We start from the raw sequence: 57,671 nt of genomic DNA, 5'->3' as shown, positions 1-57,671 counted from the left end.
GATGAAAAGCAGCGGGGTGACATCCGACATGGCTGTTTCAGGCGTGACGGTTCCGATTAATACCCCTACAAATAGCGGAGTCAAGGTTCCCGACAGAGAGTTTAGGGCACCACCGGCTTGAATGAGCTGGTTTCCTTTGTTTCCGCCTCCGCCCAACAGATTCAGCATCGGGTTGACGACGGTATTGAGCATACATACGCAAAAACCGCAGATAAACGCGCCCAGCAGGTAGATGATAAAGTTCAGCTTGATGGCGTATGCACCCATGTTGAATACATCTACATCGGCACCCACCAGGCTGGAAAGATATTGGGTGAACAAGCCTAAGAAACCTACTGCCATTGCTATCAGGGCGGTTTTTTTATAACCTATCTTTACCAGCATGTTTCCCGCCGGGATTCCCATAAACAGGTAAGCAAGGAAGTTCATCATGTTTCCCATCATGCCCAAAGTGTTAGCTCCCGCATATTGATTCTTCCAAATGGTGCCGAAAGGAGCGGCAAGATTGGTAACGAAAGAGATCATCGCAAATAAGAAAAACATCGTGATGATTGCGATGAGATTTCCGTTCTGTTTTTGTTGATTCATGGTTTAATATTAAAAAAGGTTAGTAATACATTAGTTTTCAAGATAAATCTAAGAATTTTCTTAATTGATGGCTTATCAAGCTTCTACTCCGAATTTATACACCGTAACCTGATGATAGGTTTCACCCGGATTCAATACTGCTGACGGGAAATGTGGCTTATTAGGTGTGTCGGGGAAGTGTTGTGCTTCGAAACAGATGGCACTGCGTTCGGGGAAGGTTGCGCCATGCCAGCCTGCAAAGCCGCTTTGCCAGTTTGCCGTATATACTTGCACGCCCGGTTCTGTCGTATATACTTCAAGCGAACGTCCGCTTTGAGGTTCTACGCATTTGGCTGCAAATGCCAATTCACCCACTTCCTTTTTATTGACAATATACGTATGGTCGTATCCCTTGCCGTATATCAATTGTTGGAACGGTTCATTGATACGGCTGCCTACACTATGAGGCATACGAAAATCCATTGGAGTATCAGCAACCTTTAAAATTTCTCCCGTAGGGATAGAATATTCATCTATGGGTACGTAGAAATCGGCATTAAGGGTAAGAATATTGTTTTCTACACTGGGGGTTGGTTTCTCCAGACCCGACAAACTGAAAAATGCATGATGGGTAAGATTAACTAATGTCGTACGGTCGGTCGTAGCTGTGTAGGTAAGGATAAATTCGTTTTCGTTGGTAAACGTGTAAATGACTTGAACTTTCAAGTTGCCGGGGAAGCCTTCTTCACCGTCTTTTGACAGATAACTTAAAGTAAGGCTTTGTTTGCTGGTCTGCTCGGCATCCCATACGCGTGAATGAAAACCTGTGGGACCTCCGTGAAGCGAGTTGGGACCATTGTTTATTGCCAGTTGGTATTCTTCTCCTCCCAGTTGGAATTTACCTTTGGCGATTCGGTTGCCATACCGTCCGATAAGTGTACTTAAGAACGATTCGGGGCTATGGATAACTCCGTCCAGTGTGTCGTGTCCTTGAATCACGTTGGCAAGCTTGCCGTTCTTGTCCGGAACCATAATAGCCACTAAAGCTCCTCCGTAGTTGGTTACTGCCATTTCGGCACCTTTGTCATTCTTCAGAATGAATAAATCAACTTCTTTACCATCGATTGTACGTTGAAAATCGCTTCGCTTTACTCCGCAAAGGTTATTTTCATAATAAAATGTGTTAATCATGTGCTTGAATGTCCTTTCTTTTTGATATTACAACGATAAATGTATGCAAATAAAAAGATTTTATTCAAGATACACAAGCAATTTAGTTAAATATTTCACGAAGTATAACATGTTGCCAATAAATCGGCAACAATAAAGCTACTTCCCCCTATAAAAATGAGGTCTTGGGGGCCGGATTGTGCTAACGCTTCCTTTAAAGCAATTTTAACGTTGGGATAAGCATTGCCTTTCAGTCCGAAGGCTGACGCTTGTTTTTGTACCTCTTCGGCAGGAAGGGCACGTTTTACGCTCGCTTGGGTAAAATAATAGGATGCATCGGTTGGCAATAAGGCTAGTACGCCACGGATGTCTTTATCGTTTACCATGCCGATGACGATACGGAGCCGGTCATAGTGTTGGCGCGAGAGTTGTTCGGCAATGTACCGGATGCCTCCTACGTTATGTCCGGTATCGCATATTACTGTAGGGTGGTTTGCCAAACGTTGCCAGCGTCCTTGCAGTCCGGTCAGCTCGCATACGTGTGCAAAGCCGTTCCGTACATCTGTTTCGCTGAAGCGATAGCCGGTTTGTTTTAGTTGGCGGAGTGCTGAAAGCAGGGTATTGGTGTTTTTTTCCTGGCATAAACCGCCTAGTTCACCTTTCAGGTCAGTATAATCTGCTGTCTGGTAAAGGTAGTTCCCGTTTGCTTCGTGGCTAGCATTGTATAACAGATGTTCTTCTTCGGCAAATATGATGGGGGCATCTACCGATAAAGCTTTGTCCAGAAAAACAGGCTTGGTCTCGGGAGTAGTCTCGCCAATCACTACCGGTGTATGGGGTTTGATAATGCCTGCTTTCTCGCCTGCTATCTGTGCAAGGGTGTTTCCTAGGAATTGTATATGGTCGAAGCTGATGTTGGTGATGACGCATACATCCGGATGGATGATGTTGGTGCAATCCAGCCGTCCGCCTAACCCGACTTCGATGACCGCTACGTCTACCGCTTGCCGGGCGAAATAATGAAAAGCCATGGCGGTGGTCAACTCGAAAAACGACGGATGCAGAGGTTCGAAGAAATGACGGTGTTTTTCCACGAAACCGATGACGAATTCTTCTGGTACGGGCACGCCGTTTATCCGGATTCGTTCGCGGAAATCCGTTAAGTGGGGCGAAGTGTAAAGCCCTACCCGGTAACCTGCCGATTGCAGGATGGCTGCCAATGTGTGCGAACAAGACCCTTTTCCGTTTGTTCCCGCTACATGGATGGTGCGGAATTGCTGGTGCGGATGGCCGAAATATTCGTCTAATGCGTATGTGTTTTCAAGTCCTTCCTTGTATGCGTCTTTGCCTACTTGCTGAAACAAAGGGGCACTATTATATAAATAGGTAAGAGTTTCTTGGTAATTCATCTTTATATAGCAAATTAGTTCCTGGTTTAATACCACCACGGGTAATCATTTTTCCGGCCTTCGATGCCGATACTGAACGAACTGCTTTCGCCCAGTTTGAAGTTAATCATTCCACCAATGCGGTCGGGCGTATAGTTGGGTAGGGGATACCAGTAAGGCATACGGTTGGGCATGAACGATTTGTTGCCGTATGCATAGATGCTGATTTTGTCGGTGAGCCGGTAGGCAGCTACTCCGGCTATACCTACGTTGCGATAGCGTAGGAATCCCCAGTCCATATTAGTAGCATACAGTCCGCCTGCTACGCTCAACCGGTCGGTGACCGGTACGGCATACATAAAGGCAAAATCTTGTCCGAAGCCTACTCCCGATGGGGCATACCGGCTGGGGCTGAATGTGACATTCAGTCCGATGGAAGCATTGAATCCTTTATGCAGCTCCCATGTGGCGTAATTGTAGTCGAAAGGCGTGATGCCATACATGCTGAAAGGGCGGAACGGCGAAGAAAAGCTCACGGGCGATTGCAAAGCTACGCTTAACGTGTCGGCTTGCAATGAGTCGGGTAGGGCACGTACGTCCTGCTTAGCCTGTATGTCAGGTTGTTGTTCGGTTTGCGCTTTTGCCGTGGCAGATAAGCAGATAACCGTTATAAAAACAAACCAACTTCGCTTCATCATAATCACTCCTTTTTTATTTATCAGTTCAAAGATACAGATAATCTGCCAGTAGGAGAAAGACAGAAACGGAGATTAACGGAGATTAACGTAAAATAAATGCGGAATTCATATAACGTAAAACATCCTTTTGTGGAATGTTTTCCAGGCTTTGAGGAGAAGTGTAGCTTGAGCCGATGAGATAGCCGCGTTCCTATACAGCTATCTTCACCGGCCAATGAGTTTATGCTATTCTGGAAAGTATCGGATTAGTCCAGCTCTACCAATTCATATTTCTGGCTTCCGATGCCTAATTGTTCGGCATAGTCGAGGGTGTGCATGCCGTGGCGCGAGTCGATGCGTTCTATCAGGTGGATTTTCCCGTGGTCTTTCGAAGAGCGGACCAGGTCGGTGCAAGCTTTGTCCAATGCGACGGGGTCGAGCGAGGCAAGGATGCCGATGTCGCCCATTTGAGGATCGGCAGGAGAGGAGTCGCAATCGCAATCCACCGAGAGGTTGTTGGCCACGCTGATGTAGAGAATGTTTTCTCCGCAATGGTCGATAACCGCCTTGGCGGCTTCTGCCATGGATTCCAGAAAGTCATCTTGTTCCGGATTGCCCCAGCTGGTCGTGCTGGCACCTGCGGAGTGGATGTTCCGTTTCCCGTTCGACGAGGCGATGCCGATGGAGATGTTCTTGATGGCACCCCCGAATCCTCCCATGGCATGTCCTTTGAAGTGGGAGAGTACAACGGTAAAGTCATAGTTCAGGAAATTTTTCCCTACGATATCCGATTTCAGGTGCTTGCCGCCTGTAACCGGCAATTCCGTTTCGCCTTCGGCATCCATGATGTCCACTGGGGCGATGGCGGTGAAGCCGTGGTCTTTAGCCGCTTGCAGGTGGCTCTGGGTATCTCCGCGCTTGCCTCCGTAGGCGGTATTACATTCTACGATAGTGCCGTTCACTTTCTGCACCAGGTCTTTTATCAATGCGGGCTGAAGGAAGTTGTGTCCGCCCGGTTCGCCGGTGCTGAGCTTTACCGCCACTTTCCCCTTGGCTTCACGCCCTAAGGCTTCGTAGATTTTGACCAAGTTCTCTGAATTGATTTCTTTGTAGAAATACACTTTCGGAAGGTTCTCGCTGCTCTCGGCAGCCTTGTTTTCCGAGGATTGCGCATGTCCGCATCCGACGGTGCTTGCCAGTGTGAATGCCGCGCAGATTAAAGTTTGAAATGTCTTTTTCATGTTTTGTTTTATTTTAGGGTAAATAGAATTCTTTCGTCATATAATGCCTGTAATTGACCCATGTAATGGTATTCGAAAACGAATATATACTGCCTTTGCCGATGCAGTTATCTTCGAAGGCAGTTTCATATATACTGAAACTGCTTTCGAAGTATATATTCGTTTGGAAAGTGATATATCTGGCATAATCCGGACATTTATATGGGATTAGAAATGGATATGGATTCCTCCCAAGAATGTGGCTTTCGGCATGGGATAGCCAGCCATGATTTCGTAGCGTTGTGCCAAGAGGTTCTCGCCGCGCACAAAGAGCGAGGCATACGGGCACAGGCGGTAGCTGGCACGCAGGTTCCAAAGCACGAAGTCCTCGGTACTGGCAGGGCTGACGGAGGTATATAGCCCTTTGATGTACTGGATGCCGGTCGACACGCCCCAGCTTCCTTGCCGGAAGTCGGCGCCGGCATACAGCTTGTGCTCCGGAGCCGAGATGACCGGATGTTCCATGTGCACCCAGCTGTAGTTGGCGTTTACGTTCCATTGACGGTTGATGCGGTAGGTAATGTTCCCTTCCGCTCCCCAGTTCTCGATTTCGCCCGAGTTGACGTTGTGGGGGCGACCGTCTACAGGAGTCGTCATAATCAGGTTGTCTCCGTTGATGTAATAGAGGTTTACGCCGTAGCTCAGGGCACCGTCTAAAAGGTGCTGGGTGTACGAAAGCTCGTAGTTCATCATCCGTTCCGGCTTCAGGTCGGGATTCTGTGGCGGGAACATATACATTTCGCGGATGGTAGGGTTGCGGAAACCTTTGCTCACCATGGCTTTCAGTTCGGCGTTCTTGGGCAGGTGGAAGGCAAGCCCGCCTTGTGGAACCAGTTCGGTGCCTACGTGTGAGTGGTGGTCGACACGTAATCCTACGTTGAGCGAGAGCCATGTTCCGATGTCCTGACGGAAATCGACGTAACCGGCAAACTCGTCTTGCTTCTTGTCTACGCCCGGTGTGCGTGCTCCGTCGGCTATGGCTTCGTTCCACGATTCTCCGCCGAAGTGTTGGTAGTCGAAGCCCAAGGTCAGGCGGTTGCCCGTATAAAGCTCGGCGCTCTGATACCACGACACGCCCATCATCAGGTCTTTCGAGTGGAAGAGGGAGGTTTGCGGCTCTTCGCCGGCATGGTATCCGTCGTTTATCTTGTGTCTTCCCCAGTTGTAGAAGAAGCTCAGTGCGCCCGAAGTCCGTTCGTACCGGTTCTCCAGCATAGCCGAAGCCATTCCTCTTGTAATCCGCGAGTCGTTGTCGAAAAGCCGGTCGGAAACCTCTCCGGGATTGGAAGCGTTGAAGTGGGTCACGTTGACATCTCCCCATAGCTTCCAGTTAGGGTTAAAGTCGTATGCTAATTTGGCATAGCCTCCATATTGCTCGAACGCCATGTCGGGGCGGTGTCCGTCGGTGCGGATATACGATGCCGATACGGTGCTGCTGAACCGTCCTTTCTTCACGCGGTTGGTCGCTTCTGCCTGTGCTGTCCCATACGAGCCGCCTCCTAAATTGATGTCCGTCTTCACGCCGTCTTCCTGCATTTTCCGTGTGACGATGTTGATGACTCCCCCCATGGCATTGGAACCGTAAAGCACCGATGCCGGTCCGCGCAACACTTCCACCCGCTCGGCAAGCATGGTCTGGTAGGCATCGGAAATAGGATGCCCGAAAAGTCCCATGTATTGCGGATGCCCGTCGATGAGCACCAGCATCTGTGCGCTTCCCGACATGCCGCGCAGGCTGATGCCTCCGGCTGCACCGGTAGATACGCCATATCCCATTACGCCCCGGCTGGTAACGAAAAGCCCCGGAACTTGCTCGGTCAGTGCCGGAAGCACGGAAGGCTGGTAACGGTTTTCCAATTGGGCGCGGTTTACTATCGAAATGGTCATGGGAAGGTGGCGGATATCCGTCGCGTTGCGTGTGCCGGTCACTACCGTTTCTTCCAGTATATAGTTGTGCCGCATCTTCAATGAGTCTGTAAGTTCTGTGGCATTAAGAGCCGTCGGAAGCAGGCTGTAAGCCAAGATGGGTAAAATCAGTTTCTGTTTCATCTTTGTTTCGTTTGAATGGTTGTTGTTGTCGATGTGCAAAGATAAAACAGAAAAATGTATCTTTTTTATACATATTACGGATTTTGCAACCCGGATTACGCTTGTGTCTGCTTGTATGTAATTCGCATGATATATAATACTATGGTGGACTTATCATGAACGAAGAAATCTGGGGATTGAATATCCGCAAACATCCCATGTAGAGACAAAATGCGGATATTCATGCCAATCAGGAGTTAAAAGGGAGTTATAGGCAGTTATCGCCCGCAGGGCGGGCTGGGAGTTAGATGCCAATACCTTTTTGCGCCGCTTCTGTAGAGACGATGTGCACATCGTCTCTACTACGTGGCATATACAAAATGCACAAAATAAATACCGCGTGAAGTATAACTTCTGAACGAAGTGATAACTCCTGTGAAACATAACTACGTTTAACTCCTGATTCGCATTATTCATTAAAAAGGAAATATGACCGGGCTTACAGAAATTCTGCGCCAAAAGAGAGAGGGAGCAGGCTTTTGACGCCTTGCAGGCAATAAGTCTCGCGTACACCATACAGCAAAATGCGTATCGGGAGGCTGTAGCGTCGTTCGGTTTCGAGCAATACCTGTCGGCATGCCCCACAGGGAGGAATGGGCGAGTCGAGGAATCCTTGAGTATTTCGGGCAGCTATGGCAAGTGCCTTTACCCCTTGATCGGGATAGTGCGAGTTGGCATAGAACAGGGTAGTGCGTTCGGCACAAGTACCCGAGGGATAAGCAGCATTTTCTTGGTTGGAACCAGTGACGACTGTGCCGTCTTCGAGTAATGCTGCGGCCCCTACGGCAAAATGCGAATAGGGAGCATAGCTTTGGGAGGTAGCTTCTTTGGCAGCATCTATCAGTTGGCGGTCTGCTTCGCTTAGCTCATCGTACGAGCAGGCGCATACGGGGATTTCGATACGGAAATTTCTCATAAGCTTTGTATTTTTGTACAAATAAACAGAAAAAAAAGGAGATTTCCTATCTTGTGTTGCTTTTATTCGTGCGAACACTTATCTTTGCCTTTGGATAAACATAAAAAGGAAATGAAAAACTTAACGTATTGGTTGGTTATGGTGGTCTTGTTGCTTGCTGCAAGCACGGCTTCGGCACAACGGAACAAGGCATACGAGGAATATATCAAGAAATACCGAAGCATAGCGGTGGACGAAATGAAGCATTATCGTATCCCGGCAAGCATTACGCTGGCGCAGGGTCTGCTGGAGTCGGGGGCGGGCAGGAGTCAGCTTGCCCGGAAGTCGAATAACCATTTCGGTATCAAGTGCGGTGGCTCATGGGACGGACGTTCGGTGCGTTATACCGACGATGCACCTAATGAATGTTTCCGTGCTTACAAACACGTAAAGGATTCGTATCGTGACCATTCCAAGTTTTTGCGTTCGGGTGCCCGTTATGCTTTTCTTTTCCGACTCAAGATAACCGATTACAAAGGGTGGGCAAAGGGGTTGAAAAAAGCGGGTTATGCTACTGACCCCAATTATGCCAATCGCCTGATAAACATCATCGAGACCTACGACCTTGACAAGTACGACCGCAAAGGGGGATTGAAATGGGCAGAAGAGTTTCCTAACCCGCACCAGCCTTATCTGGCGAATGAATTGCTTTACGTGATAGCCCGTCCGGGCGATACGTTCAAGAGCATAGCCAAAGAATTTGATCTGAAAAAGAAGAATGTACGCAAGTACAACGAGTTGCCCAAGGACTACACGTTCCGTGGAGGCGAAATTGTCTATCTGGAAGAAAAACGCAAGAAAGCCACCCAGGATCACATCTCTTATGCCGTGAAGCAAGGAGACTCGATGTACACAATCTCGCAGATGTTCGGCATCAAATTGAAGAATCTTTACCAATTGAACGGGATGAAAGAAGATGCTCCTGCTCCAAACGTGGGAGATATTATCTGGTTAAGGTAAAAAGTGTGGGGAATGTCCGCAAATATCCGGAATAATGATGTGCGAAATGAAGTCTATTTTCGTTTTCAAGGGGGAATGGCGGACATTCATATCATTCTTTGTTCTCAGCTGCTCGTAAAATCAAGGAAGTAGCTCCTAAGGTAAAAATGGCTCCGTCTTCCAACCGGACACGATCCTTGGGGCCTAACAAGTCATTCATGACAAAAGTGCCGGTAATGCTGTTATTGTCGCGTAAGGTATACACTATTTGTCCTTGCTTGTCTCGCTTCACATTTAGAATACAATGCCGACGGTCCATGCTTGGGTCATTGGTTTCAATGGGAATATCTACTTCTGTACCTTTCGACCGGCGTCCGATGAGATTGTCACCTTCGTGTAACGGGATTACTTGTTTGTAGCCAAATACATTTTCAATTGCTACAACGTTTCCCCAATCTTTCAATCCTTCTCTTTCGTCAATGACTTCTTCCCGGCGTGTTCCTGCATTTAACTTGGTTTTTCCGATACGGATGGCAAACTGTTTCTTGCATTGATCGCACACAAATACCAACGACTGCCCTTCGCTGTATTTGGTCTCATCAAATTGTATATAATTGTCACACTTAGGACATCTTACTCTTTTCATATTCTTTAGGGCTTTATTTGGAAATGAATATCCATGCTGAAGCAAAGTCTGGTTGTTTCTTCAACTCTTTTATTTTCTGATAGGCATCGGCCTTATTTGCATAGTTAACTAATGAAACACGATAATGGTTTTGCGACACAATCACCTGGGCATCTGCATATCCTTTTTGTTTCAAACCGTTAACCACTTTCTCTGCATCAGCTGCATTGGTAAGGCTTGCCACGATAATGTGGTTGTTGCCCCCATGTTTTTTGGTGGAAATTGTTTTTGGGGTAGTCTGCTGAGCTTTCTCTTTTACGGTCCGGTCATTTTTTTTCGCTGAAACTTTTTTCTCAATACGTGCTTCTACCTTTTCGGTCTTTATGGTAACCGGCTTTAAGGTATTGACATTATTTTTTAATTGTTTCTTTTCGTTTTTCTGTTGATTTGAATTTTGTTCAGAAGTTTTTTGCCGAATAGGAGAGATGACACTTGATGCTGCAGATTGATTCCGGATTGCAGCAAACAGACCTTCCGAGCCCAATGATGCATAATTCGCCTCGTCAATGTAGGTATTCTTTACAGGAACAGAACACAAGAAAAACAACAAGATCGTAGCTGCGACGACCGCTATGCTACGTGTCCAATGCCAAGATGTGGGGTTTGTCTTGTTGGCAGATAGTCGGGGCAACCGTTCTTCTCTTTCCTTTTTTACATTTAATGAAGTGCTGAAAGCCAGTTTTTGAAATGTAAAAGTTTCCAATCCATAAAGGGAAGGAGTGAAAAATCCATTTTCTGCCGGCTCGAATTCATAAACACCATTCATGTTGTAATACAAACTTCCCACCTGTCCCAAGGATACACTGCCTTCTTGATACAGTTTTTCTTTCAATGCATTTACCACATTCTCGATTTTCCGGCTGGCATCCGGGAAATCAGTATTATAGGTCTGCATATAAGATTGCACCAGTAACCCATCATTCATCACTAACTTCGGGTTAAACCCAATGGTACGTACCGGTGGATAAAATTCCCGCATCTCCTTATTATATATAGAAGAACGGTAATGAGCTATAAAGCCTCCCAAGCCTGGAACGATGACACAATCGTTCTCTAACAGCAATACTTCAATATGTTTAGCTAATTCAATCATACTGCAAATATAAGATTTTTTTCTGTTATTTTATGTGACTTGAGTAATTTGTTATACATTTGTGGCAAGAAATGAAATAAAAACCAAGAAAACACAGCATAAGAAAATGAGAAAAGTATTATTGGCAGCACTTTTCGCGTTTTTAGTTACAGCCTGTGCAGAGAACAGAAACAAACAGGATGGACAGGCCCAAAACGAACGCAACCAACTTGCTAAACAGCAATTACAAGGTATCTGGGTAGACGAGAACACAGAGTTGCCGATGTTGAAAATAGCTGGTGACAGTATCTATCTTGCTAGCCAGGTTAATACTCCGTTTCGTTTCAGTATTTCAGGAGATACGCTTATTGCGCATAGTTCTGAAAGGGTGACTTATCGTATTACCAAGCTTGAGCCACATGTATTTCAATTCTATACGTCGCAGGGTGATTTGATTACTCTTCATAAATCAGATACTGATACAATACCATTTGGTTATCAGACGGTTATTGAACCGGTACAAAAGGAAGTTATCGAAAAAGATTCAGTATTCTTTTATCAAGGGAACCGCTATAGGGGATATGCCTATATCAATCCTTCCAGTAAAAAAGTATATCATCCGGTAGTAACGGAAGAAGGGATGATTGTTGATAATGTGTATTTTGATAACATTATTCATATTTGTGTGTTTCAGGGCAAACAAAGGTTGTATGCCAAAGATATTAATAAAGAGATGTTTGAAAATATCATACCTGCCGATTTCTTAAAAATGGCCATTCTTTCCGACATGAGTTTTATGGGGGTTGATTCTGACGGATATCATTATCAGGCTACAGTCAGTATGCCCGATGAATTGTCGTGTTATTATGTGACTATTTTGATCGACAGGCAAAACAATATATCCTTTAAATTGAAAGAATAGCTTTTATCTCTCAGATGGTTAGGCTCTTTTACAGATCGCAGAAACTGTTTTGAATTTCCTCAGAAAGTTTTTCTTGGCTTGATGCATTCGTTTTCGTGTGTGCTTGGGGCGATTTTTGGGTTCTTTCCGCTGCTCTTCGTCAGATAGCCCGCTATCTTCCTCATAGTAGAGATGCAAGATTTTGCGCCTCTGCAAGAAATCATCCCCAGTCAGCACACGATAAATTCAAAACAGTTTCTCACCCTTGACAATATTTCAATGATTCTTTTAATCTGGTATTGTTGAACCTGCTTTAGCCGGTTATAATGTTTTGATTTTAGAATTATACCGGAGTATTGAATATAAATAGGGCATACAGCCTAAAAAAAAACACAGAAATAAGAATGTATTCGTTTTTTTTGTTACTTTTGCACAGTTTTGGGTTTCTTGTGCGAAAAGAGAAGCCTTTTGCTTAAGTCATATACTAAAATGGCTTAACTTATTGAAAAATGTAACAATAAAAGAATAAGGCATGATACACAAAGTATTGATCGCTAACCGTGGCGAAATAGCCGTGCGGGTGATGCGCTCCTGTCGGGAGATGGGCATTCGTACTGTGGCTGTTTTTTCGGAGGCCGACAGGACTGCACGCCACGTATTTTATGCAGATGAAGCCTGCCTGATAGGACCAGCCGCTTCACGCGAAAGTTATTTAAACATCGATAAGATTATTTGGGCAGCCAAACACCATGGCGTAGATGCTATTCATCCAGGGTATGGCTTCTTGTCCGAAAATTCGGAGTTTGCACGCCGCTGCCGCGAAGAAGGCATCATCTTCATTGGTCCCGATCCGGAAACGATGGATGCTATGGGCGATAAGATTTCTGCACGTAAGCACATGATTGCGGCAGGAGTACCTGTAGTTCCAGGTACGGAGCAACCGTTGCAGAGCGTAGAGGAAGCTAAGGAAATCTGTAACCGTATCGGTTATCCTGTGATGCTGAAGGCATCGATGGGTGGTGGAGGCAAAGGTATGCGACTCATACATAGCGAAGATGAAGTGGAAGAGGCCTACAACACCGCCCGTTCAGAATCGATGTCCTCTTTTGGTGATGACACCGTGTATCTTGAGAAATTCGTGGAAGAACCACATCACATCGAATTTCAAATTTTAGGAGACAACTATGGCAATGCCGTTCATCTCTTCGAACGTGAGTGTTCTATCCAGCGGCGTAATCAAAAAATTGTGGAAGAGACTCCATCTCCTTTCGTCACACCTGAACTTCGTCAGAAGATGGGTGAAGCGGCTGTCGCAGCTGCAAAAGCAGTTCATTATAAAGGTGCCGGTACCATCGAATTTCTCGTTGACAAACATCGCAATTTCTATTTCCTGGAAATGAATACCCGTTTGCAGGTAGAACATCCTATTACTGAAGAAGTAGTGGGCGTTGATTTGGTAAAAGACCAGATCCGTGTGGCCAATGGCGAACCGCTTCACTATAAGCAGGAAGACTTAAAACAGCGTGGTCATGCTATTGAGTGCCGAATCTGTGCTGAAGATACAGAAAATAATTTTATGCCTTCGCCGGGCATCATCCGTCAATTGACAGAACCCAATGGCATTGGGGTGCGTATTGATAGTTACGTATACGATGGCTATGAAATTCCTATTTATTACGACCCGATGATTGGTAAACTTATCGTGTGGGCCACTACCCGCCAGTTTGCCATCGAACGTATGCGTCGTGTGCTTTACGAGTATAAGATTACAGGACTGAAAACCAACATCTCTTACTTGCGCCACATCATGCATGTACCCGACTTTGTAGAAGGTCATTACGACACCCTCTTTATTCCCAAGCATCAGGAAATGTTGCGCGAGTGGGCAGGACAGAAAGAAGAAGAGACGGAGAATATTGCCATGATTGCCGCTTACATCGATTACCTGATGAACTTGGAAGAAAACAAATCGGGAGCCACTGATAACCGTCCTATTAGCCGCTGGCGTGAATTTGGTTTGAAGAAAGGAGTATTACGGATTTAAGGATTCAATACACATGGAAATACATATCGGAGAAAGAGTTGCTGACGTTTCGTTAGTCAGCAAGGAAGGAAACAAGGTGCAGCTTACGATTGATGGTGTGCCTTACGACGTGGACATTGTGATGGCAGAAAACGGTAGTTGTTCCATATTGCATAATGGCAAATCGTATAATGCCGAGCTCATCCGTAAAGAAGGAGGCAAGAGTTATACGGTAAACGCGCATTACCAGTCATACAATGTTGACATCATCGACTCTCAGGCCAAGTACCTGCGTATGCGCAAAGGGGCCGACGAGAAACAGCAAGATAAGATTGTCTCACCTATGCCGGGTAAAGTGGTGAAGATACCTGTCCAGGTAGGTGACCGTTTGGAGGCTGGTGACATCGTGGCGGTGATTGAGGCCATGAAGATGCAAAGCAACTATAAAGTGAATAGTCCGTGCGTGGTGAAGGAAATTCTGGTGAACGAAGGTGACTCAGTTAACAGCAACCAGATAATCATGACGCTGGACGTGATAAACGAAGAATAACCAAACAATAAGACAAATGACTACAGCAGAACAATATAAAAAATTTGAGGAGCTTGACAAACTGGCTTCCCAAGGTGGAGGCGTGGAACGCGTGGAAAAGCAGCACGCCAACGGTCATATGACTGCCCGTGAACGTATCGACATGTTGCTCGACAAAGGAACGTTTAATGAATTGGACAAATTGGTGGTTCATCATTGTACTGATTTCGGGATGGACAAGAAGCATATTCCCGGTGATGGCATCGTATGTGGGTATGGCAAAATAGACGGACGGTTAGTGTACGTGTATGCCTACGATTTTACTGTATATGGTGGGACACTGAGCACCACTGGAGCTAAGAAAATCGTTAAGGTTCAAGAACTGGCGTTGAAAAACGGTGCACCGGTTATCGCGTTAAATGACTCGGGTGGTGCACGCATCCAGGAAGGCGTGGGTAGTATTTCAGGCTACGCTTCTATCTTTTATCAGAACACGATTGCATCGGGTGTCATCCCACAGATTTCAGCTATTTTAGGTCCTTGCGCAGGAGGAGCTTGTTACTCACCGGCACTCACCGACTTTATCTTTATGGTGAAGGAAAAAAGCCATATGTTCATCACCGGTCCTGATGTGGTAAAGGCGGTTACCCACGAGGAAGTGGATAAGGAAGAGTTAGGCGGAGCTTACACTCATAGTAGCAAGAGTGGTGTGACTCATTTTCTTTGCGATACTGAAGAGGAAACTTTGATGAGTATCCGCGAACTGCTGAGTTTCTTACCTTCCAATAACATGGAAGATGCGCCGAGTATGCCCTGCACCGATGACATCCGTCGTGCTGATGAGTCACTGATGAGTGTCATACCGGATGATCCTAACATGCCTTATGATATCAAAAATATTATTGAGCCGGTAGTAGACGACCATTATTTCTTTGAAGTGATGCCCCACTTTGCCAAGAACATTGTAATCGGTTTCGCCCGTCTGGGCGGACGCTCGGTGGGTATCGTAGCAAATCAGCCTGCCTACTTAGCTGGCGTGCTTGATATCGATGCTTCCGACAAGGCTGCACGTTTTATCCGTTTCTGCGACTGTTTCAACATTCCTATCGTGACGTTCGAAGATGTACCGGGTTTCTTGCCGGGTTGTACGCAGGAGCATAACGGTATCATCCGCCACGGAGCTAAAATCGTGTATGCATACGCCGAGGCTACTGTTCCTAAAATCACAGTCATCACCCGCAAGGCATATGGCGGTGCCTACATTGTAATGAATAGCAAGCCTATCGGTGCCGATGTAAACTTCTCGTATCCTACAGCCGAAATTGCTGTGATGGGAGCTGATGGAGCCGTAAACATTCTTTATCGCAAGGCTACGCCCGAGGAAAAAGCGCAGGCCATCGAGGAATACAAGGAGAAATTCTCGAACCCGTACCGGGCTGCCGAGCAGGGGTATATTGATGAAATCATTTTGCCTAAGGATACGCGCTTTAAATTAATCCAAGCATTGGAGATGACTCAAAACAAGAGTCAGAGTAATCCCCCGAAAAAACACGGGAATATGCCTCTATAAAATATGGCCAATTAGTTGGTTCCTAAGAACCAACTAATTGGATACAATATGTATAGTCAATCAAAAATGAAATGCGAAACATCATTGGTCATGTTGAATCAATGCATTGAGGAATTTTCGCAAACCAATTTTGTCCTACTATATAAGAAGCTGTTTTGAATTTCTCCAAAAAGTTTTTCTTGGCTTGATGTATCCGTTTTCGTGTGTGCTTTGGGCGATTTTTTGGTCCTTTTCGCTCCTGTTCTTCGTCAGATAGCCCGCTATCTTCCTCATCACAGAAGCGGAAATGCCTCAAAAACTCATCCCAAATCATCGCACGATAAATTCAAAACAGCTTCTAAGAAACTAATCAATAAATCGACGGGTTAAATCACCAAATTCTTCAATGCGCCGGTCTCTTAAAAACGGCCACCAGCGACGGACGTTTTCACTCCGGTTCATGTCTATGTCCACAACCAGATTTTCTTCTTTTGTATTGCTTGCTTGTGCCAGCAGTTCGCCTTGTGGGCCGGCAACAAAACTGTTGCCCCAAAACAGAATACCATTGGTTTGCCCTGAAGGATCGGGTTCCAGTCCTACACGGTTTACGGCAATGACCGGTAGCCCGTTGGCAACAGCATGTCCCCGCTGAACAGTTACCCAAGCACCGATTTGACGTAATTGTTCTTCATGTGTGTCCGTACTTTCCCAACCAATGGCTGTGGGATAAATCAACAGTTCTGCTCCTTTCAGTGCCATTAACCGGGCACCTTCCGGATACCATTGATCCCAGCAAACCTGTACACCTAATTTCCCGACAGATGTTTCAATCGGTTCAAAACCGATATCACCAGGAGTGAAATAAAACTTTTCATAATAGGCAGGGTCATCGGGTATGTGCATCTTGCGGTAGATTCCAGCAATATTCCCATCTTTTTCGAATACGACTGCAGTGTTATGATATAGTCCGGGAGCACGGCGTTCGAACAGTGACGTAACCAAGACGATGCCGTAAGCGGCAGCTATTTCACTGTAAAAGCCTGTTGAAGGACCGGGTATAGGTTCAGCTAAATCAAACAAACTTGTATCTTCTGTCTGGCAAAAGTAGGGAGTATTGTGTAATTCTTGCAATACGACCAGATTGGCTCCGGCTTGTGCTACGGAAGCAATGTTGCCGTGCAGTTTTTCTAAATTGGCTTTGATATCGTTCGAACAAGCCTGTTGTACGATACCTACGCGAATGATTCTTGTCATAATTGTCTTAATTATATAAAAGGTGAAGTAATTTAATCTTGTTTTACAAGGAAGGGCATACGCTTTCGGGATATTGCATGGTGACACAGTGCAATGAACCATGTTGCTGTATCAGTGCCCGGCAGTCTATTCCTATGATTTCCCGGTCGGGAAAAGCCGATTTCAATACTTTGGCAGCTTCTTTGTCTTTTTCTGGCTGAGCGTATGTCGGATATAATACAGCATCGTTCATAATCAGAAAATTGGCATATGTGGCAGGCAGTCTTTCACCTTCAGCATCGTAAATGGCATCGGGCAGAGGTACTGGGAGTAGACGATAGGGGTCTCCGTTGAGTGTGCGGAAAGACTTCAGTTGTTCTTCCATTGCGTGCAGAGCACCGTAATGTTCGTCTTTTTCATCGGTACATTGTACATATACAATGGTATGAGCAGGACAAAGACGTGCCAACGTATCGATATGGCTGTCTGTATCATCACCAGCCAGGAAGCCATAATCTAACCACAATACCTGGAACAGGTTGAATCGTTCTTTCAAATATTGTTCGATTTCATTGCGGCATAAAGTATCATTCCGGTTTGGAGCCAGCAGACAAGTGGAAGTAGTAAGCAATGTACCTTCTCCGTCACTTTCTATCGAACCGCCTTCCAATACGAAATTGCGGCAATTGACGTAATGCCCGTTCAATACACCACTTTCATGCAGATGCATATTAATCAGGTTGTCTTTACAGGCGGCAAATTTCATTCCCCAACCATTAAAACAAAAGTCGAGTAACAGTGGGGAGGCATTTTGTTGAAGTACTGTGATGAAGCCGTGGTCGCGTGCCCATGTATCATTGGTAGGGCAGGCGATAAAGTGAATGTTATGCCTGAAGTCAACATTCTCAAGTATTTTCGGATATTCGGGAGCCACGAGCAACAACGGTTGCCGGGCTGCTATTTCCTGAGCCAAATGGAGGAAGCACGATTCTACTTCTTCAAGCATATAGTTCCAGTCTGTTCCGGCATGTGGCCAAGTCAGCTGGATATAGCTTTGGGCATGCCATTCGGCTGGTAGATAAAAATTCTTTCCCATAACTGAATTATTTAGTTTGTTTTTTGTTTCGTTTTTGTTGGGCGACAGGTTGTTCGTCTGTAGACTTCTTGTCTTTTCTTCTGCGAAGCAATATCCAATCGAACAGTTCGCGCCAATTGTCAAAGTCTTTTTTATACATTAGGCCGATGCCTTGCGTTGTCAGTGTAGATTTGGTAAAGTATCGGTCATTGGTCTCATTATAACCCTTTAAGCGGAATTCGCCGTTCCTGGTCAATATCCACATAGCCTCAAAGTCACCTACAAAATTGGTATTCTGCATGGCGTTGTCGCGGTATCCGAAATTGCCATTGATAATGAGTCTGTTGTTCAGTAGTCTTCCCGAAAGAATAGCTTCTGCTTCTACGTCACTCCAGCCGTTTTCTCCTGTACTTAGATTCGTGCCTACGTTCCAGTTCTGGTTGTCGATGACTTGCGAGAGCATATTGTTTAATTGACCGGACAAGGTGCTGAATGCCAGTGAACTGGTTGCATCCGATTGGTTGGCATTACTATTGTAGTCGTATGTGTAAAATTTGCCGACCCCCAACAGATAGATAATCTGGGTGTTCATCTGTTCTTCGGTACTGGTCAGGCTACGTACCAGTTCGCGGTCTTCATCGCTAACGGTGGGCAAATCAAGGTCGAACTTCAGTGTCGGGCTGGTCAGGTTACCGCTTAAATTCAAAAGGCAGTTTACACGTACAGTTCCTTTGGTGGAGGATGCGTCTGCTACAAGATCGTTCAATGAAGCCGAATTGACCGTATAAACAGCTTGTACATTCAGATTTGCTTGACGTGGGTTGCCGTTAAATGAGACTGTACCTCCCGACTGTAAAACAAAGTCTTTGCGGATGACATTCTGCATACTCATTTTATATATACCTTCTCCGATATTATAGTTGCCGAATATCAGAAAATCGCCTTTGTTATAAAAATTAATGCGCAGGTTTCCCGTGCCGTTAGCGGAAATGTTGTCTCCCGCCACAGGATCCATGATAATGCGCATCGTTGCGTCAGGAGTGGCTTCTATTTGGAAATTTAAATGCATATCAAGAGGGGTATCGTCTTCTTCCTCTTCTTTCTGTATGTTAAGGGGATGGTATACTTCTGTATGGATGTTTTCCTGCTGGCGTCGTGGCGTTCGGTCTACAAATTTGATAAACTGTTTGCTTGTGGCCTCGGCCGCCGTAGCAGTAACATACGTAAATGATGTACGTGGGTCAGTACGTAAAGTGCCGTCTACATTCAGTGCATTGTTTCCGCCTCGTAACAATACCTCGCCCGTGGTGTAGATAGTTCCATAGAATGGAAATTCAGGGGTTTCTTTTTCTGTGTGATATACCAGCATGTTGTTGGTATTGAATCGGAAATTATAAGTCAAGTGTTTCAGCTTCTGATGGTTGAGGGCTCCGTTTACCAGACCGGTATGACCTTCCATATCCGCTATTTGTACGTTTTCGAATCCGAAATGTCCGGAACGGATACACACAGAGTCGGCGTGTAACTTGAAAGATGTATTCAATATGTCTACTTTCATGCTGGCATCAGCCTGGGCACTTCCTTCCAAATCCAGTCCCGAGAACGGACCGAACAGACGGACATTGCCGAATACACGTCCTTGCATATTGGTAAAAATACCATCAATGAATGGCTGAAGAAAAGCCAGATTAGTACCTCCTGCCTTGATGTGTAAATCCAATCCTTTTTCTTTAGGCGAAATATAACCATTAACAAAAGTTGAATAATGTTCGTTCTCACGGATGTCTGCCAACAGGCGTATGCCTCCTAATTCGTTGTCCCATTCACCTTTGATGTCGCCTCTGCCTAATAAAGCATCATTCAGTGAAAAACCTTTCACGTCCAGTCGTGTGTACATGACAGGATTGTCCAGCACGTGATGAAGATGTACACGACCGGTAATCAGTCCGTTGAATTTGACTGCATGAAACTGGATGATATCCATGATGTATTGCAGATTGATGTTACTTAAGTCGACCAGGCAACTGTCTGTTCCCGATTTACCGATACGTCCGTTGGCGCGTACGTATTGGTCTTGATGTTCGAACAAAAAATTACGTACATCTACGATGCCTTGGTCGATGACAACTTCCGAAGGATGTATTTTCCAAATGGTATCATTCAAAACGATTTGGCTGGGCTGTATGTTGATACGTGTGCTTAGCTTTTCTCCTGATTCCGGTTTCTCGAAATATGCCTCGGCATCTATCAGTCCACTAAAAGTGTTAACTGTATTATTCCCCCAGTTAATGGTTGCTTTTAACTGGTCTTCTTTGGCCAGCGCATTGACAGCAAGGTTTATCATTCCTCCTTTTTTCATCCGTTTATTGGTACGGAGCTGACATTGCAATCCTTCTTCCGTATTGTCGCACAAAAAAGTCCCAGATTCGTAATAGGCACCTTTGTATGTAAATTCGGGTGCATAAGCCCGTACCTGGATGCGGGTATGGCTGTCGTCAAAATATCCTTGCAGGGAAGCCGGCATGGATAGTAGCAAAGGGACATCAAACACTTTTGATAAAAGCTCTGTATTGTCTATCTGTATATGGAAACGAAAGTTGTTGTTGGTATCAGAAAGATGCTTGTCGGCAGCCAGTAAAGAAGGCAAGTAATGTTGTACTGTCTTCAGGATACTTACAGGCAACGTGCGATACGAATAATACCCTTGTATTTCTCCTTTTAAAAAAGAGGACTGGATTTTAATTTGCTTCTCACCACTGTTGGGAACTGCTCCTGCCAGAATGCTGAAATGGTCGAATGTATAGCATTTTTCCGGTTCGGGTGCCTTCATTATCAGGCTGTCAATGCTGATTCTTCCTTTCATGTCATCGACAGAATGTCCTGTAAAGTCTGCCATGAGATTCAGTGAGAAATCTGTGTTTTGATATTTATCTGTAAGATTCAACCTGTTAGGGTTGAAATGACGGATGGTGGCTTTCAGGTTGTAATCGGGAATAGCCTGCTGGGTAGCGACATGACCTTCGATTTCGATACTTCCGTTCGGGTCATTTACTGATATTTTCCCATCAAATCCTCCGGGCGTGTATTGCCCGTCGAGTAAGATATTGTGGTATTCATATTGTTTGTAAGACAAAGACGAAACAATGCCTTTGATGTATGATTCCGGTTTCCCGTCCTGATAACGGAATCCTTGCAGTTCGATATCGAAAGCTGCATTGCCAAATGTTTTTTCCTGTCCGAGTAACGCACCTAAATTTAACTGCTCACTGATTATTTTGCCTGAATAAGAATGATACAACGCACCTTTCGGTTTATGCATCGTTACGTTAGCCCGCACAGAGCCGGCTTCGGATAGGACAGTGCCATGTGTTGTCAGCTGGTGAAGGTAGCCTGATACATCTCCATTGAAATGTACGTCTCCCAGATGTTTTACAATACCGGGTATGGAATCTTTGTCCGAGAGGTTGTGGAAAAGCCATGACAGTCCTTGGGCATCGGCATCTAAATGAGACACTTGCCCGAAAAGATAAAGGTCTTCCTTCCGGTTCCAATGATTGATCATACCTTGGGCTTTCAGCAATAAGGTCTGATGGTTTCCGCTTACAAAGATATCGGTACAACGGGTATGATTTCCCTTTCCATCCAGTGCCAGATGAAGCTCTACGGGACTGTGAAAGTGGCTGAACGCCGGTACAAACATGGATATGTCGGCTGGTGTAATACGGGCATTCAGCTGCATCTGATAGGTGGTATTCTTGGTCAGATGAGGGAAGTGGGGTACACTGTCGTACGCTGCGGTCAGGCTGTCAATGGAAAGAATGGTTTCAGGCAATTGCAATTCCAAATCATTTATGGTAAAGTAGCGTGGAGTAGCAATACATTTCAAGGCAAGTTTCTTTAGCCTGAACCCACTGATTTCATTGAAACTCATTCGCCGGACTTGTGCATTGACCGAATCATTGGTCAAAGCTTTCAATGCAAGAGTGGCCGAAAAATTCTGGATACCGATATGTTTGTCATTGAAACGGTTGGGAGTGGCAGGTTCGGAAAGCACATCATAATACACTTGTCCGCGCCGGATTAATATTGAGTTGATGCGCAAGTCAATGTTTTTCTCTTTCTTTACCGTGTCTTTCGAGGCAAAGGCATCAAGTACGAATTGGAAATTGGCAGGGCTGTCAGGTGTTTTGCGGTTCAATCGTGCATTCAGTCCGAAAAGTTGCACACTGCTGATACGGATTTTCCCATGCAACAAAGATGATATTTCCACTTTGGCCGAAAAACGTGAGACTTTAAGCAGCTCCTCGTTTTCCCGATCTTTTAACGTCACATTTTGGATGATAACCCGGTTCAGTAACCCTAAATCGATATTGCCAATGCTCACTTCGGTCTTCATGAGCTTACTTAGCTCTTCGGCAGCAAGGTCTGATATTTGTTTTTGGACGAAAGAAAGGTTGAATATGGCAATCAATCCGAAGTAACATACCAAAATCAGTATGATAACAGAACGGACAAAATGTTTTATGTGGATTACCTTTCTCATATATATGCTTTCAGAAAATTAACCAAAAGTACAAATATCAGCTGAGGTAAGCTTTATTTTCTTCTGTTATTTCAAGATTTTTAAAAAATGAATGCCACATTCGGGCAATAAAGACACGGCTCAAGCATGCTTTTTGATGAACATAAGTGGGTGGGTTGGTTCACATAAGTAACTTGGGCTTTTCACATAAGTAAGTCAGTCGTGTCACTTATGTTCGTTTGAGGAAGCTTTTAGCCGACTGTTTTTCCTGAAGCCTCTGAAATGAAAAAGCGTTGAAAAGGCATGGGGAAATATGAGAAAATTGTTATATTTGCATCCATATATCGATGATTTTATAAAAATATTACATCTAATTAACAGATATAGCGAACATGAAGAGAAGTATTGCATTCTGTCTTATGACAATGGCGCTGGCTGCGGCACAGGCACAGCAAGGGGGGATTACTCCTGAATTGTTGAAAGACATCAAAGACAGCTACAAGCCTACGCCATCTGATAAGGCTATTTACAATGCGATGGCAGGGACCAGCATTTCAGTATTGGCAAAGAACCATGAGAATCTGGCAAATTTTGATACGCATTTTTCCAACCGTGTTGTTTCGCACGGCATTACCGACCAGCAACAATCAGGGCGTTGTTGGCTGTTTACGGGACTGAATGTACTTCGGGCACAGATGATGGCGAAGTATGGGTTGGACGAAATGGAATTTTCTCAAAATTATTGTTTTTTCTACGACCAACTGGAAAAAGCAAACCTTTTCCTGCAAGGCATCATTGATACCCGTGAAAAACCGATGGAAGACAAAATGGTAGAATGGCTTTTTAAGCATCCTATCAGCGACGGAGGACAGTTTACAGGCATTTCGGATATTATTGGGAAATATGGTGTAGTACCTGCTTCGGTTATGCCGGAAACTTATAGCAGCGAGCATACCGGACAGATAGCCGACTTGCTGGGACTTAAACTGAAAGAGTTCGGATTGCAGTTGCGTCAAGCTGCCGGGGAAGGAGCAAAGGAAACTGCACTGGAAGAACAGAAAAAAGAGATGATGGGCACCATTTACCGGATGTTGGCTTTGGCTTTCGGGGAACCGGTTGAACATTTCACGTGGACAATAAATGGTGAAACCAAGGAATATACACCACTTTCTTTCTATCAAACTTTTTTAGGTAATGACTTGACGGGTAATTATGTAATGTTGATGAATGACCCGAGCCGCGAGTTTTACAAGTGTTATGAAATCGATTACGACCGTCATACTTACGATGGGCGTAACTGGACGTATGTGAATCTGCCGATAGAAGACATCAAGGAAATGGCTGTCCGTTCGATTAAGGATAGTACGATGATGTATTTCTCGTGTGATGTGGTAAAATTTCTTGACAGCAAGCGCGGTACACTCGACTTGAACAATTACGATTATGCTTCTTTGATGGGCACCTCATTCGGAATGAATAAAAAACAGCGTATCCAGACTTTTGCAAGTGGTTCAAGCCACGCCATGACCCTGATGGCGGTAGACCTCGATGCCAACGGCAAACCGAAGAAATGGATGGTCGAAAACAGTTGGGGCGCAGAAGCCGGTTATCACGGACATCTTATCATGACTGATGAATGGTTTGACGAATATATGTTCCGGCTGGTAGTAGAAAAGAAATACGTGCCGGAAAGTGTACTGGACATCTTGAAACAAAAGCCTGTCCTTCTTCCGGCATGGGACCCGATGTTTGCCGAAGAATACTGATTTTGTATTCTTTACATTACAAAATAGCGGTTTATTCGTGATAAGACGTTGTTTGCTTGCTTGAATAAGGAAATATTTCTGTAATCGGGCAAGCAAACTTTCTTCGTTGCCCTATTATTGTGTAAATTTGTCGCGAACTTAGAATATTCATTTTATACCTGATATATGGCTAATCTAATCAAATTACGTAAAGGCTTAAACATAAACCTGAAAGGAAAAGCTGCTACGGAACTGATGAACGTGAAAGAACCGGGATTTTATGCATTGTGTCCTGATGATTTTACGGGAGTCATCCCGAAAGTGGTGGTGAAAGAACAGGAGTATGTAATGGCTGGAGGGCCCTTGTTTATTGACAAGAATCACCCAGAGATGAAATTTGTTTCGCCCGTAAGTGGCGTAGTAACGAGTGTGGAACGCGGCGCACGCCGTAAAGTGATGAGTATCACAGTAGAAGCAGCCGCAGAACAAGACTATGAAGAATTCGGGAAACAAGATGTAACCCGTATGGATGGAACTACCGTAAAGGAACTGTTGCTGAATGCAGGTTTGTTTGCATTCATCCGCCAACGCCCGTATGATGTAATTGCCGACCCGACAATTGCACCACGGGCGATTTTCGTATCGGCTTTCGATTCGAATCCGTTGGCACCTGACTTTGAGTTCGCGTTGAAAGGAGAGGAGGCGAATTTCCAAACCGGGCTGGATGCTTTGGCTAAGATAGCCGGCGTGTATCTCAGCATCAGCGCAAGCCAGCAGGCTAAGGCATTGACTCAAGCGAAAGGCGTTACATTGACCGTATTCGAAGGCCCGCATCCGGCAGGTAATGTCGGTGTGCAAATCAATCACATCGCTCCGGTAAATAAGGGCGAGACCGTATGGACGGTTGATCCGCAAGCGGTTATCTTTATCGGCCGCCTGATGAATACGGGCAGGGTGGATTTGACCCGTACCGTTGCTATCACGGGTTCGGAAGTGAAGAAGCCGGCATATTGCAAATTGAAGGTAGGAGCGATGCTGACCGATGTGCTTGCCGGTAATATTAATAAGGAGAGGGAAGTGCGTTGTATCAGTGGCAACGTCTTGACCGGGAAGAAAATTCCTGTAAACGGATTTTTAGGAGCCTTTCATTCGCAGCTCACCGTGATACCGGAAGGTAATGACGTGCACGAAATGCTGGGCTGGATAATGCCTCGTCTGAATGATTATAGTACCAGCCATTCGTATTTCAACTGGCTGATGGGCAAAAAGAAAGAGTATGTTCTGGATGCCCGTGTGAAAGGTGGAGAACGTCACATGATCATGTCTAACGAGTATGACAAAGTCCTTCCGATGGATATTCTGCCCGAATACTTGATAAAGGCAATTATCGCGGGCGATATCGATCGCATGGAAGAACTGGGCATATACGAGGTCGCCCCCGAAGACTTTGCTCTTTGTGAATTTGTCTGCTCATCAAAGATGGAGCTTCAGCGTATTGTCCGCGAAGGATTGGATATGCTTCGTAAGGAAATGTGTTAATTGATATGGCTTTTTGAGTTTTTAAGTTCTTAAGTTTTTTTAAGTTGTAGCTGATTTGCAGGCAGCGATGGACAAACCAACAAACTTACAAACTAACAAACTAACAAACTCAAAAACTAATAAACTAATAAACTTTAATATGAACGCATTAAGAAATTATCTGGATAAGATAAAGCCGAACTTTGAAGAGGGAGGCAAATACCATGCTTTTCGTTCTGTATTCGAAGGTTTCGAGACATTTTTGTTTGTCCCGAATGCCACATCGAAGACGGGAACGCACATTCACGATGCGATAGATAGCAAACGTATCATGTCGTTCGTGGTCATTGCTCTGATGCCGGCATTGTTGTTCGGTATGTACAATGTAGGGTATCAGCATTTTCATGCTACCGGTGCTGAAGGAAGTTTCATCGAAATGTTCGGTTATGGTTTTCTGGCCGTGTTGCCCAAGATTATTGTTTCCTATGTAGTGGGACTAGGCATTGAATTCATTGTTGCCCAATGGAAAAAAGAAGAAATCCAGGAAGGATTTCTAGTGACAGGTATGCTGATTCCCATGATTGTTCCGGTAGATTGTCCGTTGTGGATGCTTGCTATCGCTACAGCATTCTCGGTCATATTCTGTAAAGAAGTGTTTGGAGGGACAGGCATGAATGTTTTCAATCCGGCTTTGATAACCCGTGCCTTTCTTTTCTTTGCATATCCTACCAAGATGTCGGGCGACACCGTATGGGTTTCGGGTGATAGCATCTTCGGTCTGGGTAAGACTGTGGATGGGTTGACGGCGGCTACTCCGTTAGGCGTGGCTAAGGTTGCCGAGTGCCCTGCTTTCTCGTGGGATATGGTGACCGGTCTGATTCCTGGCTCTATCGGCGAGACTAGCGTGATTGCCATCGCCATTGGTGCCGTTATCCTGCTATGGTCGGGAGTGGCAAGCTGGAAAACGATGCTGTCCGTATTCGTAGGTGGTGCACTTATGGGTTGGGTATTCAATACGTGGGGACCGGATACCGCCATTGCCCACATGCCTTGGTACGAACATTTGTGTTTGGGAGGCTTCTGTTTTGGTGCTGTGTTTATGGCTACCGATCCGGTTACCTCTTCGCGTACCGAAAACGGCAAGTTTGTTTACGGTTTCCTGATAGGTGCGATGGCTATCATTATCCGTGTGCTTAATCCGGGTTATCCCGAAGGTATGATGCTGGCTATCCTGTTGATGAATATTTTTGCACCGCTGATTGACTATGTTGTCGTGCAGAACAATATCTCACGCCGTGTCAAACGTGCAATGTCTAACAATTAAAAAAAACCGGAAGAACAATGAATACCAATAGTAATTCATATACTATCATTTATGCTTCGGTATTGGTTATTATCGTAGCGTTTTTGCTGGCTTTCGTCAACTCTTCTTTGCGCGAACTGCAAGGAAAGAACGTTGAGTTGGATACGAAGAAACAGATTCTTTCTTCACTGGGCATTCGCGATGTGCAGAATCCCGAAGCCAAGTTTGCCGAGGTGGTGAAGGAAGATATGCTGGTGGCTGAAGACGGTTCGCTGAAACCGTATGAAGGCGCTTTTGTCACCGGATATGAGAAAGCATATAAAGAAAAAGGAGAAGCTCATCTCTTTGTCTGTGAAGTGGACGGGGAAACAAAGTATGTTATTCCTGTTTACGGTGCCGGTCTTTGGGGTGCCATCTGGGGATATGTGGCGCTGAACGAAGACAAGAATACCGTGTATGGCACTTATTTCTCTCATGCTTCGGAGACTCCGGGCTTGGGTGCGGAAATCGCTACCGAGCATTTCCAAAACGAGTTTAAAGACAAGAAAGTCATGGATGGTTCTGTGGTTGGTCTGAATGTCGTGAAGAACGGGAAGGTTGAGAAGCCGGAATTCCAGGTGGATGGAATCTCAGGCGGTACAATCACTTCGGTAGCGGTAGGCCAGATGTTAAAGAGCTGCATGGACCATTATACCAATTTTTTAACTACTAAATAAGGAGGACGAATATCATGGGAAGTTTATTTTCAGCTAAGAATAAAGAGGTGTTTTCTACTCCGATAAGCATGAACAACCCGGTAACGGTTCAGGTATTGGGTATCTGTTCTGCACTCGCCGTAACCTCTAAGTTGGAACCGGCTATCGTAATGGGGCTTTCCGTAACGATTATTACGGCATTTTCCAACGTTGTCATTTCATTGATTCGCAAAACGATTCCGAACCGTATCCGTATCATTGTCCAGCTGGTAGTGGTTGCCGCTTTGGTGACAATCGTAAGCGAAGTGTTGAAGGCATTTGCATACGATGTCAGTGTGCAATTATCCGTTTACGTAGGTCTGATTATTACGAATTGTATCTTGATGGGACGTCTTGAAGCGTTTGCGATGGCAAACGGCCCGTGGGAATCTTGTCTGGACGGTCTGGGCAATGGCTTAGGCTATGCCAAGATTTTGATTATCGTGGCGTTTATCCGTGAACTTTTAGGCTCAGGTACGTTGTTAGGCTACAATATATTGAATTACGATGCCATTAAGGAGGCGGGATATGTGAACAACGGCTTGATGTTGATGCCGCCTATGGCATTGATTATTGTGGCTTGCCTGATATGGTACCAGCGTGCGAAACATCCCGAATTACAAGAAAAGGAATAATAAGGAAAGGTAATGATTATGGAACATTTTATAAGTTTATTGGTCCGTTCAATCTTTGTGGACAATATGATTTTTGCATTCTTTCTGGGTATGTGTTCGTATCTGGCTGTGTCGAAGAATGTAAAAACTGCCCTCGGGTTAGGTATTGCCGTTACGTTCGTATTGGTTGTGACTTTACCGGTCAACTATTTGCTTCAGACCAAAGTGCTTGCGGCAGACGGTATCTTGGGCATTGATTTAAGTTTTTTGAGCTTCATCCTCTTTATTGCCGTTATTGCTGCCATCACCCAGTTGGTAGAAATGGTTGTAGAGCGTTTCAGTCCTTCATTGTATGCTTCATTGGGTATCTTCTTGCCTTTGATTGCCGTGAATTGTGCGATTATGGGTGCGTCTTTGTTTATGCAGCAACGCATTGGCTTGGGAGAGTCTGACCCGAAATTTATCGGCAATGTATGGGACTCTGTTTCATACGCCTTGGGGTCGGGTATAGGCTGGCTGCTGGCAATTGTGGGCCTGGCTGCCATTCGTGAGAAGATGGCTTACTCCAATGTGCCTGCTCCGTTGAAGGGCTTGGGCATAACTTTCATTACAGTAGGCTTGATGGCTATGGCATTTATGTGTTTCTCAGGTTTGAACATCTAATAAGGAAAGGAATAAGACAATGGACATGAATTTTATATTAGCAAGCATTGGAGTATTCCTGGTGACTATTCTGGTGTTGGTCATCATTTTGTTGGTGGCGAAAAAGTTCTTGGTAACTTCGGGTAAGGTAAAACTGACCATTAACGGAGAAAACCAGTTGGAAGTGGAGTCTGGTTCGACATTGCTGAACACCTTGGCTGTAAACAATATATTCTTGTCATCGGCTTGTGGCGGGAAAGGGTCTTGCGGACAATGCAAGTGCCAGGTTTTGGAAGGCGGGGGAGAAATCCTTCCTTCGGAAGTAGGGCATTTCAGCCGTAAGCAGCAGAAAGACCATTGGCGTTTGGGATGTCAGGTGAAAGTGAAAGGCGATATGGCTATCAAAGTGCCTGAATCGGTCTTGGGTGTGAAGGAATACGAATGTACCGTTATTTCGAACAAGAATGTGGCAACATTCATCAAGGAATTCAAGGTGCAATTGCCTGCCGGCGCGCACATGGACTTTATCCCCGGTTCGTATGCACAGATTAAGATTCCGGCATTTACGATGGATTACGACAAGGATATTGACAAGTCATTGATCGGTGATGAATATTTGCCTGCATGGAAGAAGTTCAATATGTTTTCGTTGAAGTGTGTAAATACGGAGCCTACCATTCGTGCTTATTCAATGGCGAACTATCCGGCAGAGGGTGATGTATTCATGTTGACGGTCCGTATTGCCACGCCTCCGTTCAAGCCCGACCGCAGTGGTTTTATGGATGTGAATCCGGGTATCGCATCTTCTTATATCTTTACGCTGAAGCCGGGTGACAAGGTGCTGATGAGCGGTCCTTACGGTGATTTCCACCCGATATTCAATTCGAAGAAAGAAATGATTTGGGTAGGAGGTGGTGCCGGTATGGCTCCGTTGCGTGCACAGATTATGCACATGACCCGTACATTGAATACGCGCGACCGTGAAATGCATTATTTCTATGGCGCCCGTGCATTGAATGAAGTGTTCTATTTGCAAGATTTCCTGCAATTGGAAAAAGATTTCTCGAACTTCCATTTCCATTTGGCGCTTGACCGTCCTGACCCTGCAGCCGATGCCGCAGGCGTGAAATATACTCCGGGCTTCGTGCATCAGGTGATGTATGAAACTTACTTGAAGAATCACGAGGCACCCGAAGACATTGAGTACTATATGTGCGGTCCGGGTCCGATGTCGAAAGCTGTCGTCAATATGTTGGATAGCTTGGGAGTGGATTCATCTTCTATTATGTACGACAATTTCGGATAAGATAAAGAGCTTTAATCAAAAACAGTTCTAAACAGGTGCTTTGAATATCAAGGAGAATCAACGTAAGTTTCTGATTCTCCTTGATATTTTTATGAATGTCCTTTAGCGAATCTGACCGAGTTGAAAACGCAGTAATACTGCGTTTGCCGATGAAGTTATATCCGTAGGCGAATGCAGTATATATTCAACCGCGAATGCAGTATATATTCATTTTTCAGGGGTATATATTGGCTGTTGGCGGACATTCATTTTTTATTTAATCCTTCCCGATAATCCAGGCAAATAATCGGCAGGCAAACAGTCCGTCAGTTTCATCTGTTGAGAAAGCATGTACAGCTTCCACACACCCGTCTTTTATATTCCAATTTCGCTTATGCGTTAATGTTATGTAAATCTAAGCGGTTTACTTTTTAATATATCACAGTTTTTTATTATTTTTGTACGATTTTTTTTGAGACATGAAGATTAAGGAAGTTTTGAATGCCCTTGAGATGTTCGCGCCTCTGCCTTTGCAAGACGGTTTTGATAATGCCGGTTTGCAAATCGGATTGACAGACGCGGAGGTTACAGGGGCTTTGTTGTGTTTGGACGTGACTGAAGCTGTGGTGGACGAAGCAATAGCTTTGGGATATAATTTGATAGTATCACACCATCCGCTTATCTTTAAAGGATTCAAGTCGGTTACGGGTAAAGACTATGTGGAGCGATGCGTTATTAAGGCTATTAAGAACGATATTGTAATTTATTCGATGCATACCAATTTGGACAATGCTTTGTTGGGAGTAAATTATAAGATTGCAGAAAAAATAGGATTGAGGCAAGTGCGTGTATTAGAGCCTAGAGAAAACGCATTATTGAAGCTGGTGACATTCGTACCGATGAAACATGTCAACCAAGTACGTGATGCTCTGTTTGGAGCTGGTTGCGGTTGTATAGGCAACTATGATGCTTGTAGTTATAATATAGAAGGAATCGGGACATTCCGGGCTGGAAACGGTACACATCCTTATTGTGGTAAAATAGGTGAATTACATCACGAAGAAGAGATGCGGATAGAAACCATTCTTCCGGTGTATAAGCGGGATGTAGTAACCAAAGCTTTATTGGCAGCCCATCCTTATGAAGAACCGGCATTTGATTTTTATCCGGTGCAAAACAAATGGAACCAGGCAGGGGCAGGCATCATAGGTGTCTTGGAAGAACCGGAAACAGAAGGTGACTTTCTGCGTCGCGTCAAGCAGATTTTTGAAGCAGGCTGCGTGAAACATTCGCGGCTGACAGGAAGGTTAATCCGAAATGTAGCTTTGTGTGGAGGAGCGGGAGCATTTCTGCTGCCACGTGCTATAGCCAGTCAGGCTGATGTGTTTATAACAGGCGAAGTGAAGTATCACGATTATTTTTATTATGAGAATAGTATTTTGATTGCAGAAATAGGCCATTACGAAAGCGAACAATACACTAAAGAATTGATTTGTTCTTTATTAGAGAAAAAATTCCCATCATTGGAACTTCGTATGACCCGAATCAATACAAATCCGATTAAATATTTATAAAGCATTATGGCGAAAGAAGTAAAAAAAGATCCTAGTGAACTGAGTGTGGAGGAAAAACTGAAAGCTTTGTACCAATTGCAGACCATGTTGTCTGAAATTGACAAAATCAAGACTTTAAGAGGTGAACTTCCGTTGGAAGTACAAGACTTGGAAGATGAAGTGACAGGCTTAAGCACCCGCATCGAAAAGATTAAAGGTGAAATAGAAGAATTGAAATCGAACGTTGCTACCAAGCGTATTGAAATTGAAACAGCCAAGGCTTCAATCGATAAATACAAAGCACAACAAGACAATGTGCGTAATAATCGTGAATATGATGTGCTGACAAAGGAAATCGAATTCCAAACCTTGGAAGTGGAATTGTGTGAAAAACGCATCAGAGAGTATACCTCTTCTATCGAATCAAAACAAGAGGAAATAGAAAAGAACACACATACCCTGGAAGAAAGAAAGAAAGACTTGGAGATGAAGAAAAATGAATTGGATGAAATCATTTCTGAGACTAAACAGGAAGAGGAAAAACTCCGCGACAAGGCAAAAGCGTTGGAAGCAACTATCGAACCGCGTTTGCTTCAGGCATTCAAGCGCATTCGTAAAAACTCTCGAAACGGATTGGGAATTACTTATGTGCAGCGTGATGCATGTGGGGGATGCTTTAATAAGATTCCGCCTCAAAAACAATTGGACATCCGTATGCGAAAGAAAATCATTGTGTGTGAATATTGTGGACGCATCATGATTGACCCGGAACTGGCAGGAGTAATGCCTGAAAGACACTTGGAAACAAAAGTGAAATGATTTTTACCTGCAAAATATATGGGTCGCCCCAGCGAGCAAAGACATCTTGAGCTTTGTCCGTTGGGGCGATTCTTTTCATTCATAGTTCCTCATACGCCGGTACGGTGGGCAAGAATGTATAAGAGTGCGTTGCATAATCAATGTGGCAACAATAATGGTGGATTCCATTGCTCACAATCAGATATTCTACTTTCAGCACCATATTATAACGCGTAATTTGGTCGAATACAGCTTGCGTGATTTCCACATTTGGGGCTTTATATTCTATAATCATCCGGGCGGTCAGATTGCGGTTATAAAGCACCGTATCGCACCGCCTTTTCATTCCGTTCAGATTCAATTGGATTTCATTAGCCAGCAATCCCCAAGGATAACCTTTGTGCTCCAGCAAATAATGAGTGAAATGCTGCCGCACCCATTCTTCGGGTGTAAGGGCAACATATTTCTTGCGTAACACATCGAATATGAATTTTTTCCCGTCTTTGTTAGCAATTTTAAACGGATAAGAAGGTAAGTTTAATTCCAACATTTTATATCTTTGTATGAATAGCGTGAATAATTTATCATACAAAGTTACAAAAAAGTATGGCAAAAGAAATAACTTACGAAGAAATAGCCCGCAACCTGAAAAATAAAAACTATGCTCCCGTTTATTTCCTGATGGGAGAAGAGGATTACTATATCGACCGCATATCCGAATACATCATGCAATACGTTTTGACAGAGTCGGAGAAAGAGTTTAACCAGACCGTAGTATATGGAACAGACACAGATATAGCTTCTGTTATTAACGCAGCAAGAAGGTATCCGATGATGTCGAAATACCAGGTGGTTGTAGTTCGCGAAGCACAAAACTTAAAGAACTTGGACGAGTTGACGTATTATCTGCAAAAGCCGATGCTTTCTACCATTCTGGTATTTTGCTATAAACACGGCGCATTAGATCGTAGAAAAAAGCTGACAGCAGAACTGGAAAAGGTAGGTGTGCTGTTCGAATCCCGGAAGCTGAAAGACACTCAACTTCCAGGGTTTATCGCATCTTATTTAAAACGCCGTCAAGTGGAAATTGAGCCAAAAGCCTCAGAAATGATGGCAGAATTTGTAGGGACGGATTTGAACCGAATGGCAGGCGAGTTGGAAAAATTAATTATCACGCTTCCCAAGGGACAACGGCGGATTACACCCGAGCAGATAGAACAGAATATCGGCATCAGTAAGGACTTTAATAATTTCGAATTGCGGAATGCATTAATCGTAAAAGACGTATTCAAAGCGAATCGAATAGTAAAATATTTTGAAGAAAATCCAAAACACAATCCGTTGCAGGTTACGCTGGCTGTATTGTTCAATTTCTTTGCCAACCTGATGTTGGCATACTATGCTCCCCAAAAAAATGAAGAGGGAGTGGCCGCTCAACTTAGCCTGCGATCCCCGTGGCAAGCACGCGATTACCTGGCTGCCATGAAACACTATTCGGGAGTAAAAGTAATGAAGATTATCGAATGCATCCGTCAATGCGATGTTCGTTCGAAAGGTGTGAACAACGCTTCGGTTTCCGACGGGGAATTGTTGCGTGAACTGATTTATCAAATTCTTCATTGATTGCAGTCCGGCTGAAGTCAATCAAGGCAAAGTCACAATACCCACAGTCCAAGGGCAAACGTATCTGAAAAATTATGCAGATGTATCCTCGGTAACGGAGAGGGTTATCCGATCTTGAGAAGAGAATATCTTCAACATCGGGGCATTTGTGCAAAATTAATCCCTGCATCCAATTTCTAAAGAAACACATTTCCGGAAAGATGAAAAGTTGATTTGCTTCCGTGGCTTGTGTGATTTTGCCATTCTTTTTTCAACCAATATTGCCTACCAGACGAAGATATATTCATAAGCCATTCCAGATAGCTTTTACAAGCTATGAAGATAACTGAAATGGCTATGAATATATCTTTATTTTGCACATCATTATTCTGATGAATCTTAAAGAATAGATTCGGGCTTTTTTTACATTCAGACATATACATTTCTACATTTTGGCTCCGATGAACCTAAAATACATTTGTATTTGTAAATGCCATGAATCGATATGTATATTTGTTTAGGCTGTAGTACAAATGTAAATACATGGTCTTATGGTTATATTGTGTACTTTTATAAATGTACATGATAATTTATACAATGTATTTATACACAGGATAATAGGCTAAAACCCAACAATCTATGAAGAATTAATGAAATAATATTTTATATGGCATTAAATAACTGTTTACATTTCTATATTATCGAAGTGTAAACAATCAAAATTATAGTATAACAATCTATATCCTAGTAGTTTATATGAATTTGTTAAAGTTAAAAAGAACTTGAAATTGATGGTTTACAGATGTAAACATTAGATATGATTACAGATGTAATTCATGGTTATGTAATTTTGTTATTTGTTTTTCCATATGTAAATTTGCAAATGAAAATAAAAAGCATTACATTTGTAATCATTAAGATTATATACACAAATAATTATAATGAAAGACCGTATTTTACAAATCATACAAAAGGAGTCGTTAACCAATGCCGAATTTGCTGAAAAAATAGGCATATCGACATCTTCTCTGTCGCACATATTGACAGAGCGGAATAAACCTAGCCTGGAAGTGGTCATGCGCATTCACAAGGCTTATCCTTCTATTAACTTGAATTGGTTGCTTTATGGTGAAGGTGAAATGAAAGTCGTTGAAGAAGGTACCACAGATGGAAATAGCCGTCTGTACAGCAATGAGAATCCAGAAAATGCAAGCGGATATCCGGTTCGTTTTGATTTTCGCAAGGAAAACGCGTCTTCCACTCCAGGAAATGGTATGCAAAACACTGTAAAAGAAGAAATTAAATATATAGAAAAACCTCATCCGAAAATAGTTGAAATACGTATTTTCTTTGATAATGGAACATATCAGGTATTCAGGCCAGAGAAATCTTGATTATCTGTGGAAGTGGATGGGCAAAAGCGATGGAGTTTTCTCTATAGATTGAGGTAAATTCGTTATCTTTGTACTGTGAAACGAATTTACCTCAATTTATTTTATGAAGAAATACATTCTTGATTTGACTGTTACAGAAAACATACGTTTGCATGCAAACTATGTATTACTCAAGTTGACCCAGGCTGAGCCGTTGCCTGAAATGCTTCCGGGGCAGTTCGCCGAAATACGGGTAGACGGTTCGAACACGACATTCCTGCGTCGTCCTATTTCTATTAATTACGTAGACCGCCAGAAAAATGAGGTCTGGTTCTTGATTCAGCTGGTTGGTGATGGTACACGTAAATTGGCTACCGTGAATCCTGGGGACACAGTTAATGTGGTCATGCCGTTAGGAAACGGTTTTACAGTCCCAGAAGACACTGCTACTAAGGTGTTGCTGATAGGTGGAGGTGTAGGCACGGCTCCTTTACTTTATTTAGGCGAAACTTTGTTGAAGAAAGGCTTGAAACCTACATTCTTGTTGGGAGCACGCTCGAAGAATGACTTGTTGCAACTGGACTTGTTCGAGGCGTTGGGCGATGTCCATACTACTACCGAAGACGGAAGTATGGGAGAGAAAGGGTATGTCACGATGCACAGTGTACTGAGAGACAATACGTTCGATCTAATCTGCACATGTGGTCCTAAACCAATGATGATGGCCGTGGCCAAATATGCCAATCAGCAGGGCATAGCGTGTGAAGTGTCGCTAGAGAACACGATGGCATGCGGTGTGGGGGCTTGCCTTTGCTGTGTGGAAAACACCCGGGATGGTCATGTGTGTGTATGTAAAGAAGGTCCTGTATTTAATATAAAGAAACTATTATGGCAGATTTAAGTGTAAACATAGGAAAACTGGCTTTATCGAATCCGGTGATGACTGCATCGGGAACATTCGGTTACGGACTTGAATTCCAAGACTTTGTGGATTTGGAGAAAATTGGAGGAATTATCGTGAAGGGGACGACACTTCATCACCGTGAAGGAAATCCTTATCCGCGTATGGCGGAAACACCGATGGGCATGCTGAATGCTGTGGGACTACAAAACAAAGGGGTGCATTATTTTGCAGAACATATCTACCCACAAATCAAAGACATCCGTACCAATATGATTGTGAACGTGTCTGGATCGCAAATAGAGGATTATGTGGAAACAGCAAGCATTATCGACGGCCTGGACTGCATCCCGGCTATTGAGCTGAACATCTCATGCCCGAATGTCAAGCAAGGTGGGATGGCTTTCGGAGTAACAGCTCATGGAGCCGCCGAGGTTGTATCTGCAGTGCGAAAAGCTTATCACAAGACATTGATCGTGAAACTGTCGCCCAATGTGACCGACATCACAGAAATAGCGCGTGCAGTGGAAACTGCCGGAGCAGACAGTGTATCACTCATCAACACGCTGCTGGGAATGGCAATAGATGCCGAAAAGCGTAAACCGGTCTTATCCACTATCACTGGAGGGATGAGTGGAGCAGCAGTGAAGCCTATCGCCTTGCGCATGGTATGGCAAGTAGCAAAAGCCGTGAAGATACCTGTCATTGGGCTAGGTGGAATTATGAATGCCCGCGATGCCGTGGAGTTCCTGCTTGCTGGAGCAACCGCCGTACAGATAGGTACGGCCAACTTCATTGATCCGGCTATAACCGTAAAAGTAGCGGAAGGTATCAACGACTATCTAGACCGCCATGGATTTGCTTCAGTTCGTGACATCATCGGCGCGTTGGAATATTAAAAAATAATTTACATATGCGAATGGCATACTGAAAATGCAAATAAAATAATTGGCCACAGATTTTTTTTACTTTTTTGTCAAGAGAGAGGAAAATATAAATCTGTGGCCTTTTTTCGTGAATATGTAGATTTGAAATAAATGTAAAGAAATATCTTACTTCAGCAAGTCCGGACGCAACCGTTTGGTACGCTCTAAAGATTGTTGAAACTCCCATTCACGTATCTTTGCTTCGTGCCCCGAAAGCAGAACATCGGGTACCTTCCATCCTTTGTATTCTGCGGGACGGGTATAGACTGGTGGAGCCAGTAAATTATCTTGAAATGAATCGGACAGTGCCGATTGCTCGTCGGATATCACACCAGGGATAACCCGTACGATGGCATCAGATATGACGGCTGCCGCCAGTTCGCCTCCAGTTAGTACGTAATCGCCGATACTGATTTCCTTCGTAATAAAATGTTCGCGGATGCGGTAATCGATGCCTTTGAAATGCCCGCACAAGATAATCAGGTTTTGAGTCATCGACAAGGTGTTCGCCATTTTCTGGTCGAACTGCTCGCCGTCAGGGCTTGTGAAAATCACTTCGTCATAATCGCGCTCGGCTTTCAGGGCCGAAATGCAACGGTCTATCGGCTCTATCTTCATCACCATTCCTGCACATCCGCCGAAAGGATAATCGTCTACTTTTCGGTAGCGGTCGAAGGTGTAGTCACGTAAATTATGGATATGAAATTCAGCGATGCCTTTCTTTTGTGCCCGGCTCATGATGGAGCAGTTGAAAAAGCCCTCAATCATTTCGGGCAAAACGGTAATAATGTCTATTCGCATGTTTCCTTGTTATTTTTTTGCAAAAGTACGAAGTTTCCGTTGTTCCCGTACCGCACACTGGCACATTTTTGCTATTTTTGCAAGAAACATCCGAAACGAACATGACAGAAACAGAAAGAATCGACCAGTTGCGTGAAGAATTGCACCTTCACAACTATAAATATTATGTAGAGAATGCGCCCGTCATCTCCGACCAGGAGTTCGACCACCTGATGCGCGAACTGCAAGACCTCGAAGCCCGTCATCCGGAGCATTACGACCCCAATTCGCCCTCGGTGCGGGTGGGCAGCGACATCAATAAGAACTTTGTCCAGGTAGAGCACCGTTATCCGATGCTTTCGTTAGGGAACACCTATTCGCAAGCCGAAGTGACGGAGTTTTACGAGCGTATTGCCAAAGCACTGAACGAAGATTTTGAGATCTGCTGCGAACTGAAATACGACGGCACTTCCATTTCGTTGACTTATGAAGACGGCAAGCTGGTACGTGCCGTGACACGTGGAGACGGTGTGCGAGGTGATGACGTGACCGATAATGTGAAGACCATTCGGGCTATTCCGCTGGTGCTGCACGGCGACGGCTATCCCCGCCAATTCGAAATGCGCGGCGAAGTGCTGATGCCCTGGAAGGTGTTCGAGGAACTGAACCACGAACGCGAACTACGTGAAGAGCCTTTGTTTGCCAATCCGAGAAATGCGGCTTCGGGCACGCTGAAGTTGCAGAACTCTGCCGAAGTAGCAGCCCGCAAGCTTGACTCTTACCTTTATTATATGTTGGGCGAAAACCTGCCTCACGACGGACACTATGAAAACCTGCAAGAGGCTGCCCGATGGGGCTTCAAAGTTTCGCACGTGACACGCAAGGTGAAGACCCTGCAGGAGATATTCGACTTCATCAATTATTGGGATGTAGAACGGAAGAATCTACCCGTGGCTACCGACGGCATTGTGTTAAAGGTAAATTCTTTGCGCCAGCAACGCAATTTGGGCTATACAGCCAAATCGCCGCGTTGGGCTATCGCCTACAAGTTTCAGGCAGAACGTGCTTTGACCCGATTGCTGAAAGTCACTTATCAGGTAGGGCGCACGGGAGCCGTAACGCCTGTCGCTAATTTGGAACCTGTGCAATTGGCAGGAACGGTAGTCAAACGCGCTTCGTTGCACAACGCCGACATCATTGCCTCACTTGATTTGCATATTGGCGATAACGTCTATGTAGAAAAGGGAGGCGAAATCATTCCGAAAATAACAGGTGTAGACGTGGCATCCCGTCCCGAAGGAAGCGAGAAAGTAACCTTCATCACCCATTGTCCCGAATGTGGAAGCCCGTTGGTGCGTTACGAAGACGAGGCAGCCTATTACTGCACCAACGAAAGTTCCTGTCCGCCGCAGATAAAAGGGAAGATCGAGCATTTTATCAGCCGCCGTGCGATGAACATCGAAGGCTTGGGACCTGAAACCGTCGACCAATTCTACCAGGAAGGACTGATACACGATGTAGCAGACCTCTACACGCTGAAGGCAGAAGACCTCGTACGGCTAGAACGCATGGGCGAAAAGTCGGCAGAGAACATCATTCAAGGTATTGCCCGTTCGCGCGAAGTGACTTACGAAAGGGTGCTTTTTGCATTAGGCATCCGTTTTGTAGGTGAAACAGTTGCAAAGAAAGTGGCACGTGCTTTCCGTTCCATCGAGGCATTGGCTACAGCTACGCTTGACGACCTGATTCACGTAGACGAAATCGGCGAGAAGATAGCTGGCAGCATACTGCGTTATTTTGCCGACGAGAAAAACCGCAACCTTATCGAACGCCTGCGTACGGCTGGGCTGAAGCTGGAAGCCGATGAAGAAGACCTTGCAGGGCATACCGATAAGCTACAGGGAAAGTCGATTGTCATCAGCGGCGTATTCGCCCGTCATTCGCGCGATGAATATAAGGAGATGATAGAGAAGCACGGAGGGAAGAACGTGGGCAGTATCTCGAAAAAGACCAGTTTCATCCTTGCCGGCGAAAACATGGGTCCCAGCAAGCTGGAAAAAGCCCGTGCACTAAGCATACCTATCCTAAGTGAAGATGAGTTTCTGAATATGATAAACGGATAAAAATAAAATGAGCTCCGCAAACAGCCAATACCCCTGAAAAATGAATATATACTGCAACCGCGATTGAATATATACTGCATTCGCGATTGAATATATCTGCATCCACTTACGGATATATACTTCATCGGCTGACGCAGTACTACTGCGTTTTTCACCTCAGTCGGATTGGCTAAGAGCCTGTTTAAATTTCCCAATAAAGTAAGAAGCTGTTTTGAATTTCTCCAAAAAGTTTTTCTTGGCTTGATGTGTTCGTTTTCGTGTGTGCTTTGGGCGATTTTTTGGTTCTTTCCGCTTCTGTTCTTCGTCAGATAGCCCGCTATCTTCCTCATCACAGAAGCGAAAATGCCTCAAAAACTCATCCCAAATCATCGCACGATAAATTCAAAACAGCTTCTAATATTCTATCAGGTTCTTTTGCGTTTGTTTCCGGTCTGTTTTCCCGATTTTATTCGTCAGATAGCCCGCTATCCTCCTCATAAAATCAGAAAAACATCCTCGAAAACAATTCGCAAAATTAACCTGAGCAAAATTTAAACCGAGCAAAATTTAAACCGAGCAAAATTTAAACGCTCTAATTGCGGAATTCATTTAAAAAAAATCCGCAAATCAGTTTTGTTCTACTATAATTTTGTATATTTGCCTAAGCATGCGTATTTAATCCGTGTGCCAATCAACTTAAATCGTAAACCCATAAAACACAAAGTATGACAGATAATAGAGAAAAACTCTTTTCCGATTTCCCAGAAGTGACAACTCAAGAATGGATGGACAGAATCCAGACAGATCTGAAAGGAGCTGACTATGAAAAGAAATTGGTATGGAAAACCAATGAAGGTTTTAATGTAAGGCCTTTTTATCGTCGGGAAGATTTGGAAGAACTGAAAACAATTGATTCGCTTCCAGGTGAATTCCCTTATTTGAGAGGAAATAAAAAAAATGACAATGCCTGGTTTATTCGTCAAGATATCCATGTGGAAAATCCTTTAGAAGCCAATCAGCATGCTCTTGCCTTACTCAACAAGGGTGTTGATTCGCTAGGATTTCATATCAAGGCAAAAGACTTGAATGCTGAATACCTTCGCACGTTATTGGAAGGAATCTATTGTGACAGCATCGAATTGAACTTCACTACTTGCCAGCGTCACACCGTGCTGTTGGCGCAGTTACTAACCGATTATTTTAAAGAGAAAGGGTATGCCTCTGACAAACTTTACGGATCGCTCAATTTTGACCCTATCGGCAAGATGCTGCAAAAAGGTAAAGATGTAAGCCCGATTATCAGCCAGGCAGCTGAGCTGGTACGAATTCTTGCCGATTATCCCCATTTCCGCTGTGTAGTTGTCAATGCATGTCAACTTAACAATGCCGGCTCCTATATTTATCAAGAATTAGGCTATGCATTGGCATGGGGGAATGAATATCTTAGCAGGCTGGTAGAAAGCGGAATTCCAGCAGACCTTGCTGCAAGAAAAATCAAGTTCCATTTTGGCATAAGTTCTAACTATTTTATGGAAATTGCCAAATTCCGTGCTGCACGTATGCTTTGGGCGTCTATAGTGAAAGCTTACCAGCCGAAGGAAGATACGGCATGCCAAATGAATATACACGCAGAAACCTCTACATTCAACCTGACGTTGTTTGATTCGTATGTTAATCTGCTTCGCACACAGACGGAAACAATGAGTGCAGCCTTGGCAGGGGTGGATTCGATAACCGTCACTCCTTTTGACAGTGTTTATGAAACGCCGAGTGAATTTTCTGAACGTTTGGCACGCAACCAACAACTGTTGCTGAAAGAAGAGTCTCACTTCAATCGTATTGTAGACCCTGCCGGCGGTTCATATTACATTGAAAACCTTACTGTATCCATAGCCAAGCAGGCATGGAACCTGTTTCTGAAAACCGATGAAGAAGGTGGAATGGTAAAAGCTATTCTTGCAGAAAATGTACAGAATGCCGTAAACCAAAGTAACCAGGCACGCCACGAAGCTGTATCACGCCGGAAAGAAATTCTGCTGGGAACCAATCAGTATCCGAACTTTAATGAAATAGCTGGAAGTAAAGTCCCGTATGAACATGTGTGCGGATGTGATGGAAAGCATCATCATGAGGAGGAAAAATCGTTTGCAAGACTCAGTACCGAGCGTGCAGCAAGCCAATTCGAAGCACTCCGCCTGGAAACCGAACGTTCGGGAAAACGTCCGAAAGCGTTTATGCTTACCATTGGCAATCTGGCAATGCGTCAGGCACGCGCCCAGTTCTCTTGCAATTTCCTGGCATGTGCCGGATATGAAGTAATAGATAACCTGGGCTTTGATTCAGTGGAGGAAGGCATAGAAGCGGCTTTAAAGTCAAATGCAGATGTTGTAGTCCTTTGCTCCAGTGATGATGAATATGCTCAATATGCAGTGCCTGCCTATCAGGCTTTGAATGGTCGTGCAATGTTCATTGTTGCAGGTGCTCCTGCCTGCATGGAGGACTTAAAAGCAGCAGGTATTAAACATTTCATTCATGTCCGTTGCAATGTATTGGAAACCTTGCGTACATTCAATGCTGAATTATTATGATTGACTTATCGAACACAGAACCACGGAATAACCATAAACCATGAAACCGAATTTTAAAGACATTGACATATTTGCCGGCTTTCATCCTCAAGATGGAAAAGAATGGCAACGCTCCAATGGCATTACTGCTAGCTGGAAAACACCTGAGCAAATCCAAGTAAAACCTGTCTATACCCAGGAAGACCTGGAAGGTATGGAACACCTCAATTATGCAGCAGGACTTCCACCATTTTTGCGTGGGCCTTACTCGATGATGTATGCTTTCCGTCCTTGGACAATCCGTCAGTATGCTGGTTTTTCTACAGCAGAAGAGTCGAACGCATTTTACCGTCGTAACTTGGCTTCAGGACAGAAAGGATTATCGGTCGCGTTTGACCTTCCTACTCATCGTGGCTATGACCCAGATCATCCTCGTGTAGTAGGAGATGTGGGAAAAGCAGGTGTATCTATCTGTTCACTTGAAAATATGAAAGTCTTGTTTGATGGCATTCCCTTGAACAAGATGTCCGTTTCAATGACCATGAATGGTGCCGTATTGCCTATTATGGCATTTTATATCAATGCAGGATTAGAGCAGGGAGCGAAACTGGAGGAAATGGCTGGCACTATTCAGAATGACATATTGAAAGAATTCATGGTGCGTAATACGTATATCTACCCACCTGCATTTTCAATGAAAATCATTTCTGATATTTTTGAATACACCTCGCAGAAGATGCCCAAATTCAATTCAATTTCTATTTCAGGCTATCACATGCAGGAAGCTGGTGCTACAGCTGATATCGAGCTTGCCTATACTCTTGCCGATGGATTGGAATATCTTCGTGCCGGGATTGCGGCTGGGATTGACATTGATGCCTTTGCTCCTCGGCTTTCTTTCTTTTGGGCAATCGGCATGAACCATTTCATGGAGATAGCCAAGATGCGTGCGGCGCGTATGTTGTGGGCAAAAATAGTCAAGCAATTTAATCCGAAGAACCCCAAATCACTTACTTTGCGTACTCATTCCCAGACATCCGGATGGTCGCTTACCGAACAAGATCCTTTTAATAATGTTGGCCGTACTTGTATTGAAGCAATGGCAGCTGCATTAGGACATACACAATCTTTGCATACCAATGCTTTAGACGAAGCTATTGCGCTGCCTACCGATTTTTCGGCACGTATCGCACGTAACACTCAAATTTATATACAGGAAGAAACACAGATTTGCCGTGAGATAGATCCGTGGGCTGGGTCTTATTACGTAGAATCATTGACTCATGAACTTGCCCATCGTGCATGGGAACATATTCAAGAGATTGAAAAATTGGGTGGAATGGCAAAAGCTATCGAGACAGGAATTCCGAAAATGCGTATTGAAGAAGCAGCAGCACGTACTCAGGCACGTATTGATTCGGGCGAACAGACTATTGTTGGTACCAACAAGTATCGTTTGGAAAAAGAAGATCCGATTGATATCCTGGAAGTAGATAATACAGCTGTACGTCAAGAACAAATAGAGAATCTGCGACGTCTGCGTGAAGGAAGAAATCAAGAAGAGGTAGATAATGCCTTGAATGCAATCACAGAATGTGTACGCACCGGTAAGGGGAATTTACTTGAACTTGCAGTGGCGGCAGCCAAAGTACGTGCAACATTGGGTGAGATTTCGTACGCATGCGAAAAGGTGGTAGGAAGATATAAAGCAGTAATTAAAACAATTTCAGGCGTGTATTCATCAGAAAGTAAAAAAGATGCAGACTTTACACGGGCGTGTGAGTTAACCGAAGAGTTTGCCAAAAAAGAGGGAAGGCGTCCGCGGGTAATGATTGCTAAAATGGGACAAGACGGACACGACCGAGGGGCTAAAGTTGTAGCCACAGGATTTGCTGATTGTGGCTTCGATGTAGATATGGGTCCTTTGTTTCAAACTCCGGCAGAAGCAGCTCGTGAAGCTGTAGAGAACGATGTGCATGCTGTAGGAGTATCATCACTGGCTGCAGGACATAAGACACTTATTCCACAAATTATCGCAGAGCTGAAAAATTTAGGCCGTGAAGACATACTTGTATTTGCCGGTGGTGTTATTCCTCCGCAAGACTACGATTTTCTTTATCGGGCTGGTGTAATGGCTATATTTGGTCCTGGAACTTCGGTTGCGAAGTCGGCATGTCAAGTTATGGAATTCTTGCTTGACGAGGATTAATTGTGTGAATTTATAGAAGGTCTCAGGGAAATATAAAAGCCTGTTTCAGGATTATCCGAATGTCCTTAAAAATAAAAGATGGCATATGAAGATGAACTACCTATTTAATCATCTCATATGCCATCTTTATTGTGCAAATTGCTGAATCTTAGTAAACTTCCCGTACTGTCATGACTTCTGGATAAGACCTGATTGGTTGACTTTTGCCAGTAGATTATCTACTTGTTTCCGCCAATCAGACAGATTTGATACGCATAAAGTGTTCATACCTGCTTTTTTACCTGATTCTATATTCGTTATACTATCATCAATGAATAGTGTTTCTTCAGGCTGCATCCGTGCGTCTTCCAACATTTTTTTGAAAATATCCATTCCAGGTTTCATACATCTCATCTCGAACGAGAGGTAGAGCTTGTCGAAATACGTGTCAATGCTTTTACCCGAAGGAGTGAACTGGGGCGTGCGTGCCCAATAATCCATCAAGTAGGGATTGGTGTTACTAAGTAGGAAGGTACGATACCCCTGCTTGCGCAATTCGGTGATGTAGTCCAGTTTGCGCAAGTCCATGCCACTCACGAAACTCATCCAGGCCTGACGTACTTCTTCGCGCTTCAGTGTGCGTCCGCACAATTGCCCCAGTTTCTCACGATAGTCTTCTTCGCGCAGTTTCCCTTCTTCCAATTCTTGAAATATTCCGGTCTGGTGATACTTGTCAAGAATGTGGCCGGCATCGGTCAGACCAAGATGTACAAAAGCCTTGACCGCTTGTTCGCGGTCGAGGTCGACTATCACGCCACCGAAATCAAATACAACATTCTTTATCATACTTGTTATTTGTTTCTAGGGTTATTTTTTAGCCATTTGTCCAACCAGCGAAAGAAAATGCGTTGCCATAATACACCATTCTGAGGTTTCAGCACCCAGTGGTTCTCATCGGGAAAAATGAGTAGTTCAGCGGGCACTCCTCTGAGTTTGGCAGCATTGAAAGCTGCCATTCCCTGTGAAGCGAGGATGCGGTAATCCTTTTCACCATGGATACAAAGGATAGGTGTATCCCATTTATCGACGAAGAGGTGTGGCGAGTTGGCATAGCTGCGCTGTACGGCAGGGTTCTGCTTATCCCAATATGGACCGCCTAAGTCCCAGTTGGTAAACCACAGTTCTTCGGTTTCTAAGTATTGTTGTTCCATGTTGAAGAATCCATCGTGGGCGATAAAAGCCTTGAAACGTTTGTTGTGGTGTCCGGCGAGCCAGTATACCGAGTATCCTCCAAAGCTGGCTCCCACGCAACCTAGGCGTTCCTTGTCAACGTAGGGTTCCTGGGCAATATCGTCTATTGCGCTCAAGTAATCATCCATGCAATGTCCGCCATAGTTAGTACTGATTTCCTCCAACCATTCCATGCCGAATCCAGGCAATCCGCGACGGTTGGGAGCGATGACTATGTAACCATTGGCAGCCATGATTTGCAGGTTCCAGCGATAGCTCCAGAACTGACTGACGGGGCTTTGCGGTCCTCCTTCACAGAAGAGTAGGGTGGGGTATTTCTTGCTCGGGTCAAAGTCTGTGGGATAAACTACCCACGAGAGCATGTCCTTGCCGTCTACGGTTTTGGTCCAACGGGGTTCTACCTTTCCTTTCTTCAATTGGCCGAAGATATGGTCGTTTTCCGTCGTGATGCGAGTCACCTTGTGTTTTTCTTTCAGGTCGACAGTAAAAAGCTCGTCAGCTTCGCTCAGCGAATGGCGCATGGTAAGCAGTTGCTTATCATTCAACATGCTGACCGATGTATAATCGTACATTCCTTCAGTGAGTTGTTTCACCTCTCCCTTCAGGTTGGTACTATGAATCATGCTGGTAGCGTGCCATACGCCTGTAAAGTATAAGGTCTCACTGTCTGGAGCCCAGCAGTAGCTATCCACGCCTGATTGGAATGTTTCTGTCACGTAGATTTTCTCTCCACTGTCCAGATTCATTACGCACAGGCGGTTACGATCGCTTTCGTAGCCATCTCGTTCCATACTTTGCCAGGCAATGTGCTTACCGTCTGGCGAAAATTGTGGGTTGGTATCATAGCCCAAGTTCTTATCGATGGCATCTTCTTTGCAGAGGTTGCGAGTCTGTTTGGTATTAATGTCGTAAAGGTAGATGTCCGAGTCGGTCGATACGGCATACTCTTTACCGTTTTTTTTGCGGCAAGTATAGGCTATTTGCTTGCCATCGTTGCTCCATGCCAGTTGTTCGATGCCTCCGAAAGGCTTCATCGGTGATTCATAAGGCTCTCCAGCTAAGATATCGGTAGCATCGCCCACTTGGTTGCCGTCAAAAGATGCAATGAAAGGGTGTGGGATTGTTTCCACCCATTCGTCCCAGTGCTTGTACATTAAGTCATCTATCACCCGTCCGCTCGCCTTGTCAAGGTCAGGATATAGGTCGGAGGTGCGTTCGCCGTATTTTACTTGAGCAATAAAAAGTACCTTGTTTTCGTCGGGTGAGAACTGGAAGCCTTCAATATCGCTTGGGTGTGCCGAGAGTTGCTTGCGTCCGCTGCCATCAGGATTCATTTCCCAAAGCTGGCTGCTTCCACTTTCCGATGTGAGGAAAGCGATTTTGGTACCGTTTTTTATCCAGGTAGGGGAATTTTCACTAGTTGCAGAGGTGGTGAGCATAGTGTTTCCCGTACCGTCAGCGTTCATCACATAGATGACCGTGTGACTAGCGTTTTCCTTTACGCTGTAATATGATACGGTGTAGGCAATCCGTTTTCCATCGGGCGACACATTGGTGCTACCGATACGACCCATTGCCCAAAGGGCTTCGGGGGTTAACCGGCCGTCTTTGATGGTTATCTCCTGTTTGCCGATAAAAGGTTTATCTGTTTGCACGCCGGCGTACGTCTGTCCACTTGCAGCAAGCATCACGGCGGCAGTCATAGTCATTAAACTTGTTTTCATTTATTTTTAATGTTAAATTTAGGTTGTTCAATTATTTCACCATAGAAAGACAGGGAAGCATAGTCTGTTTTCAATAGCTCTTCTGTATTTGGTAGTGAATGTGCAGTTCACTTTCCGGTAAAATAGGCCGGATAGTTGTCGAACAAGCAGTTCAGCTGGTTGCCTCCCATCTGGATGTTATCCATGTACGAATAACCGTTCCGGTAGTCAATTCGGATGCTGGTGTATGAAACATTCCACCAGTCCCATCCGAAATGCATCGTTGACTCGTTTCGGTTCCCATACCGGTCTTCTTGATAGAGGTAGTCCGTACCTGTATTATCGGGGTAGAAGCGAAGTTCCTGATAATAATACGTGTCAAACTCATCGTACCATTCTTCCACCCATGTCCTGCTGCATAGATAATCGGTACATTCGCGGTAACTGTTCGTGCCATTTCCAAATTCGATTCCTATTCCTGCGTATTCACATGAAGCTAATGTGAGCACCATTGCCGTCAGGAAAAATATGCGGTAAAGTTTGTGTGTCTGGGTTTTCATGTCATCCTCCTTTTCTTGTTGTTGGTTTCTATGTGCAAAGATAAACTTGACACTCGGTACTTCCAACTTATTTTTCCTAAATCGGACAAGGGAGATTCCTATTCATGATAGGGATTTCCCTCTTTCCAATAAGCTTTTCGTGTTTAACTTAGACAAATGCTTGTTTGCTTTTGGCACTGACAAGCTCTATGTCTAATCGGATTATTTCCGTACGATGGAACGACTTTTGGGCATATTCGATGCCTTGCATCTTATTATCTGGACAATACTTGCTAAGTAAGAGCGAGAGCGCCGACATGCGTTCCGCCTCATGTAAGCTGCGGTGAGCAGTACATTGCACAATCACGCTTTCATAGGCGGTAGTGAACTGCGCTGGCTTTACTTGCGTACGTCCTATTACGCAGAAGGACACTTGTGGGCAGGCATCAATACACAATAGCTTGTGTCCAGTAGGGGCGCAATGGATATAGATGGAATTGCCGCGGTCCCACACGTAACTAAGGGGGATTCCGTACGCACCGTTCCCGTCCTCGCTGCGCATAGACAGCACGCCATATTCGCCTTCCCGCAAGATTTCAAAGGCGCGTTCTTGTTCCAGTGTCCGGTCTTGCCGACGGATGGTTGAATTGTCAAATCTCATAAGACTAGTTTTTATTTGAAGTCAGAAGCAGAAGGAATTGGTCGCTCCTTTAACTTTTTTAATATCCTTAATTTTTCGTTAACTATTGGCTATCTCATAAATTTCCCGTGTTGCCTGGCGGTCTAAGGGAACGTAGTTACCTACTCGTTCACCCTTATTGGCATGCAGATGTTTTACCAGTTTGTCAATGTCTGGGTGTTCGATGCCAAGTTCCCGGAACGTTGTAGGCATGCCGATTTCACATAAGAAGGCTTTCAGGCGTGTGATACCTTCTTGTGCCACTGCTTTTTGGTCTTCACTAACCGGCACATCCCATACGCGTTCAGCATATTGCGCTACTTTGCCAACATTATGGTTAATCATGTAAGTGAGCCATGCAGGGAAAATTACGGCAAGACCCGCTCCGTGAGTCACATCGTAGAGAGCACTTACTTCGTGTTCCATGAAGTGAGAGGCCCAGTCTTCTTCACAGCCTGTACCACAAATGCCATTATGGGCTATGGTACCTGCCCACATGATGTTGGCACGGGCTTCGTAATTATACGGGTCGGCTATTATTTTCCGTGCTTCCTCGATAATGGCTTTCAAGATGCCTTCGCACAGGCGGTCGGTTACTTCCGTACCAGGAGTATTTGTAAAATAACGCTCCATGATATGCGCCATCATGTCGGTAATGCCACTTGCTGTCTGCCAAGCAGGTAGGGTATAAGTTAATTCTGGATTCATTATGGCAAATTGTGGACGTAACACTTCAGGAGTGCGTAAGCTTAGTTTTTTTAGTCCGTCCACTTTCGTGATGACCGAATTGCCTGACCCTTCGCTACCTGCCGCAGGGATGGTGAGCACCACACCCACAGGCAGCGCTATGTGGGGCACACTCTTACCGGTGAAGAAATCCCAAAAATCACCTTCATAAGGGATGCCGGCAGCAATCGCTTTAGCCGTGTCAATAACAGAACCTCCGCCTATAGGTAAGAGAAAATCTACTTGGTTACGTCTTCCTAGCTCAATGCCTTCGTACACTTTCAAATCAGTAGGATTAGGTTGCACATCTGCTAGTTCGGTGTAGACAATGCCTATTTCTTCTAACGATTTTTTTACGCGATTCAATAAACCATTTTTTCGGACAGAACTTTTTCCATATACTATCAATACATTTGTCCCGTGAAATTTTTTCACTAACGTTCCCGTCTGTAGTTCAGTATCTTTACCGAAAACAAACTCTGTGGGACTGTAAAACATAAAATTATTCATACTTTTAATTTGGTTAAATTGATTTTAGTAGATTACAAAATCAAATTTGATTCGGTTTATTTCTTTTGTCTTTCCATGTTTAGGAACAATGAGTTCTGCAGACAAAGGTAGATAATATTCTCGATAAATCGCATACTTTTACTGACTATTATAAAATTGGATGAACGTTCAATATTAGTATAATCGCGATTATGTTTAATTCATAATAATATTCCCACCACTTTCAATCATTTGTTTTTATCGAATTGATAAACATAAAAAGAATGTTAATAGGTATTCTAATTTTTTCAATTCCCAAATTCTTTCAGATTTGCTGCTTTACTTTGCAATAGAAAAATTAAACGGAATGAAATTATTAACCATTAAAAATGTAAGCCTTATGAAAAAGTGGATGTTTTTATTAGTATGTATGTTTTCGATGCAAGTAGCTATGGCAGACAATGATAAGCCTATTACTTTTGAACAGCTGCCGGCGGCTGCACAAACTTTTATTAAGCAACATTTTGCTGATGCGAAAGTTGCTTTTGTCAAAATGGAAAAAGAATTTCTTGATTCGTCCTACGATGTTATATTCATCAATGGTGATAAGGTTGAATTCGATAAAAAAGGTAATTGGAAAGATGTGAGTTGCCGGCGGATGACGGTTCCACAAGCCATAGTGCCAACCAAAGTACAAGAATTCGTAAAAAGCAATTATCCCGATGCCAATGTAATAAAGATTGAGAAAGACCGTTATGAATACGAAGTAAGACTCTCCAATTTTTGGGAATTGACTTTTGACCTTAATGGAAATCTCATCGATATGGATAATGATAATGACTAAGTAACCTAACAATGAACAATTGACAATTAGCTGGTAGCACCATAATTGTCAATTGTTCATTTATTAATTCTATTTTTTGCTCCTCTCCTATTGAATTTATTATTGGCTTTTAGTGGTTTAAGCCATAAATAGGATGAATAATTGTGCAGTTAAAATTCGCAAGAACATAACTAATGGATATACTGTAGAGTAACCTACCGCTGGTGCGTCATTACCTGACACTTGATTAGAATATGCCAGTGCTGGTGGATCAGTTGTACTACCAGCGATCAAACCTATCAGGGTATAATAATTGATTTTATAGTATAACCGTGCTATTAAGCCGATAATCATTAAAGGAAGTAATGTAATAAGAAAACCGACTCCTACATATAGCAAACCATCACCTTCGACAACAGTTTGCACGAAGTTTTCACCAGCCTTGACGCCCACACTTGCCAAGAACAAAACCAATCCGACTTCACGCAGCATCAGATTTGCACTCATTGTAGTATAAGTCACTAAATGAACTTTATATCCGAAACGTCCAATCAGAATAGAAATGATTAATGGACCACCTGCTAAGCCTAGCTTTACAGGTGTAGGGATACCTGGAATAGCAAATGGCAGGCTGCCAAAAATAATACCACAAAGAATCCCCACAAAAATAGTCACAATATTGGGGTGGTCCAAACGTTTCAACTGGTTACCTAACATTCCAGCCACACGTTCAATGGCATCTTGCGGTCCTACTACCATTACACGGTCACCGACCTGCAATGTTAAACTTCGGGCTGCAAAAAGGTCCATACCCGAACGATTGACACGAGTCACATTCACACCATACATGCTACTGAAATGCAGTTCACCCACAGTTTTCCCGTTAATAGAAGGTTGTGTCACCAAAATACGGCGCGATACCATCGGTTTGTTTTCTGTATTCTGATGTTCCCAGTCCACTTCAATTTTTGAACCGATAAAGGCCTCTATTGCCTCTGCGTCATCTTCGGCACATACGATGTTCATTTCATCACCTGTGTGCAGCACTGTTTTAGAATTAGGAATATTTACCTCTCCGTTTTGGAGGATACGCGAACACACTAAATTACGTGCCAAGAAATTTTGCAACTGCAAAATAGTCTTGCCATTTAAAGCCGGATTTTCCACCCTTAGCTGAATCCGATAAGGTTTCAGATGCGGGTTGGCTTCTTCGGCTTGTTGGATAACTTCCGATTCTTTATCAAGATCTACCCTGCATATATAGCGGATAAGAATCATTGAAAGAATAATGCCGATTACTCCCAACGGATAAGCACATGCATATCCCATGGCAATTTCCGGACCTTCATAGTGTAACTGTTGCAACGCTTCATTGGCAGCTCCTAGCCCCGGTGTATTCGTTACTGCACCACAAAGGATACCCACAATCATCGGAACTTCAATGCGTCCTTGCAAGGCATAATAAATAATAAGGGCAACAATGATATTAAATGCAACAATGCCAGTAGCAAGTAGGTTCAGTCTAATTCCTCCCTCCTTAAATGAGGAGAAAAATGAAGGACCAACCTGCAGACCAATGCAGAATACAAACAATATCAACCCAAAGTCTTGTAGGAAAGAAAGAATGGCAGGATTCCCCGTAAAACCGAAATGCCCTGCCAAGATTCCAACGAACAAGACAAAAGTAACTCCCAGCGAGATGCCGAAAATTTTAATTTTCCCTAAGAGTACTCCGCCTGAAATTACAAAGGCATAAAGCGCAACAATGTGCGCTATGGAGTTGGGATTCGTCAATAAATCTTGTAGCCAATTCATAATATTATCTCTTTAAGTTGCACAAATGTAACCAAATCAAATAATATGTCAAAGCTTTTGCTCTAAAAAAAGAAATAAAATTAGAGAATGTATAGCAATATAGCATTGTAAATACATTTCTAATGCACAGAAATTGTTTGTCTGTGATTCACTGATGTTCCTCTGTAAATTCTGTTTTCAATAAAATGAAAAAGCTCCGATTCTTAATAGAACAGAGCTTTTTTATTTTATTGAAAAACAATTCTTAATGTTTTTTATTCATTCGTCCTTCACGTTCCTTCTGCAGGCGTTCCTGCTCTTTCTGCAAGGCTTCCAGCTTCGCCATCAGTCCGCTTTGCTTGCGTTCGGAAGGCGCTTTCTTATTGGCTTCCAGTTGTGCCAGCAACTTCTTTTCATCGGTCATACGCCGCATGATCCACATCGTAAGAATACCTATTAACCCAGAGATAAAGTAATAATAACTCAATCCCGAAGCATATTCATTGAAAATAAAAAAGAACATTACCGGCATGATATACATCATCCATTTCATAGCTGCCATCTGTGGGTTGGCACCTGTGTCTTGCTGTTTCATCATGATAATCTGGTTGATTACCGTAGTGGCACTGAAAAGCAGGCAGAACAGGCTGAGATGATTTCCCAGCAACGGGATGCTGGTGCTCCAGTGAATCAAATCATCATACGATGAAAGATCGCTGGCCCACAGAAAACTCTGCTGACGCAACTCGATAGCATTGGGTACGAAAAAGAATAGCGCCATGAACACTGGTGTCTGTATCAGCATCGGCAAGCACCCTCCCATCGGACTTACGCCGTACTGGCTGTAAAGCGACATGGTTTCCTGTTGTTTCTTGAGCGCATCTTCCTGCTTGGGATATTTCTCGTTGATTTTATCTACATAAGGCTTCAGGGCACGCATCTTAGCCGAAGATATAAACGATTTCCACGTAGTGGGCAGTACCAATATCTTCACGATGATAGTCATCAGCAGGATAACGACACCCATGCTCAGTCCCAGTCCCGACAACCAGTCGAAGAGGTTGATGGTGAACCAGCGGTTAATGAGCCGTATAATGGGCCAACCCAAGTAAACCAGGTCTTCCAGTTCCTGATCTTTATCTTTGAAGCTCAGGTCATTGCTGGCCAGCAATGTCTTGAAATGGTTGGGGCCAAAGTAGAACTGGAAGTGGCTGGGCTGTGTACCAGTAGGATCGAAAGCTGTTTGCATGCCGGCATGATAATTTTTCATATAGCCGCTACTTTTTTCTTCCATCTTCGAGTCAAGAGTAGCATTTTCGAAGTTCTTCTCAGCCATAAACACACACGAGAAGTATTGGTTCTTAAACGCTACCCAATCAAGCGGTTCGGTTATACTTGCCTGCTCATCCTTGGTCTCGCTTAAGTAGTCGAAGCTATCCCCCACCGGCTTGTAGGTTAGCGAGGTATATCGCTGCTCGAAGTTGTATCCTTTCTCCATCTGGCGTGCACGTTGCTTCCAGTCGATAGTCATAGTCTTTACCGCAGGCGAAAAAAAGTTCTGCAAACCGCTGGCCTGCACGGTAAAGTCGAGCATGTACGAGTCTGGCAACAGGCGGTACTTGAAGTCCAAATGTCCACCATTCGCCGCGTTCAAGCGCATTGTTACGGTGCTATCGGTTACATCCGTGGTTTCAAAATACAGATTGCTGCTCAATATGTTCTCGTTCTTTCCTTCGAAACCGATGTTGAGCGAGGCATCATCGCCATCGAACAATACCAGCGGTTGCTTTTGCTGGTCATTGTATTCTTTCAGCATCGCCTTGCTTACTCGTCCTCCCTTGTTGGAAAGCGTGATTTGCACGACGTTGTTTTCGAGGGTAGTGAACTGTTCGGTGCCTTGGGTATGGGCGAAGAATTGCGAAGTGGAGTCTGCCTGAAGCACTTGTGCAGCTTCAGCCTGCTTGGCTTTCAGCATCTGTTCTTCCTGCTGTTGCACCACAGTCTCGATGGAGTCCTGGTAGTGCTGTGCACGCTCCATCTCTTCCTGGCTAGGGCGGCTGTAGATGCTGAATCCGATGACAACTGCGCCAATCAGGATGGCTCCCACTAACGTGTTTTTATCCATTTGCTTTTAAATTTATAAGTTATTCTTTTCTGTTTCCACAAGAGGGCACAGGATATACCAGAAGATTTTTTTAGTTAAATACTCTGCATATCCCTGTGTTCTCTGTGCGAATCTTTTTACTTGCTGATTGCCGCTTTGACGAATGACAAGAACAGCGGGTGCGGCTTGAGCACGGTGCTGCTGTATTCGGGGTGGAACTGGGTACCAATGAACCAGCGCAAGGTAGGAATTTCGATGATTTCCACCAAATCTGATTCTGGATTAATGCCCACGCACTTCATTCCTGCTTTCTCGAATTCTTCCTTGTAGTCGTTGTTAAACTCGTAGCGGTGGCGGTGGCGCTCCTGAATGTGTTCTGTCTGATAGGCCTCGTAAACCTTCGAGCCTGGTTCGAGTACGCATTCATAGGCTCCCAGACGCATCGTGCCACCCATGTTAGTGATGGATTTCTGTTCTTCCATGATGTCGATGACATTATGAGGGGTCTGCTCATCCATTTCACGGCTGTTGGCATCGGCATAGCCCAATACGTTACGGGCAAATTCGATGGCCATGCACTGCATGCCCAGGCAAATGCCAAAAGTGGGTATATCATGGGTACGGCAATACTTGATAGCTACAAATTTGCCGTCAATGCCTCGCTGACCGAATCCCGGACAGATGATGACACCGTCCATGTCCTTCAGATTTTCTTCCACATTGCCTTCGTTCAGCTTCTCGCTGTTGATGAAATGAATATCTGCCTTGCGGTCGTTGTAGGTGGCAGCCTGCGAGAGGGCTTCCAAGATAGACTTATAGGCATCCTGCAAGTCGTATTTTCCCACCAGACCGATACGCACTACTTCTGTAGCATGATGACGGCGTTCCAAGAAGGCACGCCACGGACCCAGTGTCGGAGTCTCGCCAATGGGAAGGCCCATTTTCTTGAGGATGGTGACATCAAGTCCTTGCTCTTGCATGCGGAGCGGCACTTCATAAATGGTAGGCATGTCGATAGACTGTACGACAGCATTTTCATCGACATTACAGAACAAGGCCACTTTCTTCTTCAGCCCCGTACTCAATGCGTGTTCGGCACGCAATACCAGAATGTCGGGCTGGATGCCCACCGACTGCAATTCCTTGACAGAATGCTGTGTGGGTTTGGTCTTCAACTCACCGGCTGCAGCCAGATAGGGTACATAAGTAAGGTGCACGCACAAGGCGTTGCGTCCCAATTCCCATTTCAGCTGGCGGATGCTTTCCAGATAAGGGAGCGACTCAATATCGCCTACAGTTCCGCCGATTTCAGTAATTACGAAATCGAACTTGTACTTGTTGCCCAACAATTTGATGTTGCGCTTGATTTCGTCCGTGATATGGGGAATAATCTGCACCGTCTTACCCAGGTAGTCACCGCGGCGTTCCTTGTCGATAACGCTCTTGTAGATACGGCCTGTCGTGATGTTGTTCGCCTTCGTTGTCTGGATTCCCAGGAAGCGTTCGTAATGTCCTAAATCGAGGTCAGCCTCGTGTCCGTCCACCGTGACGTAGCATTCACCGTGCTCGTATGGGTTCAGTGTTCCAGGATCGATGTTGATGTAGGGATCAAACTTTTGTATAGTCACGCTGTAGCCTCTGGCTTGCAGCAACTTACCGATAGATGATGAAATAATGCCTTTTCCCAAAGAAGAGGCAACACCACCTGTTACGAAAATGTACTTTGTTTCTGCCACAATATGTTAGTTTTAATGTTTTTGGTTTAGCACTTCTATTTCAAAGTGGCAAAATTAGTAAAAATTGCCGAATCTTGCACTATGATACTGCAAATTATCCTGCATGTAACCATAAAAACTAATATGTGGTCCGCAAAATGCCCATAGTATAAAAGGAAGTTAGAAGGAGTTATGCTTTCGGCAGAAGTTAAAGGCCAACAGTCCTGCTATGGCTTCCATGAGCAAAAGTATTGGCTTCTAACTTCTTTTAACTCCCTGAAATAAATCCTTTTAACTCCTTATTGGGCAAAATGCGGAATTCATTTCCCAATAAACATTCTTTGCCGCATATCTGTTGTAAGAGTGCGATTCTTTTTCATTTCGGTCCTATTTTAAATAGGCACCCCTGTTCTGCAAATGGAAAAAATTGTATTTTTGCAAAAACTTTAGTTCCTATGTTTGTAATGTGCTAGCAAAATAGCATAAAGCCAAGAGAATTATTAAATTTGTAAATGAAAGAAATAACTTAATACCCCCATGACTTTATGCGTAAACAAAGTAACA

The 57,671-nt window shown here is 44.3% G+C and carries 46 protein-coding genes and 1 pseudogene (1 of these 47 running past the window's edge); 22 read left to right on the top strand and 25 right to left on the bottom strand.

What is annotated here, in order from left to right:
* The 7 genes and pseudogenes from B5F25_RS08315 to B5F25_RS08285 all read right to left on the bottom strand — a co-directional run.
* A pseudogene (locus B5F25_RS08315) lies at positions 1–588 on the bottom strand (MFS transporter) (its annotated part extends 426 nt beyond the left edge of the window); the annotation flags it as partial.
* Between the two features lie 75 nt (positions 589–663).
* Positions 664–1,758: an aldose epimerase family protein gene (locus tag B5F25_RS08310; RefSeq protein WP_087248889.1), complete on the bottom strand. Its 1,095-nt coding sequence runs from the start codon at positions 1,756–1,758 to the stop codon at positions 664–666.
* Positions 1,759–1,853: 95 nt separating this feature from the next.
* Positions 1,854–3,146: a folylpolyglutamate synthase/dihydrofolate synthase family protein gene (locus B5F25_RS08305; protein WP_087248905.1), complete on the bottom strand. Its 1,293-nt coding sequence runs from the start codon at positions 3,144–3,146 to the stop codon at positions 1,854–1,856.
* Between the two features lie 26 nt (positions 3,147–3,172).
* On the bottom strand, positions 3,173–3,823 hold the full coding sequence (locus B5F25_RS08300) for a hypothetical protein (RefSeq protein ID WP_239414120.1): 651 nt from the start codon (positions 3,821–3,823) through the stop codon (positions 3,173–3,175).
* 245 nt (positions 3,824–4,068) lie between these two features.
* On the bottom strand, positions 4,069–5,043 hold the full coding sequence (locus B5F25_RS08295; protein ID WP_087248887.1) for a DUF362 domain-containing protein: 975 nt from the start codon (positions 5,041–5,043) through the stop codon (positions 4,069–4,071).
* 207 nt (positions 5,044–5,250) lie between these two features.
* Positions 5,251–7,131 (bottom strand): TonB-dependent receptor, encoded by a 1,881-nt coding sequence (locus tag B5F25_RS08290; RefSeq protein ID WP_087248903.1) that lies wholly within the window; start codon positions 7,129–7,131, stop codon positions 5,251–5,253.
* Between the two features lie 478 nt (positions 7,132–7,609).
* Positions 7,610–8,086, bottom strand: a complete 477-nt coding sequence (locus B5F25_RS08285) for a cytidine deaminase (RefSeq protein WP_087211715.1) — start codon at positions 8,084–8,086, stop codon at positions 7,610–7,612.
* Positions 8,087–8,197: 111 nt separating this feature from the next.
* On the opposite strand from B5F25_RS08285, the gene B5F25_RS08280 reads away from it, so the two are divergent.
* The gene (locus tag B5F25_RS08280) at positions 8,198–9,085 is read left to right on the top strand and encodes a glucosaminidase domain-containing protein (RefSeq protein ID WP_087211712.1); all 888 of its coding nucleotides are present in this window, start codon (positions 8,198–8,200) and stop codon (positions 9,083–9,085) included.
* A 91-nt stretch (positions 9,086–9,176) separates the two neighbouring features.
* On the opposite strand, the gene B5F25_RS08275 is transcribed toward B5F25_RS08280, so the two are convergent.
* The gene (locus B5F25_RS08275) at positions 9,177–9,710 is read right to left on the bottom strand and encodes an FHA domain-containing protein (RefSeq protein ID WP_022039167.1); all 534 of its coding nucleotides are present in this window, start codon (positions 9,708–9,710) and stop codon (positions 9,177–9,179) included.
* Positions 9,711–9,723: 13 nt separating this feature from the next.
* Positions 9,724–10,842 carry an SPOR domain-containing protein gene (locus tag B5F25_RS08270; RefSeq protein WP_022039168.1) on the bottom strand — a complete coding sequence of 373 codons (1,119 nt, stop codon included), beginning with the start codon at positions 10,840–10,842 and terminating at the stop codon, positions 9,724–9,726.
* Between the two features lie 61 nt (positions 10,843–10,903).
* On the opposite strand from B5F25_RS08270, the gene B5F25_RS08265 reads away from it, so the two are divergent.
* Entirely contained in the window at positions 10,904–11,743 is an 840-nt protein-coding gene (locus tag B5F25_RS08265; RefSeq protein ID WP_241148261.1) for a DUF4738 domain-containing protein, read from the top strand.
* 18 nt (positions 11,744–11,761) lie between these two features.
* Here the strand turns inward: B5F25_RS08265 and B5F25_RS21615 are convergent, their stop codons facing one another.
* Entirely contained in the window at positions 11,762–11,959 is a 198-nt protein-coding gene (locus B5F25_RS21615; protein WP_162614378.1) for a hypothetical protein, read from the bottom strand.
* A gap of 295 nt (positions 11,960–12,254) precedes the next feature.
* Here B5F25_RS21615 and accC point away from each other — a divergent pair, with 295 nt between their 5' ends.
* From accC to B5F25_RS08250, 3 genes are read left to right on the top strand one after another with little or no spacing between them, the layout of a single operon-like run.
* Complete coding sequence (accC, locus tag B5F25_RS08260; RefSeq protein ID WP_022039170.1) at positions 12,255–13,766, top strand: acetyl-CoA carboxylase biotin carboxylase subunit; 1,512 nt, start codon at positions 12,255–12,257, stop codon at positions 13,764–13,766.
* A gap of 13 nt (positions 13,767–13,779) precedes the next feature.
* The gene (locus B5F25_RS08255; protein ID WP_022039171.1) at positions 13,780–14,295 is read left to right on the top strand and encodes an acetyl-CoA carboxylase biotin carboxyl carrier protein subunit; all 516 of its coding nucleotides are present in this window, start codon (positions 13,780–13,782) and stop codon (positions 14,293–14,295) included.
* Positions 14,296–14,311: 16 nt separating this feature from the next.
* Complete coding sequence (locus B5F25_RS08250) at positions 14,312–15,844, top strand: acyl-CoA carboxylase subunit beta (RefSeq protein WP_022039172.1); 1,533 nt, start codon at positions 14,312–14,314, stop codon at positions 15,842–15,844.
* Positions 15,845–15,932: 88 nt separating this feature from the next.
* On the opposite strand, the gene B5F25_RS21610 is transcribed toward B5F25_RS08250, so the two are convergent.
* Genes B5F25_RS21610 through B5F25_RS08235 form a run of 4 tightly spaced genes read right to left on the bottom strand, consistent with a single transcriptional unit; the run spans position 15,933 to position 22,674 of the window.
* Entirely contained in the window at positions 15,933–16,157 is a 225-nt protein-coding gene (locus B5F25_RS21610; RefSeq protein ID WP_158100109.1) for a hypothetical protein, read from the bottom strand.
* Positions 16,158–16,189: 32 nt separating this feature from the next.
* Positions 16,190–17,077 (bottom strand): carbon-nitrogen hydrolase, encoded by an 888-nt coding sequence (locus B5F25_RS08245; protein ID WP_022039174.1) that lies wholly within the window; start codon positions 17,075–17,077, stop codon positions 16,190–16,192.
* A 43-nt stretch (positions 17,078–17,120) separates the two neighbouring features.
* Positions 17,121–18,152: an agmatine deiminase family protein gene (locus B5F25_RS08240; protein WP_022039175.1), complete on the bottom strand. Its 1,032-nt coding sequence runs from the start codon at positions 18,150–18,152 to the stop codon at positions 17,121–17,123.
* A gap of 7 nt (positions 18,153–18,159) precedes the next feature.
* Positions 18,160–22,674, bottom strand: coding sequence for a translocation/assembly module TamB (locus B5F25_RS08235; RefSeq protein WP_087248886.1), 4,515 nt, complete (start codon positions 22,672–22,674; stop codon positions 18,160–18,162).
* 371 nt (positions 22,675–23,045) lie between these two features.
* Between B5F25_RS08235 and B5F25_RS08230 the strand changes: the two genes are divergently transcribed.
* From B5F25_RS08230 to B5F25_RS08190, 9 genes are all read left to right on the top strand, one after another.
* The gene (locus tag B5F25_RS08230; RefSeq protein ID WP_087248884.1) at positions 23,046–24,419 is read left to right on the top strand and encodes a C1 family peptidase; all 1,374 of its coding nucleotides are present in this window, start codon (positions 23,046–23,048) and stop codon (positions 24,417–24,419) included.
* A 165-nt stretch (positions 24,420–24,584) separates the two neighbouring features.
* Entirely contained in the window at positions 24,585–25,937 is a 1,353-nt protein-coding gene (locus B5F25_RS08225; RefSeq protein ID WP_087248882.1) for a Na(+)-translocating NADH-quinone reductase subunit A, read from the top strand.
* Between the two features lie 139 nt (positions 25,938–26,076).
* On the top strand, positions 26,077–27,240 hold the full coding sequence (locus tag B5F25_RS08220; RefSeq protein ID WP_087248880.1) for an NADH:ubiquinone reductase (Na(+)-transporting) subunit B: 1,164 nt from the start codon (positions 26,077–26,079) through the stop codon (positions 27,238–27,240).
* Between the two features lie 17 nt (positions 27,241–27,257).
* Positions 27,258–27,935, top strand: a complete 678-nt coding sequence (gene nqrC / locus B5F25_RS08215) for an NADH:ubiquinone reductase (Na(+)-transporting) subunit C (protein WP_087248878.1) — start codon at positions 27,258–27,260, stop codon at positions 27,933–27,935.
* Positions 27,936–27,949: 14 nt separating this feature from the next.
* A complete protein-coding gene (locus tag B5F25_RS08210; protein ID WP_013616829.1) occupies positions 27,950–28,588 on the top strand; it encodes an NADH:ubiquinone reductase (Na(+)-transporting) subunit D in 639 nt (212 codons plus the stop codon).
* Positions 28,589–28,606: 18 nt separating this feature from the next.
* Positions 28,607–29,230 (top strand): NADH:ubiquinone reductase (Na(+)-transporting) subunit E, encoded by a 624-nt coding sequence (nqrE, locus tag B5F25_RS08205; protein ID WP_041584217.1) that lies wholly within the window; start codon positions 28,607–28,609, stop codon positions 29,228–29,230.
* A 19-nt stretch (positions 29,231–29,249) separates the two neighbouring features.
* Positions 29,250–30,515: an NADH:ubiquinone reductase (Na(+)-transporting) subunit F gene (gene nqrF, locus B5F25_RS08200; RefSeq protein WP_087248876.1), complete on the top strand. Its 1,266-nt coding sequence runs from the start codon at positions 29,250–29,252 to the stop codon at positions 30,513–30,515.
* A 458-nt stretch (positions 30,516–30,973) separates the two neighbouring features.
* Positions 30,974–32,068, top strand: coding sequence for a Nif3-like dinuclear metal center hexameric protein (locus B5F25_RS08195; RefSeq protein WP_087211891.1), 1,095 nt, complete (start codon positions 30,974–30,976; stop codon positions 32,066–32,068).
* A gap of 6 nt (positions 32,069–32,074) precedes the next feature.
* Entirely contained in the window at positions 32,075–32,866 is a 792-nt protein-coding gene (locus tag B5F25_RS08190) for a C4-type zinc ribbon domain-containing protein (RefSeq protein ID WP_022039184.1), read from the top strand.
* Between the two features lie 79 nt (positions 32,867–32,945).
* Here the strand turns inward: B5F25_RS08190 and B5F25_RS08185 are convergent, their stop codons facing one another.
* On the bottom strand, positions 32,946–33,395 hold the full coding sequence (locus B5F25_RS08185) for a type I restriction enzyme HsdR N-terminal domain-containing protein (RefSeq protein WP_087248874.1): 450 nt from the start codon (positions 33,393–33,395) through the stop codon (positions 32,946–32,948).
* 56 nt (positions 33,396–33,451) lie between these two features.
* On the opposite strand from B5F25_RS08185, the gene holA reads away from it, so the two are divergent.
* The 4 genes from holA (at position 33,452) to B5F25_RS08165 (ending at position 37,620) form a co-directional block, all read left to right on the top strand.
* Positions 33,452–34,468: a DNA polymerase III subunit delta gene (gene holA, locus B5F25_RS08180; protein ID WP_022039186.1), complete on the top strand. Its 1,017-nt coding sequence runs from the start codon at positions 33,452–33,454 to the stop codon at positions 34,466–34,468.
* A 920-nt stretch (positions 34,469–35,388) separates the two neighbouring features.
* Entirely contained in the window at positions 35,389–35,841 is a 453-nt protein-coding gene (locus B5F25_RS08175) for a helix-turn-helix transcriptional regulator (protein ID WP_087211900.1), read from the top strand.
* Between the two features lie 103 nt (positions 35,842–35,944).
* Positions 35,945–36,721 (top strand): dihydroorotate dehydrogenase electron transfer subunit, encoded by a 777-nt coding sequence (locus B5F25_RS08170; protein ID WP_087211903.1) that lies wholly within the window; start codon positions 35,945–35,947, stop codon positions 36,719–36,721.
* On the top strand, positions 36,709–37,620 hold the full coding sequence (locus B5F25_RS08165; RefSeq protein WP_087248872.1) for a dihydroorotate dehydrogenase: 912 nt from the start codon (positions 36,709–36,711) through the stop codon (positions 37,618–37,620). Before B5F25_RS08170 ends, B5F25_RS08165 begins: the two co-directional genes overlap by 13 nt.
* Before the next feature lie 153 nt (positions 37,621–37,773).
* Here B5F25_RS08165 and trmD read toward each other — a convergent pair whose 3' ends face one another.
* Entirely contained in the window at positions 37,774–38,448 is a 675-nt protein-coding gene (trmD, locus tag B5F25_RS08160; RefSeq protein WP_022039191.1) for a tRNA (guanosine(37)-N1)-methyltransferase TrmD, read from the bottom strand.
* Positions 38,449–38,549: 101 nt separating this feature from the next.
* Here trmD and ligA point away from each other — a divergent pair, with 101 nt between their 5' ends.
* Positions 38,550–40,550, top strand: a complete 2,001-nt coding sequence (ligA, locus tag B5F25_RS08155; RefSeq protein WP_022039192.1) for an NAD-dependent DNA ligase LigA — start codon at positions 38,550–38,552, stop codon at positions 40,548–40,550.
* 156 nt (positions 40,551–40,706) lie between these two features.
* Here ligA and B5F25_RS21605 read toward each other — a convergent pair whose 3' ends face one another.
* Positions 40,707–40,919 (bottom strand): hypothetical protein, encoded by a 213-nt coding sequence (locus tag B5F25_RS21605; RefSeq protein WP_162614377.1) that lies wholly within the window; start codon positions 40,917–40,919, stop codon positions 40,707–40,709.
* A 335-nt stretch (positions 40,920–41,254) separates the two neighbouring features.
* On the opposite strand from B5F25_RS21605, the gene mutA reads away from it, so the two are divergent.
* Both mutA and scpA read left to right on the top strand, forming a co-directional pair.
* Positions 41,255–43,117: a methylmalonyl-CoA mutase small subunit gene (mutA, locus tag B5F25_RS08145; RefSeq protein WP_022040867.1), complete on the top strand. Its 1,863-nt coding sequence runs from the start codon at positions 41,255–41,257 to the stop codon at positions 43,115–43,117.
* A gap of 40 nt (positions 43,118–43,157) precedes the next feature.
* Positions 43,158–45,305: a methylmalonyl-CoA mutase gene (scpA, locus tag B5F25_RS08140; protein WP_087248868.1), complete on the top strand. Its 2,148-nt coding sequence runs from the start codon at positions 43,158–43,160 to the stop codon at positions 45,303–45,305.
* A gap of 168 nt (positions 45,306–45,473) precedes the next feature.
* Here the strand turns inward: scpA and B5F25_RS08135 are convergent, their stop codons facing one another.
* The 5 genes from B5F25_RS08135 to B5F25_RS08115 all read right to left on the bottom strand — a co-directional run bounded on the left by B5F25_RS08135 (position 45,474) and on the right by B5F25_RS08115 (position 50,692).
* Positions 45,474–46,130, bottom strand: coding sequence for an HAD family phosphatase (locus B5F25_RS08135; protein ID WP_022040869.1), 657 nt, complete (start codon positions 46,128–46,130; stop codon positions 45,474–45,476).
* Positions 46,131–46,135: 5 nt separating this feature from the next.
* Complete coding sequence (locus B5F25_RS08130) at positions 46,136–48,259, bottom strand: S9 family peptidase (protein ID WP_191765268.1); 2,124 nt, start codon at positions 48,257–48,259, stop codon at positions 46,136–46,138.
* 107 nt (positions 48,260–48,366) lie between these two features.
* Positions 48,367–48,798, bottom strand: a complete 432-nt coding sequence (locus tag B5F25_RS08125; RefSeq protein ID WP_087248901.1) for a hypothetical protein — start codon at positions 48,796–48,798, stop codon at positions 48,367–48,369.
* Positions 48,799–48,946: 148 nt separating this feature from the next.
* Positions 48,947–49,438, bottom strand: a complete 492-nt coding sequence (locus B5F25_RS08120) for a pyridoxamine 5'-phosphate oxidase family protein (RefSeq protein WP_022040872.1) — start codon at positions 49,436–49,438, stop codon at positions 48,947–48,949.
* Positions 49,439–49,516: 78 nt separating this feature from the next.
* Positions 49,517–50,692 carry an iron-containing alcohol dehydrogenase gene (locus B5F25_RS08115; RefSeq protein ID WP_087209849.1) on the bottom strand — a complete coding sequence of 392 codons (1,176 nt, stop codon included), beginning with the start codon at positions 50,690–50,692 and terminating at the stop codon, positions 49,517–49,519.
* Positions 50,693–51,071: 379 nt separating this feature from the next.
* Here B5F25_RS08115 and B5F25_RS08110 point away from each other — a divergent pair, with 379 nt between their 5' ends.
* A complete protein-coding gene (locus B5F25_RS08110; protein WP_022040874.1) occupies positions 51,072–51,515 on the top strand; it encodes a PepSY-like domain-containing protein in 444 nt (147 codons plus the stop codon).
* Between the two features lie 117 nt (positions 51,516–51,632).
* Here B5F25_RS08110 and B5F25_RS08105 read toward each other — a convergent pair whose 3' ends face one another.
* The 3 genes from B5F25_RS08105 to B5F25_RS08095 form a co-directional block, all read right to left on the bottom strand.
* Positions 51,633–53,309: a putative transporter gene (locus B5F25_RS08105; protein ID WP_087248864.1), complete on the bottom strand. Its 1,677-nt coding sequence runs from the start codon at positions 53,307–53,309 to the stop codon at positions 51,633–51,635.
* A 244-nt stretch (positions 53,310–53,553) separates the two neighbouring features.
* On the bottom strand, positions 53,554–55,413 hold the full coding sequence (gene yidC / locus B5F25_RS08100) for a membrane protein insertase YidC (protein WP_022040876.1): 1,860 nt from the start codon (positions 55,411–55,413) through the stop codon (positions 53,554–53,556).
* Between the two features lie 116 nt (positions 55,414–55,529).
* Entirely contained in the window at positions 55,530–57,128 is a 1,599-nt protein-coding gene (locus B5F25_RS08095) for a CTP synthase (protein ID WP_022040877.1), read from the bottom strand.
* Positions 57,129–57,671 lie beyond the last annotated feature (543 nt).

The organism is Bacteroides sp. An19 (assembly GCF_002160215.1).
GTDB lineage: Bacteria > Bacteroidota > Bacteroidia > Bacteroidales > Bacteroidaceae > Phocaeicola > Phocaeicola intestinalis.
Note: the sequence above shows the minus strand (reverse complement) of the source record. Positions and strands in the feature narration are given on the sequence as shown.

What these genes read in the sequence shown, in the direction of transcription:
- B5F25_RS08310 (WP_087248889.1), bottom strand. Translation starts at nt 1,758, where the DNA reads ATGATTAACACATTTTATTATGAAAATAACCTTTGCGGAGTAAAGCGA.
- B5F25_RS08305 (WP_087248905.1), bottom strand. Translation starts at nt 3,146, where the DNA reads ATGAATTACCAAGAAACTCTTACCTATTTATATAATAGTGCCCCTTTG.
- B5F25_RS08300 (WP_239414120.1), bottom strand. Translation starts at nt 3,823, where the DNA reads ATGATGAAGCGAAGTTGGTTTGTTTTTATAACGGTTATCTGCTTATCT.
- B5F25_RS08295 (WP_087248887.1), bottom strand. Translation starts at nt 5,043, where the DNA reads ATGAAAAAGACATTTCAAACTTTAATCTGCGCGGCATTCACACTGGCA.
- B5F25_RS08290 (WP_087248903.1), bottom strand. Translation starts at nt 7,131, where the DNA reads ATGAAACAGAAACTGATTTTACCCATCTTGGCTTACAGCCTGCTTCCG.
- B5F25_RS08285 (WP_087211715.1), bottom strand. Translation starts at nt 8,086, where the DNA reads ATGAGAAATTTCCGTATCGAAATCCCCGTATGCGCCTGCTCGTACGAT.
- B5F25_RS08280 (WP_087211712.1), top strand. Translation starts at nt 8,198, where the DNA reads ATGAAAAACTTAACGTATTGGTTGGTTATGGTGGTCTTGTTGCTTGCT.
- B5F25_RS08275 (WP_022039167.1), bottom strand. Translation starts at nt 9,710, where the DNA reads ATGAAAAGAGTAAGATGTCCTAAGTGTGACAATTATATACAATTTGAT.
- B5F25_RS08270 (WP_022039168.1), bottom strand. Translation starts at nt 10,842, where the DNA reads ATGATTGAATTAGCTAAACATATTGAAGTATTGCTGTTAGAGAACGAT.
- accC (WP_022039170.1), top strand. Translation starts at nt 12,255, where the DNA reads ATGATACACAAAGTATTGATCGCTAACCGTGGCGAAATAGCCGTGCGG.
- B5F25_RS08255 (WP_022039171.1), top strand. Translation starts at nt 13,780, where the DNA reads ATGGAAATACATATCGGAGAAAGAGTTGCTGACGTTTCGTTAGTCAGC.
- B5F25_RS08250 (WP_022039172.1), top strand. Translation starts at nt 14,312, where the DNA reads ATGACTACAGCAGAACAATATAAAAAATTTGAGGAGCTTGACAAACTG.
- B5F25_RS21610 (WP_158100109.1), bottom strand. Translation starts at nt 16,157, where the DNA reads ATGATTTGGGATGAGTTTTTGAGGCATTTCCGCTTCTGTGATGAGGAA.
- B5F25_RS08245 (WP_022039174.1), bottom strand. Translation starts at nt 17,077, where the DNA reads ATGACAAGAATCATTCGCGTAGGTATCGTACAACAGGCTTGTTCGAAC.
- B5F25_RS08240 (WP_022039175.1), bottom strand. Translation starts at nt 18,152, where the DNA reads ATGGGAAAGAATTTTTATCTACCAGCCGAATGGCATGCCCAAAGCTAT.
- B5F25_RS08235 (WP_087248886.1), bottom strand. Translation starts at nt 22,674, where the DNA reads ATGAGAAAGGTAATCCACATAAAACATTTTGTCCGTTCTGTTATCATA.
- B5F25_RS08230 (WP_087248884.1), top strand. Translation starts at nt 23,046, where the DNA reads ATGAAGAGAAGTATTGCATTCTGTCTTATGACAATGGCGCTGGCTGCG.
- B5F25_RS08225 (WP_087248882.1), top strand. Translation starts at nt 24,585, where the DNA reads ATGGCTAATCTAATCAAATTACGTAAAGGCTTAAACATAAACCTGAAA.
- B5F25_RS08220 (WP_087248880.1), top strand. Translation starts at nt 26,077, where the DNA reads ATGAACGCATTAAGAAATTATCTGGATAAGATAAAGCCGAACTTTGAA.
- nqrC (WP_087248878.1), top strand. Translation starts at nt 27,258, where the DNA reads ATGAATACCAATAGTAATTCATATACTATCATTTATGCTTCGGTATTG.
- B5F25_RS08210 (WP_013616829.1), top strand. Translation starts at nt 27,950, where the DNA reads ATGGGAAGTTTATTTTCAGCTAAGAATAAAGAGGTGTTTTCTACTCCG.
- nqrE (WP_041584217.1), top strand. Translation starts at nt 28,607, where the DNA reads ATGGAACATTTTATAAGTTTATTGGTCCGTTCAATCTTTGTGGACAAT.
- nqrF (WP_087248876.1), top strand. Translation starts at nt 29,250, where the DNA reads ATGGACATGAATTTTATATTAGCAAGCATTGGAGTATTCCTGGTGACT.
- B5F25_RS08195 (WP_087211891.1), top strand. Translation starts at nt 30,974, where the DNA reads ATGAAGATTAAGGAAGTTTTGAATGCCCTTGAGATGTTCGCGCCTCTG.
- B5F25_RS08190 (WP_022039184.1), top strand. Translation starts at nt 32,075, where the DNA reads ATGGCGAAAGAAGTAAAAAAAGATCCTAGTGAACTGAGTGTGGAGGAA.
- B5F25_RS08185 (WP_087248874.1), bottom strand. Translation starts at nt 33,395, where the DNA reads ATGTTGGAATTAAACTTACCTTCTTATCCGTTTAAAATTGCTAACAAA.
- holA (WP_022039186.1), top strand. Translation starts at nt 33,452, where the DNA reads ATGGCAAAAGAAATAACTTACGAAGAAATAGCCCGCAACCTGAAAAAT.
- B5F25_RS08175 (WP_087211900.1), top strand. Translation starts at nt 35,389, where the DNA reads ATGAAAGACCGTATTTTACAAATCATACAAAAGGAGTCGTTAACCAAT.
- B5F25_RS08170 (WP_087211903.1), top strand. Translation starts at nt 35,945, where the DNA reads ATGAAGAAATACATTCTTGATTTGACTGTTACAGAAAACATACGTTTG.
- B5F25_RS08165 (WP_087248872.1), top strand. Translation starts at nt 36,709, where the DNA reads ATGGCAGATTTAAGTGTAAACATAGGAAAACTGGCTTTATCGAATCCG.
- trmD (WP_022039191.1), bottom strand. Translation starts at nt 38,448, where the DNA reads ATGCGAATAGACATTATTACCGTTTTGCCCGAAATGATTGAGGGCTTT.
- ligA (WP_022039192.1), top strand. Translation starts at nt 38,550, where the DNA reads ATGACAGAAACAGAAAGAATCGACCAGTTGCGTGAAGAATTGCACCTT.
- B5F25_RS21605 (WP_162614377.1), bottom strand. Translation starts at nt 40,919, where the DNA reads ATGATTTGGGATGAGTTTTTGAGGCATTTTCGCTTCTGTGATGAGGAA.
- mutA (WP_022040867.1), top strand. Translation starts at nt 41,255, where the DNA reads ATGACAGATAATAGAGAAAAACTCTTTTCCGATTTCCCAGAAGTGACA.
- scpA (WP_087248868.1), top strand. Translation starts at nt 43,158, where the DNA reads ATGAAACCGAATTTTAAAGACATTGACATATTTGCCGGCTTTCATCCT.
- B5F25_RS08135 (WP_022040869.1), bottom strand. Translation starts at nt 46,130, where the DNA reads ATGATAAAGAATGTTGTATTTGATTTCGGTGGCGTGATAGTCGACCTC.
- B5F25_RS08130 (WP_191765268.1), bottom strand. Translation starts at nt 48,259, where the DNA reads ATGAAAACAAGTTTAATGACTATGACTGCCGCCGTGATGCTTGCTGCA.
- B5F25_RS08125 (WP_087248901.1), bottom strand. Translation starts at nt 48,798, where the DNA reads ATGAAAACCCAGACACACAAACTTTACCGCATATTTTTCCTGACGGCA.
- B5F25_RS08120 (WP_022040872.1), bottom strand. Translation starts at nt 49,438, where the DNA reads ATGAGATTTGACAATTCAACCATCCGTCGGCAAGACCGGACACTGGAA.
- B5F25_RS08115 (WP_087209849.1), bottom strand. Translation starts at nt 50,692, where the DNA reads ATGAATAATTTTATGTTTTACAGTCCCACAGAGTTTGTTTTCGGTAAA.
- B5F25_RS08110 (WP_022040874.1), top strand. Translation starts at nt 51,072, where the DNA reads ATGAAAAAGTGGATGTTTTTATTAGTATGTATGTTTTCGATGCAAGTA.
- B5F25_RS08105 (WP_087248864.1), bottom strand. Translation starts at nt 53,309, where the DNA reads ATGAATTGGCTACAAGATTTATTGACGAATCCCAACTCCATAGCGCAC.
- yidC (WP_022040876.1), bottom strand. Translation starts at nt 55,413, where the DNA reads ATGGATAAAAACACGTTAGTGGGAGCCATCCTGATTGGCGCAGTTGTC.